Source organism: Serinicoccus hydrothermalis (genome assembly GCF_001685415.1).
In the GTDB taxonomy this organism is placed as follows: domain Bacteria; phylum Actinomycetota; class Actinomycetes; order Actinomycetales; family Dermatophilaceae; genus Ornithinicoccus; species Ornithinicoccus hydrothermalis.
Map to the genome: position 1 here is coordinate 2,599,803 of NZ_CP014989.1, position 57,671 is coordinate 2,657,473.

General features: G+C 68.9%; 45 protein-coding genes, 2 pseudogenes and 1 riboswitch (2 of these 48 cut by a window edge). Of the genes and pseudogenes, 23 read left to right on the plus strand and 24 right to left on the minus strand.

What is annotated here, in order from left to right:
- The 11 genes from SGUI_RS12075 to SGUI_RS12130 form a co-directional block, all read right to left on the minus strand.
- Positions 1–891, minus strand: partial view of a tyrosine-protein kinase domain-containing protein gene (locus SGUI_RS12075; protein WP_066640639.1) — the 5' portion only. It extends 525 nt beyond the left edge of the window; only the first 891 of its 1,416 coding nucleotides appear in the window; the start codon lies at positions 889–891; its stop codon lies off the left edge, out of view.
- A 99-nt stretch (positions 892–990) separates the two neighbouring features.
- Entirely contained in the window at positions 991–2,187 is a 1,197-nt protein-coding gene (locus SGUI_RS12080; RefSeq protein ID WP_066640640.1) for a type III PLP-dependent enzyme domain-containing protein, read from the minus strand.
- Positions 2,184–3,380: a pyridoxal phosphate-dependent aminotransferase gene (locus SGUI_RS12085; RefSeq protein ID WP_157621831.1), complete on the minus strand. Its 1,197-nt coding sequence runs from the start codon at positions 3,378–3,380 to the stop codon at positions 2,184–2,186. The genes SGUI_RS12080 and SGUI_RS12085 overlap by 4 nt, the downstream gene beginning before the upstream one ends.
- A complete protein-coding gene (locus SGUI_RS12090) occupies positions 3,377–4,195 on the minus strand; it encodes a 2,3,4,5-tetrahydropyridine-2,6-dicarboxylate N-succinyltransferase (protein ID WP_083190865.1) in 819 nt (272 codons plus the stop codon). The genes SGUI_RS12085 and SGUI_RS12090 overlap by 4 nt, the downstream gene beginning before the upstream one ends.
- Before the next feature lie 23 nt (positions 4,196–4,218).
- On the minus strand, positions 4,219–5,241 hold the full coding sequence (dapA, locus tag SGUI_RS12095; protein ID WP_066640642.1) for a 4-hydroxy-tetrahydrodipicolinate synthase: 1,023 nt from the start codon (positions 5,239–5,241) through the stop codon (positions 4,219–4,221).
- A complete protein-coding gene (locus SGUI_RS12100) occupies positions 5,238–5,939 on the minus strand; it encodes a 4-hydroxy-tetrahydrodipicolinate reductase (protein WP_066640647.1) in 702 nt (233 codons plus the stop codon). The genes dapA and SGUI_RS12100 overlap by 4 nt, the downstream gene beginning before the upstream one ends.
- Positions 5,940–6,115: 176 nt before the next feature.
- Entirely contained in the window at positions 6,116–6,766 is a 651-nt protein-coding gene (locus tag SGUI_RS12105) for a response regulator transcription factor (RefSeq protein ID WP_237141346.1), read from the minus strand.
- A gap of 11 nt (positions 6,767–6,777) precedes the next feature.
- Positions 6,778–8,085 carry a sensor histidine kinase gene (locus SGUI_RS12110; RefSeq protein ID WP_157621832.1) on the minus strand — a complete coding sequence of 436 codons (1,308 nt, stop codon included), beginning with the start codon at positions 8,083–8,085 and terminating at the stop codon, positions 6,778–6,780.
- A 418-nt stretch (positions 8,086–8,503) separates the two neighbouring features.
- Positions 8,504–10,171 carry a carbohydrate-binding domain-containing protein gene (locus SGUI_RS12120; RefSeq protein WP_066640658.1) on the minus strand — a complete coding sequence of 556 codons (1,668 nt, stop codon included), beginning with the start codon at positions 10,169–10,171 and terminating at the stop codon, positions 8,504–8,506.
- A 27-nt stretch (positions 10,172–10,198) separates the two neighbouring features.
- On the minus strand, positions 10,199–10,957 hold the full coding sequence (locus SGUI_RS12125) for a polyphosphate polymerase domain-containing protein (RefSeq protein WP_066640659.1): 759 nt from the start codon (positions 10,955–10,957) through the stop codon (positions 10,199–10,201).
- Positions 10,954–11,571, minus strand: coding sequence for a DUF4956 domain-containing protein (locus tag SGUI_RS12130; RefSeq protein WP_066640660.1), 618 nt, complete (start codon positions 11,569–11,571; stop codon positions 10,954–10,956). Before SGUI_RS12130 ends, SGUI_RS12125 begins: the two co-directional genes overlap by 4 nt.
- A gap of 153 nt (positions 11,572–11,724) precedes the next feature.
- Between SGUI_RS12130 and SGUI_RS12135 the strand changes: the two genes are divergently transcribed.
- Positions 11,725–12,468, plus strand: coding sequence for an esterase family protein (locus SGUI_RS12135; protein WP_066640661.1), 744 nt, complete (start codon positions 11,725–11,727; stop codon positions 12,466–12,468).
- A gap of 15 nt (positions 12,469–12,483) precedes the next feature.
- Here SGUI_RS12135 and SGUI_RS12140 read toward each other — a convergent pair whose 3' ends face one another.
- Positions 12,484–12,939, minus strand: a complete 456-nt coding sequence (locus tag SGUI_RS12140) for a DUF3817 domain-containing protein (RefSeq protein WP_066640663.1) — start codon at positions 12,937–12,939, stop codon at positions 12,484–12,486.
- 85 nt (positions 12,940–13,024) lie between these two features.
- Between SGUI_RS12140 and SGUI_RS12145 the strand changes: the two genes are divergently transcribed.
- Positions 13,025–14,266 (plus strand): ATP-grasp domain-containing protein, encoded by a 1,242-nt coding sequence (locus tag SGUI_RS12145; protein ID WP_066640666.1) that lies wholly within the window; start codon positions 13,025–13,027, stop codon positions 14,264–14,266.
- 4 nt (positions 14,267–14,270) lie between these two features.
- On the opposite strand, the gene SGUI_RS12150 is transcribed toward SGUI_RS12145, so the two are convergent.
- A complete protein-coding gene (locus tag SGUI_RS12150; RefSeq protein WP_066640669.1) occupies positions 14,271–14,990 on the minus strand; it encodes a winged helix-turn-helix transcriptional regulator in 720 nt (239 codons plus the stop codon).
- A gap of 142 nt (positions 14,991–15,132) precedes the next feature.
- Between SGUI_RS12150 and SGUI_RS12155 the strand changes: the two genes are divergently transcribed.
- The 8 genes from SGUI_RS12155 to SGUI_RS12190 all read left to right on the plus strand — a co-directional run bounded on the left by SGUI_RS12155 (position 15,133) and on the right by SGUI_RS12190 (position 28,377).
- Positions 15,133–15,576, plus strand: coding sequence for an FAD synthase family protein (locus tag SGUI_RS12155; RefSeq protein ID WP_066643359.1), 444 nt, complete (start codon positions 15,133–15,135; stop codon positions 15,574–15,576).
- A gap of 197 nt (positions 15,577–15,773) precedes the next feature.
- Positions 15,774–16,892: a DUF1972 domain-containing protein gene (locus SGUI_RS12160; RefSeq protein WP_237141347.1), complete on the plus strand. Its 1,119-nt coding sequence runs from the start codon at positions 15,774–15,776 to the stop codon at positions 16,890–16,892.
- Positions 16,893–17,074: 182 nt separating this feature from the next.
- Complete coding sequence (locus SGUI_RS12165; RefSeq protein ID WP_237141348.1) at positions 17,075–17,644, plus strand: CDP-alcohol phosphatidyltransferase family protein; 570 nt, start codon at positions 17,075–17,077, stop codon at positions 17,642–17,644.
- Positions 17,641–18,972, plus strand: a complete 1,332-nt coding sequence (locus tag SGUI_RS17505) for a phenylacetate--CoA ligase family protein (protein ID WP_157621833.1) — start codon at positions 17,641–17,643, stop codon at positions 18,970–18,972. Before SGUI_RS12165 ends, SGUI_RS17505 begins: the two co-directional genes overlap by 4 nt.
- 196 nt (positions 18,973–19,168) lie before the next feature.
- Positions 19,169–19,606 carry a hypothetical protein gene (locus tag SGUI_RS12175; protein ID WP_157621834.1) on the plus strand — a complete coding sequence of 146 codons (438 nt, stop codon included), beginning with the start codon at positions 19,169–19,171 and terminating at the stop codon, positions 19,604–19,606.
- 14 nt (positions 19,607–19,620) lie between these two features.
- Complete coding sequence (locus SGUI_RS12180; RefSeq protein ID WP_066640674.1) at positions 19,621–25,977, plus strand: PKD domain-containing protein; 6,357 nt, start codon at positions 19,621–19,623, stop codon at positions 25,975–25,977.
- A 163-nt stretch (positions 25,978–26,140) separates the two neighbouring features.
- Positions 26,141–27,238, plus strand: coding sequence for a polysaccharide biosynthesis protein (locus SGUI_RS12185; protein WP_157621835.1), 1,098 nt, complete (start codon positions 26,141–26,143; stop codon positions 27,236–27,238).
- The gene (locus SGUI_RS12190) at positions 27,235–28,377 is read left to right on the plus strand and encodes a glycosyltransferase family 4 protein (RefSeq protein ID WP_066640677.1); all 1,143 of its coding nucleotides are present in this window, start codon (positions 27,235–27,237) and stop codon (positions 28,375–28,377) included. Before SGUI_RS12185 ends, SGUI_RS12190 begins: the two co-directional genes overlap by 4 nt.
- Here SGUI_RS12190 and SGUI_RS12195 read toward each other — a convergent pair.
- Positions 28,319–29,596 carry an O-antigen ligase family protein gene (locus SGUI_RS12195; protein WP_066640680.1) on the minus strand — a complete coding sequence of 426 codons (1,278 nt, stop codon included), beginning with the start codon at positions 29,594–29,596 and terminating at the stop codon, positions 28,319–28,321. The two genes, SGUI_RS12190 and SGUI_RS12195, sit on opposite strands and share 59 nt — an antisense overlap.
- A gap of 123 nt (positions 29,597–29,719) precedes the next feature.
- Between SGUI_RS12195 and SGUI_RS12200 the strand changes: the two genes are divergently transcribed.
- The gene (locus SGUI_RS12200) at positions 29,720–31,147 is read left to right on the plus strand and encodes a tyrosine-protein kinase domain-containing protein (protein WP_066640681.1); all 1,428 of its coding nucleotides are present in this window, start codon (positions 29,720–29,722) and stop codon (positions 31,145–31,147) included.
- A gap of 40 nt (positions 31,148–31,187) precedes the next feature.
- On the opposite strand, the gene SGUI_RS12205 is transcribed toward SGUI_RS12200, so the two are convergent.
- Both SGUI_RS12205 and rfbA read right to left on the minus strand, forming a co-directional pair.
- On the minus strand, positions 31,188–33,485 hold the full coding sequence (locus SGUI_RS12205; protein WP_157621836.1) for a right-handed parallel beta-helix repeat-containing protein: 2,298 nt from the start codon (positions 33,483–33,485) through the stop codon (positions 31,188–31,190).
- A gap of 530 nt (positions 33,486–34,015) precedes the next feature.
- Positions 34,016–34,885 (minus strand): glucose-1-phosphate thymidylyltransferase RfbA, encoded by an 870-nt coding sequence (gene rfbA / locus SGUI_RS12210; RefSeq protein ID WP_066640687.1) that lies wholly within the window; start codon positions 34,883–34,885, stop codon positions 34,016–34,018.
- Between the two features lie 20 nt (positions 34,886–34,905).
- Here rfbA and rfbB point away from each other — a divergent pair, with 20 nt between their 5' ends.
- The 3 genes from rfbB to SGUI_RS12225 are packed head-to-tail and all read left to right on the plus strand — an operon-like array spanning position 34,906 to position 39,084.
- Complete coding sequence (gene rfbB, locus SGUI_RS12215; RefSeq protein WP_418314000.1) at positions 34,906–35,913, plus strand: dTDP-glucose 4,6-dehydratase; 1,008 nt, start codon at positions 34,906–34,908, stop codon at positions 35,911–35,913.
- Complete coding sequence (locus tag SGUI_RS12220) at positions 35,840–37,318, plus strand: sugar nucleotide-binding protein (RefSeq protein ID WP_083190669.1); 1,479 nt, start codon at positions 35,840–35,842, stop codon at positions 37,316–37,318. The genes rfbB and SGUI_RS12220 overlap by 74 nt, the downstream gene beginning before the upstream one ends.
- Positions 37,318–39,084 (plus strand): SLC13 family permease, encoded by a 1,767-nt coding sequence (locus SGUI_RS12225; protein ID WP_066640699.1) that lies wholly within the window; start codon positions 37,318–37,320, stop codon positions 39,082–39,084. The genes SGUI_RS12220 and SGUI_RS12225 overlap by 1 nt, the downstream gene beginning before the upstream one ends.
- Before the next feature lie 4 nt (positions 39,085–39,088).
- Here the strand turns inward: SGUI_RS12225 and SGUI_RS12230 are convergent, their stop codons facing one another.
- From SGUI_RS12230 to SGUI_RS12255, 6 genes are read right to left on the minus strand one after another with little or no spacing between them, the layout of a single operon-like run.
- Positions 39,089–39,856: a 3'(2'),5'-bisphosphate nucleotidase CysQ gene (locus tag SGUI_RS12230; RefSeq protein WP_066640701.1), complete on the minus strand. Its 768-nt coding sequence runs from the start codon at positions 39,854–39,856 to the stop codon at positions 39,089–39,091.
- A 34-nt stretch (positions 39,857–39,890) separates the two neighbouring features.
- Positions 39,891–40,967 (minus strand): adenylyl-sulfate kinase, encoded by a 1,077-nt coding sequence (gene cysC, locus SGUI_RS17510; protein WP_237141349.1) that lies wholly within the window; start codon positions 40,965–40,967, stop codon positions 39,891–39,893.
- Positions 40,968–41,013: 46 nt separating this feature from the next.
- Positions 41,014–41,817 carry an energy-coupling factor transporter transmembrane component T family protein gene (locus tag SGUI_RS12240; RefSeq protein ID WP_066640705.1) on the minus strand — a complete coding sequence of 268 codons (804 nt, stop codon included), beginning with the start codon at positions 41,815–41,817 and terminating at the stop codon, positions 41,014–41,016.
- Positions 41,814–43,568 carry an ABC transporter ATP-binding protein gene (locus tag SGUI_RS12245; RefSeq protein WP_083190670.1) on the minus strand — a complete coding sequence of 585 codons (1,755 nt, stop codon included), beginning with the start codon at positions 43,566–43,568 and terminating at the stop codon, positions 41,814–41,816. The genes SGUI_RS12240 and SGUI_RS12245 overlap by 4 nt, the downstream gene beginning before the upstream one ends.
- Positions 43,565–44,173 carry an ECF transporter S component gene (locus SGUI_RS12250; protein ID WP_066640712.1) on the minus strand — a complete coding sequence of 203 codons (609 nt, stop codon included), beginning with the start codon at positions 44,171–44,173 and terminating at the stop codon, positions 43,565–43,567. Before SGUI_RS12250 ends, SGUI_RS12245 begins: the two co-directional genes overlap by 4 nt.
- Positions 44,170–44,856 (minus strand): YkoF family thiamine/hydroxymethylpyrimidine-binding protein, encoded by a 687-nt coding sequence (locus SGUI_RS12255; protein ID WP_066640715.1) that lies wholly within the window; start codon positions 44,854–44,856, stop codon positions 44,170–44,172. The genes SGUI_RS12250 and SGUI_RS12255 overlap by 4 nt, the downstream gene beginning before the upstream one ends.
- 54 nt (positions 44,857–44,910) lie before the next feature.
- Positions 44,911–45,019: riboswitch (TPP riboswitch) on the minus strand.
- Between the two features lie 107 nt (positions 45,020–45,126).
- On the opposite strand from SGUI_RS12255, the gene cysD (SGUI_RS12260) reads away from it, so the two are divergent.
- From cysD (SGUI_RS12260) to wecB, 5 genes and pseudogenes are all read left to right on the plus strand, one after another.
- The gene (gene cysD / locus SGUI_RS12260) at positions 45,127–46,038 is read left to right on the plus strand and encodes a sulfate adenylyltransferase subunit CysD (RefSeq protein WP_066640717.1); all 912 of its coding nucleotides are present in this window, start codon (positions 45,127–45,129) and stop codon (positions 46,036–46,038) included.
- 23 nt (positions 46,039–46,061) lie between these two features.
- Positions 46,062–47,304 (plus strand): annotated as a pseudogene (locus SGUI_RS12265) (sulfate adenylyltransferase subunit 1).
- Between the two features lie 46 nt (positions 47,305–47,350).
- Entirely contained in the window at positions 47,351–48,832 is a 1,482-nt protein-coding gene (locus SGUI_RS12270) for an APC family permease (RefSeq protein ID WP_066640721.1), read from the plus strand.
- A gap of 50 nt (positions 48,833–48,882) precedes the next feature.
- Complete coding sequence (wecC, locus tag SGUI_RS12275) at positions 48,883–50,124, plus strand: UDP-N-acetyl-D-mannosamine dehydrogenase (protein ID WP_066640724.1); 1,242 nt, start codon at positions 48,883–48,885, stop codon at positions 50,122–50,124.
- Positions 50,121–51,272 carry a non-hydrolyzing UDP-N-acetylglucosamine 2-epimerase gene (gene wecB, locus SGUI_RS12280; protein ID WP_066640726.1) on the plus strand — a complete coding sequence of 384 codons (1,152 nt, stop codon included), beginning with the start codon at positions 50,121–50,123 and terminating at the stop codon, positions 51,270–51,272. The genes wecC and wecB overlap by 4 nt, the downstream gene beginning before the upstream one ends.
- A 24-nt stretch (positions 51,273–51,296) precedes the next feature.
- Here wecB and SGUI_RS12285 read toward each other — a convergent pair whose 3' ends face one another.
- Both SGUI_RS12285 and SGUI_RS12290 read right to left on the minus strand, forming a co-directional pair.
- The gene (locus SGUI_RS12285) at positions 51,297–52,157 is read right to left on the minus strand and encodes a hypothetical protein (protein WP_066640728.1); all 861 of its coding nucleotides are present in this window, start codon (positions 52,155–52,157) and stop codon (positions 51,297–51,299) included.
- Between the two features lie 3 nt (positions 52,158–52,160).
- Positions 52,161–53,579, minus strand: coding sequence for a tyrosine-protein kinase domain-containing protein (locus SGUI_RS12290; protein ID WP_066640730.1), 1,419 nt, complete (start codon positions 53,577–53,579; stop codon positions 52,161–52,163).
- A gap of 162 nt (positions 53,580–53,741) precedes the next feature.
- Between SGUI_RS12290 and cysD (SGUI_RS12295) the strand changes: the two are divergent.
- From cysD (SGUI_RS12295) to SGUI_RS12310, 4 genes and pseudogenes are all read left to right on the plus strand, one after another.
- A pseudogene (gene cysD / locus SGUI_RS12295) lies at positions 53,742–54,651 on the plus strand (sulfate adenylyltransferase subunit CysD).
- A 23-nt stretch (positions 54,652–54,674) separates the two neighbouring features.
- Complete coding sequence (locus SGUI_RS12300) at positions 54,675–55,919, plus strand: sulfate adenylyltransferase subunit 1 (RefSeq protein ID WP_066643362.1); 1,245 nt, start codon at positions 54,675–54,677, stop codon at positions 55,917–55,919.
- A gap of 62 nt (positions 55,920–55,981) precedes the next feature.
- A complete protein-coding gene (locus SGUI_RS12305) occupies positions 55,982–57,154 on the plus strand; it encodes a lipopolysaccharide biosynthesis protein (RefSeq protein WP_191090904.1) in 1,173 nt (390 codons plus the stop codon).
- A 6-nt stretch (positions 57,155–57,160) separates the two neighbouring features.
- A protein-coding gene (locus SGUI_RS12310; protein ID WP_066640733.1) for a sulfotransferase crosses the window boundary here: on the plus strand, positions 57,161–57,671 show its 5' portion. It continues 347 nt past the right edge of the window; 511 of the gene's 858 nt are visible here — the first part of the coding sequence; the start codon lies at positions 57,161–57,163; its stop codon lies beyond the right edge, outside the window.

Genomic DNA, 57,671 nt, shown 5'->3' on the forward strand with positions numbered 1-57,671 from the left:
AAGGTCGGCCTCGACGTAGCACACCCTGTGGCCTGCGTTGGCCTGCGCTGCAGCCAAGCTGAGTGCGATGGCTGTCCTTCCATCGTCCCGACGTGCGGACGTGATGACGAAGGAACGACCACCTCGGGGAAGAGTGAGGAACTGCAGCCCCGTTCGGAGTTGTCGGATGGACTCGGAGCACACCGCACTTTCGAACAGATCCCCGGGATCGCAAGCGGCTTCGTCTAGCGGCACATGGGCGAGGATGGGGGTTGCTAGCAGCTCTTGCACTTCTGCCTCGGTCCTGACGCGCCGGTCTGCCACACGCCGAATGAGAGCGTAGGAGACGCCTACGGCACTCCCGACGAGAAGGCCGAGGAAAAGGTTGAGGAATGGTCGCGGACTGGCGGGACGGCCCGGCTGTGTGGCTGACTGAATGACGGTGGCCTCGATGACGGAGGAGCCGTCAGCTCGTTGAGGATCCAGCGAAGCGGAGACCTCCTGAAAACGTGCTGCGACCGCGTTCGCCAACTCCATGGCCTCTGCCGAATCATCGGACCGAGCGGTGATCTCGATGACGACGGTCTCCTCGACCACGAGCGTGGAGATGTCCGAAGAGAGATCCGGGACGGTGGTGTCCAGGTCCAAGTCATCGATGACTGCTTGGAGCACGAGACCGGAGTTCATGGTCTGGGCGTACGAGTCCATACGATCCATGACGTAGGCAGAGCTCTGCAGCAGTTCAGCGCTGCTGGTGCCGCCTTGCTGCGCAACGAAGATCTCTGAGGTGGCTTCGTAGACTCGCTCAGTAGCCAAAGTGACACTGGACGCGACGATGCCACCGACCAGGGTCGCCGCAAGTATGGAGAACCATCGAGCTCGCAATGCGATATATGTCGTGCTTGTCTGCATACAGCCTCCACGGACGGCTTCTGTCCCCCTTCCCCAAGGGCGACCACGTGGAAGACTACCCCTGTGAGCCGTCACCTGTAACCATGACCTCTGATCTCTTTACTGGAGCCAGTGCTGCTCCGGCAGGGCGTGGGAGAGGAAGTGGCTCATCGCCTGCGTGTAGGCGTAGGCGCCGGTCTGGCCGAACACCACGACGTCGCCGGGCCGCAGGTCCTCCGGCAGGTCGCCGGTGCCGACGCGGTCCAGCGAGGTGCACAGCGGTCCCGCGAGCGTCGTCGTCGTCCGTTCCCCGCTCAGGACCCCCTCGCCGGGGCGCACCGCCAGGGTCGGGAACGACTGCCCGGTCAGCAGCGGCCGCAACAGGTGGTTGATGCCGCCCTCGAGCATGACGAAGCGCTCGCCGCGGGAGACCTTGGTGCGCACGACCCGAGCGGCGTAGACGCCGGTGGGTCCGGAGAGCCAGCGGCCGGGCTCGAGCAACAGCTCGCCGGTGAACCAGTCGTTCTCGCCGAGGATGCGCCCGAGGCCCGCACCGACCGCCCGGACGTCGAGGTTGGGCTCGGTCAGGGCATACCGGATCCCGAGACCGCCGCCGAGGTCGACGAGGTCGAGCTCGCGGCCCAGCAGCTCCTGCAGCCGTCGCCCGATGCGCAGCGCCGTCCGGTGGTTGGCCAGCAGCCGCCCGGCGTCCAGCTCGTTGCTGGCCGAGAAGACCTGGAGCCCGCGGATCTCGACCCGGTCGAAGCGCGCGGCCTCGGTCACGAAGGCCTCCAGCACCTCCTCGTCCACCCCGAACGCGCTGGGCCCGACACCACCGATGATGCTCGCCACCTCGGACACACCCCCGGCGGGGTTGACCCGGACGTTGACCGCCAGCGGGGTCTCGCCGGTGTGCAGGGCGTGCAGCCGCTCGACGTCCTCGATGCCATCGACCTGGACGCGGGCCCCGGCGAAGAGGGCGGCCTGCAGGTCGCGCTCGGTCTTGGCGGGGCCGGCGAAGACCATGCCGGCGCCGGTGCCGCCGGCGGCCAGCGCGGCCGACACCTCACCGGCGCTCGCGCAGTCGAACCACGCGCCCCGGCCGGCGAAGGCCTCGAGCAGGGGCAACCCGGGGTTGGACTTCACGGCATACGCCAGGCGGACCCGCGCGGGAAGGGCGGCGCGGAGCCGGTCGAAGCGCTCGCGTGCCGCCGCCAGGTCGTAGGCGAAGAACGGGCCAGGGTGCGAGGTGGCCAGCTCGTCGAGCCTCGCCTCGTCGAAGGCGAAGAGGTCAGTCGTCGCAGCGGTCAAGATCATGCCTTCCACCAGGGCGCCAGGCGCCGGAGTCCTTCCTCGAGCGCGTCCACCGGACCACCCAGGCTCACGCGGAGGAAACCCGCTCCTCGCGGTCCGAAGGCGGTCCCGGGGATCGTCGTCACCCCGGCCTCGTCGCGCAGGCGCAGGGCGAACGCCTCGGTGACAGCAGGGTCGTCGCGCGAGGTGGAGTCGTCGTCGAGGTCGTGGGGCAGGGCGAGCCAGAGGTAGAACCCGGCCCTCGTCGCCGTTCTGGACATGGGAATGTGGTGCCCGTCGCCCAGAAAGCTATGTCCAGAAGTGAGGAGCTGGGGGGCGACCCGGTCGACCGTCCCCCAGCGCACCCGGATCTGCTCGCGGGCTGCGGGTAGCACGTCCCCGGCCGCGCCCAGCAGCCCCAGCGCGGCAGCCTGCGAAAGTCGCGAGGGGGCCGTCGTCATCGCGTTGTGCACCAGCCGTGCCGAAGCGAGCATTTCGGGGTCCCCGAGCGCCCAGCCGATCCGCAGCCCCGGGGCGGCGAAGGCCTTGCTCATCGAGCTGAGCACGACCCCCGCCGCGCTCACGTCCCGCAGCGACGCGGGGCGCCGGTCGGCCCACAGCTCGGCATACACCTCGTCGCTGACGAGCAGCACCCCGCGCTCGGCGCAGGCCTCGGCGACCCGCGACAGGGCTTGCGCCGAGGCGAGCCCGCCGGTCGGGTTCGCCGGGTGGTTGAGCACGACGATCGAGGTATGCGGCTGCTCGCCCAGCAGGGCGACCAGCGCCTCGGCGTCGAGGTCTCCGCTGGCGGCGAGGGGGTAGCCGACGGGCGTCGCGCCGCACAGCCGGGCGAGGGTGGGGTAGGCGACGAAGCCGGGGTCGGGCACGAGCACGGCCGATCCGGGCTCGGCATAAGCCTGGAAGAGCGCGAAGAGCGCCGCCTGGCTGCCGGCGGTGACCATGACCCCGTCCGGACCGACCGTGTCCGCACCGCGGGCCTGGGCGTAGCCGGCGATCGCGTCCACCAGCGCCGGGTCGGAGGTGTTGGGCCCGTAGGACAGGTCGACCGAGCCCTCGTCCGGACGCACGGCCTGTCCGGTCGGCAGCGGCCACCCGGGCTCGCCGAGCCCGAGGTTGATCGCGTCCGGCGGGGCGCCGAGCGACATGCGTCGGATGGGTGACAGGCCCTGGCCCGCCACCCTGGAGGCCGTCCTCACCGCAGCGACTCCTCGAGCGCCGTCGAGGCGTCGGTGGAGTCGTCGCGGTACTTCACGATCACCGGGGCGTAGAGCGAGAGCCCGAGGACGTCGGCGTAGTCACCGCGCGCCGGGCGGGAGCCGGGCACGACGACGGCGCGCTCGGGCACCTCGCCGCGCAGCTCCCGCTGGTCGACCAGGTCGTAGATCGTCGTCCCCGCGGTCAGCGCGACGCCCGGTGCCAGCACGGCACCGCGACGCACGACCACGCCCTCGTAGAGCCCGCACTGCGCCCCGACGAAGACGTCGTCCTCGACGACGACCGGGCGGGCACCGACCGGCTCCAGCACGCCACCCAGCTGCACAGCCGTGGACAGGTGCACCCGCTCGCCCACCTGCGCGCACGACCCGACGAGCACGTGGCTGTCGACCATCGAGCCGGCGCCGACATACCCGCCGACGTTGACATAGCTCGGCGGCATGACGACCACCCCGGGCGCGAGGTGCGCGCCGCGCCGGACGGAGGTCCCGCCCGGCACGAGGCGTATGCCGTCGCCCGCCGTGATCCGGCGCGCCGGCACGAGCGACTTGTCGACGCTGCCGCCCGGCCAGTCGAGCTCGACGGTCTCGCTGAGCCGGAAGGCGGCGAGGATGCCCCGCTTGACCCAGCCGTGCGCGACCCAGCTGCCGTCCTCGGCGCGGCGGGCGGCCCGGATCGAGCCGTCCTCCAGCCCGGCGAGCAGCTCCTCCACGTGCTGGATCGTCGGGTCGATGTCGCTGCCCTCGGCGAAGACCTGGCGCAGCGAGGTGCCGTGGGTCGTGTCCTGCGGAGTCATGGACTCCATGGTGCCGACGGTGCTCACGACGCCAGCGCCGAGGTGTCGTGCGGTACGGCGACCCACTCCGGTAGTCGGCCGATCGACGCCGAGCCGCTGCGGCGGGAGGTCTGCAGGTCGGCGAGGGCGGTCTGGACCTGCGACCAGGTGTCCGGCTCGGCGGGGGAGAGCGGCAGTCGTACCTGTGCGGTGGCCAGCCCGAGGCACGCCAGCGCCGCCTTGACCGGCACCGGGTTGGTCTCGACGAACATCGCTGCCATCGTCGGCGCCAGCAGCGCAGCGCTCTCGCGAGCGAGGGGCAGATCGCCGGCCATCGCGGCGTGCACGAGGCGCCGGGTCTCGGTCGGCACCACGTTGGCGCACACCGAGACGAGCCCCTGCGCGCCGACGGCGATGCCGGCCAGCGCGAGGTCGTCGTCCCCGGCGAGCACTGCACGGCCCTGCGGCGCCTCCTGGCACATCCGGGCGACCTGGCGCAGGTCGCCCGAGCTCTCCTTGATCGCGACGACCTGGTCGATCTCCCAGATCGCCCGCAGCGCCGCGGGAGTGATGTTGCAGCCGGTGCGCCCGGGCACGTTGTAGGCGATGATCGGCAGCCCAGGCGCCGCGTCGGCGACGGCGCGGTAGTGCGCCACCAGGCCACTGACCTGGGGCTTGTTGTAGAACGGCGTGACGACGAGCAGGGCGTCGGCACCAGCGGCCGCAGCCTGCCCGGCGAGCTCGCAGGTGCGCTCGGTGTCGTTGTGCCCGACCCCCACGACGACCGGGATGCGGCGGTCGTCGCGGCGGGCCAGCTCGACGGCCTGGCGCACCAGCGCGTGCCGCTCGACGTCGGTGATCGTGGCGGCCTCGCCGGTCGAGCCGAGCACGACGAGCCAGTCCACCCCGTGCCCCTCGACGAGCACGTGCTCGACAAGACGGCCGAACGCCTCGTGGTCGACAGCGGGCTTTCGTGCCCCGCCCACGGCGTCGGTCCCGGTCGTGAACGGCGTCGCCAGGGCGACGCCGAGACCGGTGAACGGTGCTGCGGTGAGGCTGGTGCTCATGCTGTCTCCTTGAGGTGGTCCTCGGCGAGGTCGTCGAGGGTGTACAGGCCCGGTCCGGGCCGGTCGGTGAGCCAGAGGGCCGCGGTGAGGGCCCCGGCGGCGAAGAGGTCGCGGTCGTGCGCGGTGTGCCGCAGCGTGATCGTCTCGGTGGGGGAGGCGAGGGTGACCTCGTGGTCACCCACCACCTCGCCCAGGCGGAGGCTCGTGGTCTGGACGTCCCCGACGGGGGCGCCGGCCGCGTCGGCCAGGACGTCCCGGAGCGCGAGCGCGGTGCCGCTGGGAGCGTCGACCTTGTGCCGGTGGTGGGTCTCGGTGACCGCGAGGTCGACCGGTATGCCCTCTGCCCGGTGCGCGGCGGCATACCCCCCGAGAAGGCGGCTGACCCGGCGGGCGAGGGCCACGCCGAGCGAGAAGTTCGGCGCGACGAGGACCCGCACGCCGAGCTCCCGGTCGAGCAGGACGGTGTCGAAGCCGGTCGCGCCGACGACGAGGTCGGTGCCGGTGCGCTGCGCCCAGTCGAGGTGGGCGGCGACGGCGGACCCCGTGCTCACGTCGATCGCGACGTCCACGGCCTCCCTGGGCTCCGGGTCGCTGCTGCCGACCGCCCAGCGCACGTCGACGTCCTCGCGGAGGTCGGCGAGCCGCCGGACCGCCGAGCCGAGGCGTCCGGTGCCGAAGAGTCCGATGCGGGTGGGCACCGGTCGAGTATGTCGAGGGTCCGGAAGCTCTCGCAAGCGCTGTTTCCGCAGGTCAGGGCACCTGTCCTGTCATCACACCACTTCACCGCAAGATGTCCTGCCTGGCTCCGGGCGCGCTCGCCGTCCTCCCGCCGCGCCGCACAAAGTTGGTACGCCGCGCGGCCCTCAGGGAGGGGTCAGGGCTGCACGAGGCCCGTCTTGTACGCCAGGGCGACGAGCTGGGCGCGCTCGGAGCTGCCGGTCTTCATGAGCAAACGGGAGATGTGGGTCTTGATCGTCGCCTCGGAGACGTAGAGCTGGCGGGCGAGGTCGGTGTTGGAGGGCGCGTCGCCCATGAGCTTCAGCACCTCGAGCTCGCGCGGGGAGAGCAGGTCGAGGTCCGGCAGCCCCTGGGCATCCCGCGGTGCCGTGTCGCGCAGGGTCTCGATGACCTTGCCGGCCACGCTCGGGTCGATCCAGGACTCACCCGCGGCGACCTGCCGGATTGCGTCGGGGAGCCGGCTGGGGGCGGCGTCCTTGAGCATGTAGCCCGACGCCCCGGCCCGCAGCGCGCCGTAGAGCGCGTCGTCGTGGTCGAAGGTCGTGAGCATGAGGACAGTCGTGACGGCCCCCTGCTCCGGACACTCCTGCACGATCCGGCGGGTCGCCTCGATGCCGTCCGTCCCCGGCATCCGGATGTCCATGACGACGACGTCGGGCGAGGTCTGCTCGGTCAGCGCAACCGCCTCGTCGCCGTCCGCAGCGAGGCCGACCACCTCGATGTCGCCGTGCACGCCGAGCAGCATCTCCAGGCCCTCGCGGACCTCCTGCTGGTCGTCGGCGATCACGACCGTGATGCTCACTCCCGCCCCGCCGTGCCGGGTGCCGGCCGCTCGGCCGGGCCTCCGCTCGTGGGCGGCCGCACCGGCAGGACGGCGGTGTTGATGAACTCCTCACCGGACCACCCGGCCTCAAAACTCCCGCCGACGAGCCCCACCCGCTCGCGCAGCCCGCGGAGCCCGGTGCCGCCGTTGGGCGTCCCCGGACGCATCCCGTGGCTGGCGCGGGAGCGGACCTGCACCTGCAGCTCGGTGTCCTGCCACGCGAGGTAGACGTCCACGAGCGCACCGCGCCCGGCGTGCTTGAGCGCGTTGGTGAGCGACTCCTGCACCACCCGGTATGCCGCCGCGCCCACCGACGGGTCGACCGTCCGCGCGTGCCCCGAGCGGTGGACCTCGACGATGAGACCGCTGCTACGCGGCACCTCCACCAGGGCGTCGATGTCGCCCAGCCCGGGCTGGGCGCTGGGGGCGTGGTCGAGGTCGAGGCTGCTGGGCAGGTGGTCGTGGATCTGGTCCTCGCGCAGCGCTCCGAGGAGCCGGTGCAGCTCGCGCATGCTCTGCGCCCCGGTCGACTCGATCGTGCCGAGGGCGCGCTGGACCGTGTCGAGCCGGGCGTCGTCGGGCACGTCCTTGGACACGGACTGGCTCATGGCCCGGGCGCCGGCGGCCTGCATCATCATGGCGCTGACGGAGTGGGCGACGATGTCGTGCAGCTCGCGGGCGATGCGGTGCCGCTCGGCGTGCGCAGCCTGCTCGGCCCGGACGTCGATCTCGCCGTGCAGGTCACGGTTGCGCTCGTGCGAGAGCCGGTCCCGAGTGGCCACCCCCCAGGCGGTCATCACCAGGACGGCGAAGAACACCCCGGGGAAGATCCAGTCGATCGGCGTCGGATCGTCGTAGGAGCGCAGCACCGCCAGCATCACCAGCGGGACCACGGTGAGGGCAATCGCCAGCGCCAGCAGCGAGTGCCGCAGGGTGCCGCGCCGTGCGGCGGCGTGCACGGCGACCAGGACGCAGAAGATCGGCTGCGCCGTCGTGAAGACCAGCATGGCGGCGATCGAGATGCCGGTGGTCGCCAGCAGGACCGGCAGCGGATAGCGCCTCCTGACGAAGAGGAGAGCGACCATGACGAGCACGGGTGGCGCCATGGCCAGACCCGAGATCTCCATGCCGCCGAAGGTGCGCAGCGGACCGGACAGCACTCCGGCGGTCCCGAGGTCGAGCAGCCCGGCCGTCAGCACGGCCAGGACGTTCGCCGCCTGACCTGCTCGTCGCCAGTGCTGCTGCGCCGGGGTCCGTCGTACCTCAGAAGCAGTGCCGGTCACGACCACTCCTTCCGTGGTTCGTCATCAACGCAGATGACGGGTCTAGCACATCGAGGGGAAGAGCTTGCACCACCACGGCTTCGAGGTGAGCGTGGCGAGACCGACCGCCCGAGGTTCCGTCCACCCGGGGACGGCCCGCGCGAGGCGGAGCGCCACCATACTCTCGCCGTCCTCGGCTGAGAGCACCTCCACCACGTCGATGCGGTCGTGCCCGTCCCTGTCGCCCCCTGCCGCGACAGGGACGGGCACGACATGCAGCGGAAGGGTCGGGGCAGGCTCCCTGTCGCCCACCCGCATCACGGCGAGGTCCGAGGTGACCAGCTCGGCCTGACCAATGGTCCGGCCCGAGTGTCCCTCTGCGTCTCCCTCGACGACCCGCACGTGATCCTGTGACTGCACGCGCCCCAGTCTGGCGGGGTCACCAGACCGGGGCGTCATCCTGCAGACGGATTTCCGTCGGGGAAGTGCCGGAGACCGTGGGTCCTGAGGGGGAGTCAGGGCCGGGGGCGCCGCCCATACCGCCCATGCCCATCTGGGCGTACTCGCCGGCGGTCGCGGTGGCCACCTCGGTCCCTCCGGCGCTGACGGTATACGTCTCTCCGGCCACCAGGTCGGCGGTGGACAGGACGAGCGAGGCGGTGTCCTTGGTCACCTCGACCTCGGCGACGACGGCGCCGTCGGCGTCCGTCACGGTGAGCGTCTCGCCGGCCGCGACCGAGCCGGACAGAGCGGTGGCGATCGAGGCCTGCTCGCTGTCGGTGGACGGTGCCATCATCATCCCGGCGCTGCCCACCGCGGTGAGGGTGCCGCCGGAGAGGAGGAAGTCACCGTCGACGTCCACGGCGCCGTTGTTGTCCATCGTGGGTCCGTTGACCACGACCGTGCCGCCGGTCATCGTGGCCGTGCCGTTGGAGTCGAGACCGTCACCGTCCGAGGTGAGGGTGAGCTCGCCGCCACTGATCTCCACGCTCGGCGTGACCGTGTCGGAGGTGGCGTTGAGCGCGTCGTCGCTGGCGGTGACGTCGGTGGTGCCGCCCTCGACGACGATCCGGGCCGACTCGAGTCCTTCGAGCGACTGGGTGACGGTCAGGGTGCCGTCGACGAGGTCGATGACGTTCTCGGCCTTCACGGCGTCGTCGCCGGCCGCGACGGTGATCTCGGTCGAGTCACCCGAGACGGCGATGATGCCGGTGCCGTCCTCGGTGTTGTCCGACTTCAACGCGTCGCCGTTGGCGGTGACGGTGAGGGTGCCACCCTGGATCGACAGGAAGTCCTTGCCGCGGATCCCGTCGTCGACGGCGTTGACGGTGATATCACCGGAGAGGATCACCAGGCCGTCCTTGCTCGTGATGCCGTCGCTGCCGTAGCTCTCGACGGTCAGCGCCCCCGTGCCCGCGATGGTGAGGTCAGCGGTGGAGTAGAGCGCCGCGTTGGGCGCGTCCACCTCCTCGCCGGTCTCCTCGTCGACGCTCGCCTCGGTCTGGGCATACGTCTCGGGGTCGGTCAGGGCGTTGTCCGAGCCGTCCGCGAGCACGACGGTCGCGTCCTCGGCGGAGCTGATCTGCAGCGCCGACCCGAGCGAGCTGGTGATCTCGACCCCGTCGAGCACGACGGTGACGTCGTCCTCCTCGGGCACGTCGACGACGACCTGGCCGTCGGTCAGGGTCCCGGAGAGGACGTAGGTCCCGGCCTCGGTGATCGTCACCAGGTCGGTCCCCTCCTCGGTGCTGCTCACCTCGACACCGCTCCCGGCGCTGCTGCCGCCGTCGTCGGCCAGCTCGACCGACACCGCGCTCGCCGCGTCGTAGTCGGCCTCGTCGCCGTCGGCGTGGGTGGTGAGGCCGACGCTGCCGATCGCGTCCTCGGTGTCGTCGTCGGCGGCCTCGCCGTCCTCGGACGCCGCGGCGCTCTCCCCGGCCGTGCCACTCGTCTCCTCGGTCGAGCCCTCGCTGTCGGAGGTGCTCGTGCTGACGGTGCTGCCGGCGGCCGTGCTGCCGGTGGTCTCCTGGACGCCGCAGCCGGCGATCAGGGCGGCGACGGCGAGGCTGGCGGCGGTGGTGCGCAGGCGGGTGCGGGTGGTGCTCATGGTGGTTCTCCTTCGGTGGGTGGTGGGTCAGGCGGCCAGCGGGCCGGTGGTGGTGAGCAGGCGGTGCCAGCGGTGTGCCGGCAGGGTGGGGTCGAGCAGGGCCAGGCCGGTGGCGAACTTGCTGATCCGCACCGGCCGGTGACCGGCGGACCAGAGCGCGCGGTCCAGCGAGGTCGGGGTAGACCCGCCCTTGGTCTCGACGATGGCGACGCCCTCGGGCGCCAGCTCGGTGCCGTCCGGCGAGGTCCAGCGCAGCGCCGTGTCGATCGTGGCGCGGGCGCCGTCGGCGAGGGCGAGCGTCGTCCGGCGGTATGCCGTGTCGAGCGCCGGTGCCGCGTCCCACCCGTCCCGGGGCCGCGGCACCCCCTGGTCGCGCAGCGTGCGCTCCACGAAGCCGGCCGCGTCCGCGGTGAGGGTAGACGGCATACCGACGGGGTGGGGCTGGCGCGCCTTGACCGTGGTGCCGCGCGGACCGCGGGTCTTGACTTCGAGCCAGCAGGTCCCGGTGTCGAGGTAGGAGCGGGTGCGGACCTTCCAGCGACGGCGGCGCGCGGTGGCGGCGAGGCGGTAGCTCTGCCGGTCGTCGGTGTCGAAGTAGGTCGAGGCGTAGTCGAACCGGCGCAGGCCCTCGATCTCCAGGACGCGCGTCCCGGCGGGCAGATCCACCAGGGCGGCGTCGACCTGGGCGGTGGTGAGGAGGTACTTTCGGTCCACCCGGGTGAGCAGGGCCGACTCGGCGACCAGGTCCGTCAGCGAGATGGGGGAGAGGCTGGCGAGCGGGCTCATCGGGCGACCGCCTCGCGGGTCACGGAGGCGCCGGCCGGGGCCTGCACCGTCGGCGAGGTCATGCCGGACGCGCGCCAGCCGACCTCGACCTGCGTGCTGTCGTTGACCAGGTCCAGGCGCACCGTGCGGGCGGTGACGACCTCGCCGCCGAGCAGCGCCCGCAGCCGGTCGTGCAGCTCGTCGGGGTCGGTGACGGCCCGGTCGAGCACGACCAGCTGCTGCTGCAGCTCCTCCTGCGGCCCGGCGACCCGGGGGTGGTCGCCGACCGCGAGGGCGAGCACGACGAGCGCCATGAGGCCGATGCCGACCACGAGGCTGGTCACCCCGATGCCGCCGAGCAGACCCAGGGTGAGCGCGGCGAAGTAGTAGGCGATCTCGCGCTGGCTGAGCTCGCTGGAGCGCAGCCGGATGATCGACAGGACGCCGAAGAGCCCGAGGCCCAGACCGACCGTCGCGGCCGAGGAGGTGAGGGCCATGCTGACGGCCAGCACCCCCACGTTGACCCCGAGGAAGGCCGGGACCAGCTCGGTGCGTCGGTGCCGGGGCAGGTAGATCGCGAAGGTCAGCAGGACGATCGCGAGCAGGTCGACGGCGGGCAGGATCAGGGCGTTCATGGGTGCTCCTCGGGGGCGGTGTCCGGTGGTGTGAGTCCATTCCGCCGCCCGGGGCTATGTGCCTGCTGTGAAGCGCCGGTGCGCGATGTATGAGGTGTGGCAGGCTTGCCCCCACGTCGGGTCGGCCGGCGGTCGAGCCGGGTGAGGAGAGCCATGGAGCGCGAGCAGATCGATCTCGACACCGAGGGCGTCGGACGGGGCGCGGTCATCCGCTACGGCCACTGGGGCCGGCCGGTGCTGGTCTTCCCCTCCGAGGCCGGCCGGGCGTGGGACTTCGAGAACAACGGGATGCTCGACGCCGTCGCCCCGCTGCTGGCCGACGGACGGATCAAGCTCTACGCGGTCGACTCCTTCGACCACCTGACCTGGAGCGACAACAGCCTGCCGACCGAGGAGCGGGCGCGCCGGCACGGGGCATACGAGCGCTGGATCCTGGACACGGTGGTGCCGCTCGTCGACGAGGACTCACCGGGGCACGACCGCATCGTGACCGTCGGGGCGAGCATGGGCGGCTTTCACGCGGTCAACTTCGCGCTGAAGCGGCCCGACGTCTTCGGCGTCGGCATCAGCCTGTCCGGCAACTTCGACCCCAGCTCGTGGCACGGGTGGGGCGAGCTGGGCGAGGCGACCTACTTCGCCAACCCGACGGCGTATGTCGCGGGCATGGAGGGCGACCATCTGCAGTGGGTGCGCGAGCACGCCAACATCCTGCTGGTCGCCGGGCAGGGCGCCTTCGAGGTGCACCCGACGCAGTCGCTGCCGGGGGCGCACCGGATGGCGGGGATCCTGGCGGACAAGGGCATCCCGCACGAGTTCGACCTGTGGGGCCACGACAGCGCCCATGACTGGCCGTGGTGGCGCAAGCAGCTGGAGCACCACCTGCCGCGCTTCTGCTGAGGCGGCCCGCGCCGGTCAGCCGACGGGAGGTCCCACGGCCAGCAGGGCGGAGAAGACGGCCGCCACGAGCAGCAGCGCCACCAGGACCGAGGGCAGCGGCCGCCGCAGCACCGCCGCGAGCGCCCGCTCGACCGCGGTATGCCCGGTGCCATCGCGCAGCCGCCAGCGCTGGCCGGCCAGCCCGCGGCGGCGCACCGAACGCTCGAAGGGGATCGTCACGAAGGGCGGGATGGCGCTGGCCAGGCCGAGCACGATCCGCCCGGCGCCCCACCGCTGGTCGATCCCGACGATGACCACGACGACGCAGTAGGCGAGGAAGACGAAGCCGTGGACGGGACCGGCGATGCTCACGCCCAGGTCGGTGGTGCCGGTGAGGTACTTCAGCGCCATGCCCACCAGCAGCAGCACCCAGGTCACCGCCTCGGCGTCGGCGAGCAGGCGGAGCAGGCGACCGGGACCGGGGGAGAGCACTCCTCGATTGTCCGCGACGGCCCGGGCACGGGCATACCCGGCCTCCCCCTGACGCGACGGACACCGAGGCGCTAACCTTCCGCCCATGGCCAACGACGTGCGCACGCATCTGATCGGTCTGCTGCTCGGTGCGGAGGAGGACTGGCCGCGCGCCTTCGAGTCGATCCTCTCGCTCGTGGGGCCGGTGGAGGCGGACGGCGTGACGCACTCCATCACCAGCGAGCGGGTGCGCATCCACCCCTTCGACCTCACCGACCCGGTGCGGCACGGGCTCGTCATCGACCGGCTGGCGTACTGGTACTACCACCCGCGCGAGTGGCTCAAGAAGGCGTCGCTGATGAACGACACCTACCTGCTCAACAGCCCGTTCACGTTCCAGTCGATGGAGAAGCACAGCGCCTACGTCGCGATGCTGCGGCTCGGCATGAAGATCCCCAAGACGGTGCTGGTGCCCTACAAGAACCCGGTGGACAACGTGCGCTGGGCCTACACCTCGAGCAAGTACAACGACCCCTTCGACCTCGAGACCATCGCCGCGGACGTCGGCTACCCGCTCTTCATGAAGCCGTTCGACGGCGGCGGCTGGCGCGGGGTCTCCAAGGTCAAGGACGTCGAGGGGCTGCACCAGGCCTACGACGAGTCCGGCAGCATGCTCATGCACCTGCAGGCGACGGTCGACTACGACAAGTTCGCCCGGGCGCTGACGATCGGCCCGGAGACCATGGTCATGGACTTCCGGCCGGACGAGCCGATGCACAACCGGTATGCCGTCACCCACGACTTCCTCTCCCCGCAGGCCGGCTGGGAGGCCGAGACGGTGAGCAAGGTCGTCAACGCCTTCTTCGGCTGGGAGTTCAACTCCGCCGAGATGCTGGTGGCCGGGGACGAGGTCTACCCGATCGACTACGCCAACGCCTGCCCGGACGTGGCGATCACCTCGCTGCACTATTACTTCCCCTGGGCGATCACCGCCCTCGTGCGGTGGTCCACCTACTGCCTCGTGACCGGTCGCAAGTCGGCCATCGGCGTGCGTAACCCGCGCGAGTACTTCGCCATCGGCGACGACCCGGACCGCACCTACCAGGAGAAGATGCAGGCCTACCGCGAGCTCGCGGACGCCGAGTTCGAGACGGGCCGCTACTGGGAGTGGTGCGACAAGAACCTGCCCCACCTGCCCGAGCGGGTGCTCGAGTGGGTCGAGTCCGACGACTTCGACCGGCTGCTCACGGACACCGTGCGCGGGCACTACCCGGAGCACGAGCACGACAAGTTCATCGCACACTTCCGGGGGCTGACGGGGATGTGGGTGACCGACCAGCGGGGTTGACGGGTCAGTCGCCCGCAGCCCGTCGCGGGCCCGCTGCAGGCCCACTGTCCGAAAGGTGGTAGCCGACCCCACGTATCGACTCGATCAATCGAGGTCCCCCTTGGTCCATCACTTTGCGTCGTATGCGGCTGATGTGTGACTCCAGCGACGCGGGGCCGGGTGCGCCATTCGACATCTCGGTGAGCAGCTGGCTCCGGGACACCACGCGACCTGGGTGCCGGGCGAGGACCATCAGAAGGTCGAACTCGCTCTTCGTGGTGGCTATCACGGCGCCGTTGACGAGGAGCTGACGACGTTCAGGCCAGAGCACCACTTCTCGGCTGACCGCGATGGTCTCCTCTGGAGCGCCCGTGGGAGCGATCCGAGGGGTCCGGTTCCGGTGGAGGGCGCTGATGCGGCTCGTGAGCCGGGCGGCCGACGAGGGTAGTCCGAGGACGTCGTGAGCGCCGAGGCCGAGCAGACCGGTCTCCTGCTGCTCGGTGAGCCCGCGCACCAGAACCAAGGTCGGGATGCCATTCGAGGTCAGGTGACGCAGCGCATCAACCAGTGGAACGTCCATCTCTGGCCCGACCAGCACGGCGGCGGCGGCCTCTCGCGGAAGGCGGCGCTGTCGTGCGGGGTGTGGTCCGGAGAAGGGAAGCTGCGTAGAGACCAGGGCGTGCGCGGTAGCATCAACGTCGCCCGCCGATGCCTGCGCGGAGATGAGCAGGACGTGGCTCTCCATCGGGTCATCCCTTCGTGAAGGCGCCGGCTGCAAGGTTCGACGTCATCGGAAAAATTGAGGCTGGTCTTCTAGTCCAGCGTTGCTGTAGGCTGCAGGCACTTTACCAAGTCTTTACGATTCAGGAGTGCCGATGGGGTCAGGCATGGTGCAGGCCAAGACAGAAGCGCAGCGGGTGGGATACGTGCCCGGCGTCTTCGACATGTTTCACGTAGGTCACTTGAACATCCTTCGTCACGCGCGAGCGCATTGCGACATGCTCATCGCTGGTGCGGTGTCCGACGAGAAGGCTGCGGCAGTCAAGGGTCGGAGGCCGATCATTCCCTTGGCGGAGAGGTTGGAGATCCTGAGCCACTGCAGCCTGGTGGACAGGGTGGTAGCTGAAGAGGTGCCGACCAAGTTCGAGATGTGGGAAGATCTCCGTTTCGATGTCATCTTCAAGGGTGACGACTGGCGGGGTACCCCCAAGGGCGCCGAGCTGGAGGCGACGTTCGCCGCTGTCGGTGTCGACGTCGTGTACTTCCCCTACACCGTGCACACGTCGAGCAGCTTGCTGCGGGGGGTGCTGGAACGAGCTGCGGCGTCGTAGGCACCGAGGCTGCGCGCGAGGTATCTGAAAAGCCGTTCAGCCCTCTTACTCAGGGGTCCAGGCCCTGAGAATGGAGGTTGTCCTGGCTTTACCGAATCGCAAGGCTATGAGCGGCCCGCTCGGGACCGCAGATCGAAGGAGTGGGAGAGTTGCAGCGCAGGGATGGTGCGCCAGGGCAGGCTGGCGCGGAAGGCGGCTTGACGGTCGCGATGGTGGGCACACGGGGGGTCCCCGCTCGATACGGCGGATTTGAGACCGCCGTCGAAGAGGTGGGGCGGCGACTGGTCGAGCGGGGGCATCGGGTCACGGTCTACTGCCGTCGGTCGGCGGGCAAGGACGCCACTCCTCTGGCCGAACATCTCGGGATGGACCTAGTTCATCTACCGGCGGTGCGGCGTCGCTCTCTCGAGACACTGAGCCATACCGGCCTTTCCGTCGGTCATCTCCTGCGGCACCGCCCGGATGTCGCACTGCTGTTCAACGCCGCTAACGCTCCCTACCTGCCGGCGCTCAGAGCTGCGCGGGTCCCCGTCGCTACGCATGTCGACGGACTCGAGTGGAGGCGCGCCAAGTGGAGCGGTCTCGGTCAGCGGTACTACAAGGGGGTCGAGCGTCTGTCGGTCTGGTGGTCGGACGCCCTGATCGCTGATGCCCCCGGTATCGCTGACTACTACAGCACCAAGTTCGACGCGCCAACGACCCAGATCGCCTACGGTGCGCCCATCACCGACGGTAGCACCCACCGTCTCAACGACCTCGGTCTGAAGCCCGAAGAGTTCCACCTCGTCGTGGCCCGTTTCGAGCCCGAGAACCATGTCGACATGATCGTGAGGGGCTACGTGCAGAGCGATGCGCGCCTGCCACTCGTCGTGGTCGGGTCGGCCCCCTACTCCGACGAACACACCGCCGCCATCAAGGCTGCGTCCGACGAGCGTGTGCGATTCCTCGGGGGAGTTTGGGACCAGGAGCTGCTCGACCAGCTGTACTCAGGGGCGCGCACGTACCTGCACGGGCACTCAGTAGGTGGCACCAACCCTTCGCTGTTGCGCGCCATCGGAGCGGGAGCAGCTGTTCTGGCCTACGACGTGAACTTCAACCACGACGTGCTAGGCGCGGCTGGACGTTATTTCGGTGGGGACGCGGACGTAGCCAGCCTGGTGGAAAGCGCCGAGGGTGACGTTGAAGCCACCCGAGAGCAAGGTCGACAGGCCCGTGAGCGAGCGACGCACTACGACTGGGACGACGTGACCGACCGCTACGAGGCGCTCTGCCTCGAGTTGGCGCGCAGCCCCAAGAGCGCGGTGCAGCCAGCATGAGCACGAACTCAGGTCTCCAGCAGCGCCAGGTGACGTACTCGCGGTCACTCAGTGAGTTGCAGGGAGCCCAGAAGTCTTCTGCGGGCGCTCCCGCTTACTCCCGCTACATCAACCGGCCGTTGGGGCGGAGGTTTGCCGCCATCGGGCACGTCATGGGGGCTACTCCCAACCAGGTGACAGCGGTGAGCGCCCTCTTCACCTACGCGGGCATCGCCCTGATCGCGCTCCTGCCACCCTCGTGGTGGAGCGGGCTGGCCGTCTCCTCTGCCCTGGTGGTGGGGTACGCCCTCGACGCCGCCGACGGTCAGCTCGCCCGCTTGCGGGGCGGAGGCAGCCTGTCGGGCGAGTGGCTCGACCACGTCGTCGACGCCGGGAAGATCTCGGCGCTACACCTGGCTGTGCTGGTTGGAGCCGCTCGATTCACAGAGCTCTCCCCGGGCTGGCTCCTGGTGCCTATCGCCTTCACCCTCATCGCCAACGTGACCTTCTTCGGCATGATCCTCAACGGTCTGCTGCGAGACCGTCACACTGCTCGGACAGGTCAGCCGGTCGAGCGGCCACGGACGTCTACCTTGCGTTCCCTCCTCGTCATCCCTACCGACTACGGCTTGCTGTGCCTGGTCTTCCTCATGCTTGGAGCCCCCATGGTGTTCGGCGGCATCTACCTCGTGCTGCTGCTCTGCGCGACGGGGTTCCTGGTCCTTGCACTGCCCAAGTGGTACCGCGACATGTCACAGTTGGGTTCATTATGAAGGTTTCGGCCCGGCAGCTGGTCTTCGAGGCGAAGGCGCGTACTGTGCTTCGGAAGAGCCAGAAGCTGTATATGCTGGGAGTGCAAAGAGAAACGTGGCCAGTCGAGCGCTTGCGCGCCTACCAGACTCGTAAGGCCGCAGAGCAGGCTCTCTATGCCATGCGTTCGACGAGATTTTATCGCGAACTCTACGAATCTCACGGCTTCACGGAACAAGATTTACAAGAAGACCCTGAAGCATTCTACTCACTGCCTACTGTGGATAAGCAATCGGTGCGGGACCATTTCGAAGAACTCAAGACCCCCGACGCCGAAGATTTTGGTGTTCTCTCTGTAACGGGCGGCAGCACTGGTCAACCATTGCACCTCCTTCGTGACAAGCGTGTCTCGGCGCAGCCGCTGGAGTGGCGGCTGTTTCGCTGGTGGGGGGTCAAGCCTCACGACAACATCGCTCTCGTGTGGCGCCACGTGAAGAGCGGGCGACAGGAACTTCTCCACGGAGTCAAGTGGTGGCCAACTCGGCGTATGCAGCTGGATGCCTACGACATCAATGAGGCCTCGGTCCGTCATTTCGCAGAGCAGTGGCGTGTCCAAACGCCGACACTCCTGACCGGGTATGCGGGAGGCGTGCTGGAGTTCTCCCGCGTTCTGGAAGGACTCGACCTACGGCTTCCTGCGCCGAGGGCCGTCGCCACAACAGCCTCTCCACTGACCGATGAGAACCGTCAGGAGGTCGAGGATCGTCTCGAGGCGCCAGTGTTCGATCACTACAGGTCCGCCGAAATTCCTTGGATGGGTGGCGAGTGTGCGGAGCGCGCCGGACACCATATCTTTGCGGATGACCGTGTGGTGGAAGTGCTAGATAGGGATGCTGAGTCAGGTGATCTGGGCAACGTCGTGGCCACCGACCTGACCAACAAGGTGTTTCCGCTGATCCGGTACCGCATAGGGGACAGGTCGCGTGCCATCACAGAACCCTGTGCCTGCGGCTCGACGCTTCCACGTATCGCCCGAATCGTCGGCCGTGAAGGTGATGGCTTAAGGCTGCCGGACGGCACGTGGATTGCTCCAGAGGGAGTCTTTCCGCTCTTCAGCAAGGAGCCGGACTGTGTTCGCCAGTTTCAGGTCGTGCAGTCGGCCGACTACTCGATCCTGGTCCGAGTCGTAGAAGGGGCCAGCCCGCGTGCACGAGACTTTGTAGACGAGACACTGTCCAGTCTGCGGCATCGTACCCACTACCAAGTTCCGATCTCGTGGGAGTCGGTCGATGAATTGATTCATGACGGTGGAAAAATTCGCTACATCAGGAGCCACGTCGATGCGCACTAAAACCATCATCCGGCGAGTGTGCGGCGCATCGGCCTTGGCCATCATCCTTGCCTCGTGCAGCGGTATTGATGCCCCTCCTGGAAACGTTCTCGATTCTTCGAGTGCCGCTGCTACGTCCTCGCCCACAGGTGAGAAGCCGGCGTCCTCAACAACTGAGGTCGACAGTGAGGTCGTCACGCAGACCGTGGAGCCCACCGTGGCGACCGACATCGACGACATCATCGACGTCGAGCAACAGACTGAACTCGACTCCGTCGACTGGTCAGACTCTGTGGCGGTCTCCCCTGACATCTCCGTTGAAATCCACAAGGTCGAAGAGGTCGAGGTCGAGGCTCGCGTTGCCGGCGAGATCGGAGGGCCCGCGATATCCGTCACGGTGGCCATCTCGAACGACACCGAGGCAGACCTCGACCCGACCTTGGTGACCGTCACCGCTGCTGGGGCGGACGACGCCCCGCTAACTCCCCTCTTCAACGAGCCAGCCGCCCCGTTTGTGGAGCCCGTATCTGCCAGCACTACCGGCACAGCTGTCTACGTGTTCCATCTCCCCGAGGACGCTGAGCGTCCGATCACCATCACGGTCAACCCAGCCCCGTCGGCCCCAGTGGCCGTCTTCACCGGTGCTCTTTCTTAGTCGGAGTCACGACCATGCATACTCTTCGCCGCCGGGGCGTCACCCCCGTCCTGCTCCTTCTCGCGCTGCTCCTGGGCTGGGCCGTCGTGCCGCTGGTCTCCCCGCCTGCAGCCTCGGCGGCCATCAGCCCCGTGGAGGAACGCTCCTCCGGGGTCGTGACGGCGGACGCCCTGCCGACCGCCCAGATGAACGGCGTGGCCTGGGACCAGGCCGTCGTCGGCGGTACCGTCTACGTCGGCGGGAACTTCAGCCAGGCGCGTCCGGCGGGAGCAGCGCCCGGGACGAACCAGACCGGCCGAGCCAACTTGATGTCCTACTCCCTGAGCACAGGGGTCATGACGTCCTGGAACCCGGGTGCGAACGCGCAGGTGCGCGCCGTGTCGGGATCGCCGGACGGATCACGCATCTACGTCGGTGGCGACTTCACCCAGGTGGCCGGCCAGTCGCGTAGCCGGATCGCCGCCTTCAACACGTCCAACGGCCAGGTGATCGGCAGTTTCGCACCGCCCGTCGGCTACCAGGTCAACGATATCGTGGCGACCGATGACGTCGTGTACGTTGCAGGTTCATTCGCCGGCGTTGGGTCTCAGGAGCGGTCCAACCTTGCCGCGTTCAGCGCGTCCAATGGGGCGCTCCTGGGCTGGGCCCCTTCGGCGGATAACCAGGTGCTGACCCTTGCCCTCTCGGAAGACGACTCTGAGGTTCTTGTCGGCGGCCACTTCGAGAGCATCAACGGTGCGGCCGTCCGTGGGCTGGCCAAGCTGGACGCGCAAACCGGTGCACTTCTTCCGTGGCCTGTGGCCGTCAGCAACGCCGGGCCGGACGCGGCCATCAACAACCTCAAGGTCGAGGGTGAGACGGTGTTCGGTAGCGGCTTCCACTTCGGGCCAGGTGGGAACATGGAAGGTCCCTTCCAACTGGACGTCGAGACGGGTGACACCGTCTGGGTAGCGGACTGCCATGGGGATACCTACGACATCTACCCCGACTCGGTGGTCTACGCCGTCGGTCACGCTCACTACTGCGGCAATACCAGTATGGGATTCCCTCAGTACAGCACCTGGCGGTTCCAGCACTCCATGGCCTGGACCAGGGAAGCGACCGGGACCAACATCCGTGAGGTCCACGGTTACGCCAACTGGGAGGGCCAGCCCAGTCCCTCGATCGTGACCTGGTTGCCCTCGATGAGCATCGGCAGCTTCACCGGCGCCTACCAGGCAGGCTGGACCGTCGAGGGCAATGATGACTACGTCGTCATCGGCGGAGAATTCCCACGAGTCAACAGCCAAGGTCAGCAGGGCCTGGTCCGCTTCGCCAAGGGGACAGCTGCGCCTCGTAACCAGGGTCCGCGCTTCGATGGTGGTGTCTTCGCCCCCGAACTGTTCGCGGTCGCTGCAGACAAGGTGAAGGTGTCGTGGACCGCCGGGTACGACGCAGACGACCGTGACCTGACCTACCGGGTCGTGAAAACGGGCACCGGAGTCGTCCACGAGACCACCGCAGCCTCGACGTGGTGGGACACGCCTGCCCTGGCTTGGGTTGATGACGACGTCACGCCAGGACAGTCGTACACGTACTCGGTCCGAGCCCTCGACGGTGACGGCAACCAGGTCTTCGGTAGCTCGCGCAGCATCACGATGCCGACCAGCGTGGAGCGCTCCGACTACGGGCAGGCCGTGCTCGAGAGCGAGCCGTCCATCTACTGGCCGCTCAACGACACGGGCTCGCCCGTCCGTGACCACGCAGGGGGGTACCAGGGAGTCGCCGGCTCCCAGGTGATCTTCGGCCAGCCCGGAGCCATGGACGGCGAGACGGCCATCCGCGTGGACGGCAGCAACAACGGTCGGGTGTACGCCAGTGCCCAGAGCCACGCCCCGACCGAGATGTCCGCCCAGGTGTGGTTCCGGACGACGAGCAGCGGCCGCCTTCTCGGTTTTGGTGACCTGGCCACGGGGAACTCAGGCCACCGGGACCGTCAGCTCTACATCGGGAGCGACGGCCGTCTGAACTTCGGTGTGCGGACCGGAGGCACCTCGGTGGTTACGAGCGGCCAGACCTACAACGATGGCCAGTGGCACCAGGGTGTGGCCACCCTCAGTGGCAGTACGGCTCGGCTCTACGTGGACGGAGTTCTCGTCGCTCAGCGTCACGACCTGGGCGAGCCCGAGGAATATGTCGGTCACTGGCGTCTCGGGGGCGACAGCCAGTCCGGTTGGCCATCAGCGGGCAACAGCAACTTCAACGGGTGGATCGACGACATGTCGATCTACGACAGGGCCCTGACGAGGGCTGAGGTGCACGGGCTCTACGAGGCATCGGGCCGCGAGGCAGCCTTCGCGGAGGAGCCCGACGATGCCTACGGACAGGCGGTGTTCGAGCGTGAGCCAGACCTGTACTGGCGACTCAACGAGACGGACGGGTCCGTCGCCCGCGACTCCTCGATCCTCAACAAGACGGGGACCTACCGTGGCGGGCACACCAAGGGCGTGAGCGGCGCGCTGGTCGACGTCGAGGACACGGCCGTCGCCGTCAACGGTTCGAACGGCTTCATCTCTGCGGATGCGCCGACGTCCGACCCGCAACGGTTCAGCACGGAGGCATGGTTCCGTACGACGAGCACGTCGGGCGGCAAGATTATCGGTTTCGGGAACAGCAATACAGGTCTGTCCTCGAGCTATGACCGGCACACCTACATGCGGAACGACGGTCGCCTCGTGTTCGGTGCGTGGACCGGCCAGGAGCAGACCGCCGTCTCTGACACGGCATACAACGACGGTGAGTGGCACCATGTGGTCTCCACACTGGGCGATGGTGGGATGAGCCTCTACGTCGATGGTGAGCTGGTGGCGACCAACCCGAACACGGTGGCGCAGGCGTACTCCGGCTACTGGCGCGTGGGTGGTGACCGGGTCTGGGGCGGCGCCTCCAGCAACTACCTCGCCGGCGACCTCGACGAGGTGGCGGTCTACTCGCGCCCCTTGACGGCCGAGCAGGTCGTGGAGCACTATTCCATCGGCAGCAGCACGGTGCCGAACGAGTCGCCGAACGCTGCGTTCAGCCATGAGGCAGACCATCTCGACGTCACCTTCGACGCGTCTGCCTCGACAGACCCCGACGGCACCATCGAGAGCTACGCCTGGGACTTCGGGGACGGCACCACGGGCACCAACATCCAGGCGACGCACAGCTACTCGGACGGAGGCACCTACGAGGTGACTCTCACCGTTACCGATGACCGTGGAGGTACGGACGAGGTCAGCAACGAGGTCGTGGTCGTCGCGAACACGCCACCGGTCGCGTCCTTCAGCTCAGAGGTCTCTGACCTGCAGATCTCGGTCGATGCCACCGGATCGGAGGATGAGGACGGGTCGATCACCTCGTTCACCTGGGACTTCGGTGACGGAAGCGCCGCCACAGGGCCGGTCAACTCGCACACCTACGGCGAGCCCGGCACCTACACCGTCGAGCTGACGGTGGTCGATGACGACGGTGCCGTCGCGACCATGTCGGAGGACGTGACGGTCACTGCCCCACCGCCGAACCAGGAGCCGCAGGCGGCCTTTGAGGCGAGCGTGACCGACCTGATGGTGGCGGTGGACGCCTCCGAATCTGACGACCCGGACGGCGACGTCGTCAGTTACGACTGGGACTTCGGTGACGGTGGCAGCGGCAGCGGTGTGCAGACGTCATACACCTACGCCGAGGCCGGGACCTACGAGGTCACGCTCGTCGTCACGGATGACGACGGTGCCAGCGCATCGACGACCCAGCAGGTCACGGTCACGGCACCACCCGCCGAGGTGGCGCCGCAGGCAGCCTTCTCGCTCAGTGCGGAGGACCTGAACCTGACCGTGGACGGCAGCGCCTCCATCGACACCGACGGCACCATCGAGTCCTTCGCATGGGACTTCGGTGATGGTGCGACGGCGACAGGGGCCACAGCCACGCACACCTACGCCTCGGCCGGCACGTATACCGTCACCCTGACGGTGACGGACGACGATGGCCTGCAGGACAGTGCCTCCGAAGAGGTCACGGTCACGGCGGCGCCGGCGAACACCCCGCCCGTCGCGGACTTCTCCGCCGATGTGTCGTTCCTGTCCGTGAGCTTGGACGCCTCGGCATCGAGTGACGCGGACGGCACCATCACGTCCTACGCGTGGGACTTCGGGGACGGTGCGACGGCCGATGAGGCCGTCGTCTCGCACACCTACGACAGTGCCGGCACCTACGAGATCACCCTCACGGTGACCGACGACGACGGCGCGGAACACTCGGTGAGCGACACCATCACCGTGGTCGCGCCGGTCCCTGAGAACGAATCCCCTGTGGCCGCCTTCGAGAGCACTGCGACCGGTCTCAACGTGGCGTTCGACGGCACCGGCTCGGCCGATCCGGACGGGACGATCGCCACGTGGACGTGGTCCTTCGGCGACGGCGCGAGCGCGTCGGGAAGTGCGCCGGCACACACCTACCAGGCGGGTGGAACCTACACCGTGACGCTCACCGTGGTGGACGACGACGGCGCTTCGGACACGGTGACACGTCAGCTCACGGTGGCCGCTGACCCGGGTGCTCAGACCTTTGCCCTGGACACGTTCCAGCGCTCCGTCAGCAACGGCTGGGGTTCGGCCGAAACCGGAGGGGCGTGGTCCTCGACCCAGAACGGTTCGCTCTTCTCTGTCGCGAACGGGGTCGGCACCATGCGTCTGGCCAACCCGGGGAGCAGCGTGACCACCGGGCTGGGTGCCGTGTCGGCGCGTGATGTGGACACGACCGTCGACCTGACCTACGACAAGGCTCCTACCGGCTCGGGGATCTACGGCACCGTGATGGTCCGACGGGATGCCACGGACTCGTACCGGTTGCGTGCCCGTCTGATGCCCACGGGGACCATGCTGCTCCTGAGTCGCGTCTCGGGTGGCTCCGAGGTCTACCTGGACAACACGACCGTGCCGTGGGTGTATCAGCCCGGCGAGGTGATCCGCCTCCGGCTCGTGGCTGACGGGGCCTCCCCCACCCAGCTGAGCGGGAAGGTGTGGCGTGCCAACGAGGCCGAACCACAGGTCTGGCAGCTGTCGGCCACGGACTCGACCTCTGGGCTGCAGGACGCCGGCTCGGTGGCGGTCTTCAACTACCTGGGCGGGTCGGTCGCGAACGCGCCCGTCGTGGGTGGCGTCGACAACCTGGTCGTCGGTTCGACCGGAGCTCCGCAACCCAACCTCCCCCCGGTGGCGGCGTTCACGGGGCTGGTTGACGGGCTCACGGTGCAGGTGGATGCGAGCTCGGCCTCCGACCCGGACGGTGATGTCGCGGCGTACGCCTGGGATTTCGGAGACGGCAGCACGGCGACGGGCGTGGATGCCAGCCACGACTATGCCGAGGCCGGCACCTATGACATTTCCCTGACCGTCACGGACGACGACGGGGCGGAGCACACCGTGACACGTCAGTTCACCGTGGTCGACCCAGAGGTGAACCAGCCACCGGTCGCCGACTTCGACAGCGTGGTGGAGGGCCTGAACCTGGACGTCGACGCGTCCGCATCCTCGGACCCCGACGGCAGCCTGGCCTCGTTCGACTGGGACTTCGGCGACGGTTCCACAGGTGAGGGTGAGGTCACGCAGCACGTCTATACGGAGCCGGGAACCTACAGTGTCGAGCTGACCGTCACCGATGACGAAGGTGCGACGGACTCGATGACCCAGGACGTCACGGTCGGAGAGGTGGCAGGCCCGGACGTGCTCAAGCGTGACACCTTCTCCCGTCAGGTCTCGGCCGGCTGGGGGACCGCCGACATCGGCGGCGCCTGGACACCGCAGGGGTCGAGTGCGCCCTTCTCGGTCGTCGACGGGGCGGGCACGGTGACCATGGGGTCCCCGGGCAGCGGCCCGAGGATCTTCACGGGCGCCGTCCCGGAGGCGGATGTGGACGCGGCCTTCACCGTCAGCCTGAACAAGGCACCGACCGGTGGGGACACCTACGTCACTACCTCGGTGCGCCGGGATCCCGACACGAACGACCAGTACCGGGTGAAGCTGCGCATCCGTCCGACCTCCACCAGCATGATCCTCACCCGAGTCGTCGACGGCACGGAGACCACCCTGACGTCGGCCACCGCATCCGGCCCGGCCTACTCCGCGGACGAGCAGCTCGGCGTGCGTATCCGTGCGCAGGGCTCAAGTCTGCAGGCCAAGGTGTGGCCGGCTGGGGAGTCCGAGCCCGAGGGCTGGTTGGTCCAAACGACAGATACGACCCCGGGACTGCAGGACGGTGGTTCGTTCGGGTTCCAGGCGTACCTGTCTGGGGTGGCGACGAACGCACCTGTGGTGGCCCGCTTCGACGAGTTCATCGTCACCGGCGCGGAGTGAGAGCAACCGAACTGTTGGCCGCTTCCGCTGCCGCGCTTCCGTGAAGCGCGGCAGCGGAAGGTCGCAGGCACTCGGGGGGGTTGCTGCGCAGGGTACCCAGGCGGCGTCGAGCTTCGTCTTGCAGCTTCTGGCGGTTCGACTGTTGGGCGCTGAGGGGCTCGGGGTGTTCGCCTCGATCTATGGGGTCGTTGTCCTAGGCACCGCCATCAACACGGGTTTGGTGGGTGATTCGCTCACGGTCCTAGGTCGGCATCAGCGTGGCATTCGGGCGGCCCTCCAGGTGTGGGGACTGATGGTTCCTTTGGCTTTCGGAACCATGCTGGGGGTCGGTGCCTGGGCCGCAGGAGCGCTCACGGCGTGGTTCGCCGTCGCTCTGTCCGTGTCTACATCCTTGTTCCTGATCGAGGACCTCCTGCGGCGCCTCCTGATGGCCAATTTTCGCTTCGGGCGCATTGTCATCGTCGACGTGTGCGGTTTGACATCCAGCTCTCTCACCTTGGTCGTCATCGCGACCGTTTCGACCCTCGAGGTCGGGCACTTCTTCCTAGCGTTGGCTCTTGGACAGGCCCTTGCGCTCGTCGTCGCCTTCTCAGTTCTTCCCGCGCCTGAACGATGGTGGGCCCCCATAGGGTCAGCTAATTTGGGGACGGTCGCCCGCTACGGATCGTGGAGGGCGGTTCAGGCCAGCATCAAGCCAGCCCTGCTCGCGTTCGTGCGCATTGCCGGGCTGGGGTTTGTGGGGGCGGCAGCCGTTGGCCAACTCGAGGCGTCGCGCGTCTATCTGTCCCCAGTCCTCATCGTCATCGGTGGTTTGAGTACCGTCATGCTGGCGCGGTTTGCCGCCAGGAAGGGGGACGGGCTTGACGAGCTGATCAGGGCCGCGGATAGGTCGGCTGCATGGATCAGTGGCCTCAGCCTCCTCCCTGTCGGGGCTGCCTTGGCCTTGGAACCGGTAGCCGCGCCGCTGCTCACGGGAGGTGATTTCTCCTTGCCGCTCATCACCCTGCTCGGATGGGGTGCCTATGCGGTGGCGACGGGCTTCACTGCTCCTTACAGCACGCTCGCTGCCGTCCGCGGATCTCAGCGCACTGTGGTGGGAGTCCGAGTGGCTGAATCGGCCGTGGCGGCGGGCGTCGTCCTCCTGGTCCTGTGGTGGAGTTCGACCATCACGTGGGCTCCTCTCCTTCTCGGAATCGGTTCTGGGGTGGGGGGTCTGTGGTTGCGAGCCATACTGAAGCGCCAGGTAGAAAGGGAGCCATGAACCATTGCGAAATTCTTGTGGCTCACCCGTCGCCCGATCTGTACGGTTCGGACTTGCAGATGCTGGTCACCGTGCAGGCGCTGATGCAGGAGGGATGGGGGGTGACCGTCGTGATCCCGGTTGATGGCCCCCTGTCGTCGAGGCTGCGGGCGTGTGGCGCGCAGGTCTTGGTGTCCGCCATGCCGGTTCTGCGCAAGTCCGTCTTGACACCACGAGGGTTGGTGGGATTCCTTGCCCAGAGCCTCTCGGGGACGTGGCGCTCCGTCCGCATGGTCCGCAGTCGGCGGCCAGACGTAGTGCTCGTCAACACCGTGACCATTCCGACCTGGTTGCTGGGCGCCCGCTTGGCGCGGACTCCGGTGCTGTCGCACGTCCACGAGGCGGAGGAGGAGCAGGGGCGGGTCGTCCGCTCCTTGCTGGCCGGGCAGCTGCTCCTGGCGGATCGCATCGTCGTGAACAGCGCGGCCGCCCGCCGTGCCCTCGTGCAGGTGGTGCCCTGGCTCGAGCGTCGCCTGCGTGTGGTCCACAACGGTGTTCCAGGTCCCCCGGCACCCTTGTCGGACCTTCGCCAACGCACTCCTGATGAGCCGCTGCGGGCGGTTCTGGTTGCCCGCCTGTCTCCACGTAAGGGCGTCGACGTGGCCCTGGAGGCGGTGGCACAGCTGCGTCGCGAGGGGCAGGACGTTTCCCTGGACATCTGCGGGACGGTCTTCGACGGCTACGAGTGGTACGAGGAGGAGCTTCGGCGCCGAGCGGCGATGCCGGATCTTGCCGGTGCGGTCACCTTCCACGGGTACGTCTCTCCGACCTGGCCTGCCCTGGAACGCGCGGACGTGGTGCTGGTGCCTTCGCGGGTCGAGCCGTTCGGGAACACTGCGGTCGAAGCCATGCTGGCCGGCCGTCCGCTCGTGGCCAGTGGTGTTCAGGGCCTGCTGGAGGTCGTCACCGACCTCTCGACAGGCCTGCACGTACGCCCAGGAGACTCCCAAAGCTTGGCGGACGCCCTGCTGCGCATCGCAAGAGAGCCGAGCATGGCGCGTGGCCTGGCTCGCGCGGCGCAGGGCGAAGCACGACGCCGTTTCAGCCCCGAGACATACTCCGAGCTGATGGTTGGGTCAGTGCGCCAGCTGATGGCCTGAGAGGCGAACCCGTCCGGGGGACTTTGGCTGGGGTGGTGAACAGCGACACGAGAAAAAAGGTGAGGAACGCCGGGCTGCCGTCCACCAGTCCGCTCTCCAGAACGCTGCGCAGCAAGATGGCCGCCAGCAAGCCCTGCACGAGCATGCGCGGCTCAACTGCCAGGCGGAACGAGTTAAGGACGGTGAGAGCGACCCAGACGCCGAGAAGAACGACCCCGATCAAGCCCGCCTGCACCAAGGCTGACACCCAGCTGCTGTCGAGGTTCTGAGTGTCCCAGTACTGTCCCAGGACAGGTATCTGCTTCACGGCGAGGCCGCTCCCCATCCATCGGGTCCACACGGTGTCCGCATAGTCGACCGATGCACCCCACACGATGCTGCGACTGTTGAGGGTCGCGATATCCCCTTCGTCTGCCCCCTCCCGTGCGATGAAGGACGTCACGGCGTCTGTGCGAGTCGCGATGAGACCAAGGAGGGGGATGGTGAGCGCGAGGGTGACGACGAGCCCACGGCCGAGACGTCTGGCCTGCACCAACATGACCGCACCCGCCACCATCACGGTCAGCACCGCAGTGCGCGACCCGGTCGCCACCATGGCAGCGCTGAGCAACAGCAGCACCGCGACATGGCCGGGAGCGGCCCGCCGCAGAATGACTCTGTGGAGCAGGCCGATCACTGGGAGGGCGCACAGGAGCGAGAGCTCGTTGCTGTGCATCTGCGGTATGCCGCCACCGAGCCGGCCGGTCGCCCAAATGCTCGGCAGTCCGGTGAGGGCGGCGACGAGGGCCACCGCGGCCAAGCTGGCCAGCAGATCATCCAGCAGCTGGGCTCGCGGGAAGGTCTTCACCAGCAGGACAACGGTCAGGGCCACGATCAACAGCCGCACCGACACCACGCCGGAGACTCGGAGGCCGCCGTCGGTCCACGCCCCGAAGGTGGACAGCGCGACATACACCACCACGAGCCAGACGACGGCGTTTCCCATCGGCTGTGGAGCCCGCGTAGAGACACGTGCGGCCCACGCGAACGCGAGAGTCATGAGGCCGAGCAGTGCTTTCGCCGCCACCACGGCATCCACCCCACCTGAGTAGGTGGTCTGCGTCCGCCAGGTGACGACCGACAACACCAGGAGGAGGATGAGCCAACGGGAAGAACGGGCCCAGGGGCGCGGCAGGGTAGCGGCCGTCCCCACGAGGTCATGTCCCGTGGCCACCGTCATGAGGTCAATGATAAGGGCGGTCTCGTGACTGCGACCGCCTTGTTATCATCGATGGTCGGGGTCACGATGTTCTGCGCAGCGTCACGATACCTCCGTCCGCCTGATGATGACAGGGGTTAGAACGTGGAGTTGAAGGATTATCTGCTGGCGCTCAGGGAGCGCTGGTGGCTGGTCGTGACGATGGTCCTCCTTGGCGTAGGTGCGGCCGTCGCTGCCACCGCCATGGCCCCGAAGGTCTACGAGGCGCAGACGGAACTGTTCGTCGCCCCGGACACCGGGACGACTTCCGCGGAACTGGCGCAAGGATCCTCCTACGTCCTCGACCGCGTGAAGTCGTACGTGAGAGTGATCGACCGAGAACTCGTCCTCGGCCCGGTCATCGACGACCTCGATCTGGACACGACGGTAGCCGACCTCTCGGAGGATGTGGACGCCAACGTCGTGGAGGAGACGGTGGTCGTGCAGATCACTGCACGGGCGGACTCGCCGGCCGAGGCAGCAGCCTTGGCAGACGCTGTCGCCACGGAGTTCCGCGAGAACGCCGCTCAGCTCGAGCCGCAGCGCGGTGGCGACGGCGGTTCCGTCGTGAGGGTCACGGTCATCGACTCGGCCCGCGAGCCGGAGTCACCTGTGTCTCCTCAACCGGTGGTCAATCTCGCGCTGGGGCTCCTGCTGGGGACGGGGGCGGGAGTGGCTGCAGCGGTGATGAGGCAGGCGCTCGACCGCCGGGTGCGCGGCGAGGACGATGCCAAGGAGCTGACGGGTGTACCGATGGTCGGTCAGCTGCCGGTGGACCTGGTGACCACCAGAGCTCCGTTGGCTCTGGGCGAGCACCTCGTCGGGCCCCGGGCGGAGGCTCTCCGACAGGTTCGGACCAATCTGCAGTTCCTGGACCTGCCCTCGGCGAGGCGTTCCTACGTCATCACCTCCTCGCTGCCGGGCGAAGGGAAGTCTGTCACCGCGCTCAGTCTTGCCGCCACTCTGGCTGAGGCAGGGCAGCGTGTCTGTTATGTCGAGGCAGACTTGCGACAGGGCGCCGCTGCTCACTACCTGTCGCTCGAGGGAGCGGTGGGCCTGACCCACGTCCTGATCGGGGCGGCTGAGCTGGAGGACGTCCTCCAGCCAGCGTCGACGAATCTGGACGTGGTGCTGGCCGGTGCCGTCCCCCCGAACCCTTCGGAGCTCCTGTCGAGCGACGCGATGGATTCGCTGCTCCACAGGCTTGAGGCGGACTACGACGTGGTGCTCGTCGACGCTCCGCCCCTGCTGCCTGTCACCGATGCCGCCATCCTCGCGAAGAGGTGCCGGGGCGCTCTCCTCATCGTCGCCCTCGGTCGCAAGGCTGTGGATCGTCAAGAGCTGACCGACGCGGTAGAGATCCTTCGCACGGTCGACGCCGACCTGCTGGGCTTCGTCATCAACAAGGCCCCTCGACGCGGCCCGAACCGTTCCCATACCTACATGCCGTATGGGGGGGAGAGCACCACCGCCCGGCATGCTGTGCCGCGCACGCCGCGCCAGAGTATGAAGAAGGCGCTGCAGTCGCCCTGAGCGACCGCAGCGCCTCTCCCTCTATGAGCGTAGGTCCGTCCTAGTCGAGTGGGGCTCCAAGCACCCGGGCGCCGGCGTCCAGACCCAGTCGTTGAGCAATCGAGGCAGGCAGCGCGACAGACACGGTGTCGGCCACCTGACGTACCGCGGACGTGGTCCTTCCCTCTGCATCTGCAGCTGCCGTGCCCACGAGCTGCAGCGAGCGTGTCTCCTGGCCCGACGCCGACTTGAAGGCCTGGAGGTCCTGGAAGACCGCGGGGTTGCCGGCGCCGCGGGACCAAATGACGGTGAACTGTGGCGCAGACGAGCTGGTCCGTTGGTAGACGTTGTTGTTCGCCGAGACCCCTAGCTGCTCGGCCGAGTACTCACCGGAGTAGTCCTCGACGCACAGCAGGCAGTTGCCGGAAGAGGCCGACAGCACGTTGTTGCGGATGGTCACCGGACCATTGACCCAGGGCATGGTGGGGTCCGGGAAGGGACGGCGGGGGTCGTGTCCAGGCGTCCCTGGGTCGTCACCGCGCCGGTCGTCCTGGACGATGTTCAGGGGACGGTCGTTGCGGATCACGGTGTTGTTCCACAGGGACACGTCACTGGTGTTGTTGACCTTGACCCCGAAACGCCCGTTGTCACGGATGACATTGCCCGCGACCATCATGGTGGCGGAGATCTCCAGCGAGACACCGTGGCCTGAGTTGTCGTGCACGAGGCTGTTCGTGATGGAGCCGTCGAAGACGGATTCATCCAGCCAGAATCCCGGCCCGAGGTTGTCCGTCAACGTCGCCCGGTCGAGTGAGACGTCCCTGGCGCGGGTGATCTTGATGCCCCCGGAGACGGGTGCCTGGTTGAAGCGCTCCAGGTTGTTGCCCGAGGAGACGATGTCTTCCATGACCAGACGGTCTGAGTGGTTGCCGTGCACGCCCAGCAGACCGTTGCGCAGCACCGTCAGCTGTCGTGCTGTGATGTCGGCGGCCAGAAGGCTCACGCCGGTGGTGGAGTTGTCGACCAGATGAAGGTTCTCCACGGTCGTGTCGGGCCGCTCGAGAGTGACGGCGCCCATGTCTGGCACCGACGGTGCATATCGGCGCACACCGAATCCTCGCAGCACGGTGCCGGGCGCTCTGACCTCGATGGCGCGGCCCAGGGCACTTGCCCGGACGTTCTTGCCGGCGGGGTCGGTCCCGAGGTAGAGGCGGTCACCGGCATAGTCCACGTAGAACGTCCCGGCGGTGACGGCGCCCCGCGACCCCACCTGTCGCTGAGCGATGCCGTCGATCCACACCTGGTCCGGGTGGGCGGCCATGGGGTAGTCGGGGTTGAGGAAGCCACCGGAATGGTCACCGCGGGTGTAGCTGGGGCTGCTGTCGAACGACGCGGTCCAGCCGTCGTGCCGCCAGGTCTGGCCGTCTCGTACGAACCCCTGGACGGTGGTGCTGCCGTCGAACCACACCGCCTCTCCCGGATAATTCTGGATGGTGACTCGGTCGTTCACGGTGAACCGCTGGTGGTAGCTGCCCCCGCGCAGGACGATCGTGCCACCGGCCGCTACCTGGCCGAGCGCAGCCTCGACGGTGCGCAGAGGCTGTGACTGGGTGCCGGCCGCGGAGTCCGAGCCTTGAGGCGAGACGAACACCGCGTTGGCCGGGACCGGGTAGGACGCCTGACCCAGGGGCAAGGCTCCCGTGGATCCGAGCTGGCCTGAAGGGGGGTCGGTGGGGGGCGGGGTCGGATCGGCCGGCGGCGGCGTCGGCTCGACGGGAGGATTGGGCACGATGGGTGCTGGAGCGGGCGGCGGGGGGAGGGGTACCGGGCTGGGCCCCGGCCGTACCGCGACGCCGGCGGTGCGGACGTCGAGAGAGTCGTAGAAGGCGGTGGCCCCCGGCCCCGAGCTCGAGGCGTACGTCTGGACGCTGAAGGCGCCCGGTCGTTGCACCCGCTGTGCGGAACCATCGTTGGCTTCTGCCTGCCATTCGGGCTGTGCCTGGCCGCGCCCGTAGACCCGGGCTGCGAGCGCGACCGTGGAGGTGCCCGTCACGGTGAACTCCATGGTGAGCCAGCCGTGCGGACGCACGGGATCGGACAGCGCGTGGTGCCCGAGGTTCTCGATGACCCCATCACCGTCCACGCGGGCGAGGTAGAGGTGGCCGGAGCCGTCCGGGAGGACTCGAAGGGTGGCTCGGTAGGAGACATCACCGTCCTTGCGCAGATGCAGCGAGTGGTAGATGCCACCCCCGTCCGTCGGGAGGTCGTCCATGGCGATGTCGAGGCTTGCCACCCCGTCGAGCACGGACGTGGCCGAAAGCGTGGCATCCCTCTGCTGGCCGCCCTCGGACAGCGTCACCGTGGCGAAACCGCCTCCCTGGGAGAAGCTGTCCGCGCCGGTGTGCGTGTATGCCCCACCGATCCCGGCCGATCCCCATCCCGAGGTCGAGGTGGCATCGAAGCGGTCCTGAGCGACCAGGATGTCGGCGTCGGCCGCCGTCGCGCTCACTGGCAGCACGGTGACGCCGGCAGCGGCGGTGGCCCCGGTGATGAGACTCACCAGGGTGGTGCGCGCGGCGCGGTAGGGGACGGGCGGGTTCACAGAAGTCATCATCGACACCCCGGAGGGACGGGGACCGAGCCACGGTGGGCCGCGATCGCGGAGCAGGGACACACCGGTGGGACCGGCGACCTCTGGACGCTATCAACGGGCTGGACGAGGGCTGGGACAAAGCTTGCGCTTTGCTGGTGCCAGGGTCTGAGGCACCTAAAGCGAGGATCACTGCGGTGACGGTGCAGTCGGCGTGACGTGCGTCTTTATCATCGCCTCGGCCTGGAGGTGTGACCTTCCTCACTCCACAGGCGGGGCGGTCGAGATCGACACGTGCATCAGCGCGATGGCCGCAGCAAACCTGTGAGGTACGCCCCGTACCCGGACTTCATCAACGGCTCTGCGCGCTCCCGCAGCTGCTCGTCATCGAGCCACCCCATGCGCCATGCGACTTCCTCGGGTGCGCCGATCTTCTGGCCCTGCCGGGCCTCGAGGGTGCGGACGAAGTTCGCGGCATCGTTGAGCGAGTCGAAGGTGCCGGTGTCCAGCCACGCCGTTCCGCGTTGCAGGATCTCGACCTGCAGGTCGCCCTGCTCCAGATAGACCCGGTTCAGGTCAGTGATCTCCAGCTCGCCGCGGGCGGAGGGGCTGAGCTGCTTGGCGAAGTCCACGACCCGGGCGTCGTAGAAGTACAGACCGGGAATCGCGAAGTGGCTCCGGGGGTTGGCCGGCTTCTCCTCGATGCTGATGGCCCGATGGTGCGCGTCGAACTCGACGACGCCGTAGGCGGTGGGGTCGGCGACGTTGTAGCCGAAGATGGCCGCGCCTTCGAGATCGTTGTAGCGGCGCAGCTGCGTCCCCAGCCCGTGCCCGTAGAAGATGTTGTCCCCCAGCACCAGGGCCACAGGCTCGCCGTCCACGTGGTCCTCGCCGAGGACGAAGGCCTGGGCGAGCCCGTCGGGGGAGGGCTGCACCGTGTAGCTGAGTGAGATCCCGAACTGCGAACCGTCTCCCAGCAGCCGGTGGAACTGCTCCGCCTCGTGCGGGGTGGTGATGACCAGGATGTCTCTGATGCCGGCCAGCATGAGGGTGCTCAACGGGTAGTAGATCATCGGCTTGTCGTAGACGGGCAGCAGCTGCTTGCTGACACCCTGCGTGATGGGGTGCAGCCGAGAGCCGGTGCCGCCGGCCAAAATAATTCCCTTCATGAATGTCTAGGCTAGGGGCCGTGCATCTTCTCGTCACCGGCGGCGCCGGATTCATCGGGTCCAACTTCGTCCACCACGTCCTGCGCGACACCGACGCCGAGGTGACCGTCCTGGACGCGATGACGTATGCCGCTTCGCCCGCGGCGCTCGCCGGGCTGCCCCCCGAGCGGGTCCGGGTCGTGGAGGGGGACGTCGCTGACGCCGACCTGGTCGAGCGCCTGGTCTCCAGCCTGACGGGACCACAGGACGCGGTGGTGCACTACGCCGCGGAATCGCACAACGACAACAGCCTCCGGGATCCGTCCCCCTTCATCCGCACCAACATCCTGGGTACGTTCACGATCCTAGAGGCGGTCCGGAGGCATGACGTCCGGTTGCACCACATCAGCACCGACGAGGTCTACGGCGACCTCGAGCTGGACGACCCGGACAAGTTCACCGAGCGCACCGCATACCGCCCTTCCTCCCCCTACTCGGCATCCAAGGCGTCTGCCGACCACCTGGTCCGCGCCTGGGTGCGTTCCTTCGACGTGCGGGCGACCCTGAGCAACTGCTCCAACAACTACGGGCCGTGGCAGCACATCGAGAAGTTCATCCCCCGCCAGATCACCAACCTGCTCGCAGGCGGGCGGGTGAAGCTCTACGGAGCCGGCGCCAACGTCCGCGACTGGATCCACGCCGAGGACCATTCTTCAGCCGTTCTCCGCATCCTCGAGCGTGGACAGATCGGCGAGACCTACCTCATCGGCGCCAATGGCGAGAAGTCGAATCTCGACGTGGTCAGAAGCATCCTGAGCCTCATGGGGCACGACCCCGACGACTTCGACCACGTGACGGACCGCGCGGGGCACGACATGCGCTACGCCATCGATGCCACCCGGTTGCGAGAGGAACTGGGATGGGAACCGGTGGTGCAGGACTTCGAGGACGGCCTGCGGCGCACCATCGCGTGGTATGCCGACCATCGCGACTGGTGGTCGCCGGCCAAGACCTCGGTGGAGCAGACCTACGCCCGGCAGGGCCAGTGACCCGGACGAAGGGACAACGAACGTGACACGCCCAGCCGTTCGCCGGACGGAGATCCCCGGCTTGCTCGTCGTCGACCTCGAGGTCCACGGGGATGGACGTGGCTGGTTCAAGGAGAACTGGCAGCGCGCGAAGATGACCGCTGCGGGCCTGCCCGATTTCGGGCCCGTGCAGCATTCGGTGGCCTACAACGGATCCCGCGGGGTCACCAGGGGAGTGCACGCCGAGCCCTGGGACAAGTTCGTGTCCATCGTCCACGGTCGCGCGTTCGGTGCGTGGGTCGATCTGCGCGAGGGCCCGACCTTCGGGGCCGTCCACACCGAGCAGCTGGATGAGGGCACCGCGGTCTTCGTGCCCAGGGGAGTGGGCAACAGCTATCAGGTGCTGGAGGACGACACGGTCTACTCCTACCTCGTCAACGACCACTGGCGCCCGGACGCGGCCTACACGATGCTCAACCTCGCCGACGAGAAGGCGGGCATACCGTGGCCCATCCCCTTGGCAGAGGCGACCCTGTCGGAGAAGGACCAGGCGCATCCGCCTCTACGTGATGTGGTGCCCGTGACGGCGCCGCGGACCTTGGTGATCGGGCGCAGCGGGCAGGTGGGGCAGGCGCTGGCCGAGTTCTTTCCCGAGGCAGACTTCGTCGGCAGGGGCGAGCTCGACCTCGCCGATCCGGAGTCTGTCGCGAGCTTCGACCTCTCGCGGTATGCCGTGGTGATCAACGCCGCGGCACACACCGCGGTGGATGCGGCAGAGACGCCAGACGGTCGGCGGGACGCCTGGGCTGTCAACGCCAGTGCTGTGGCCCGGCTGGCCGAGGCGGCGCGTGAGCACGGAGCCCTCCTGATCCACTACTCGACGGACTACGTGTTCGACGGGACTGGCGGGAGCGGGGTCGACCGGGCATACCGGGAGGACGACCCGATTGCCCCGCTCGGCGTCTACGGGCAGTCGAAGGCGGCCGGCGAGGCCGCCGTGCGTTCGGTGCCGCGGCACTACCTGCTGCGCACGTCCTGGGTCGTGGGTGAGGGCACGAACTTCGTCGCGACCATGCGGTCGCTCGCTCGACGCGGGGTGTCTCCCACGGTGATCGACGACCAGGTGGGCAGGCTGACGCCGGCCCGCGAGATCGCCCGTGCCACGCGACACCTCGTCGACGCAGCTGCACCGTTCGGCACCTACCACGTGACCGGTGGTGGAGCGGCCCGCAGCTGGTACGACATCGCTCGAGAGGTCTTCTCCGCGAATGGGCGGGATGGTGAGGACGTGGTCGCCGTGTCCACCGAGGAGTATGCCGCGGGGCGGGGCCCGACCGCGCCCCGGCCCGCCCTCAGCACCCTGGACACGGCCAGGATCGAGTCGGTCGGCTTCCATCCGCACCCGGTCGACGTGCTCGACCTGTGATGAGCGTCGACGCCTGGCTGACGGTCGTCGTCATCCTCGGCGTCCTCGCGGCGCTGGTCCGTCAGCGCACGAGCCCCTGGGTGGTCGTGCTGGGTGGCGTCATCGTCCTGCTCGTGCTCGGCGTGGTGACGCCGGCCGAGGCGTTCTCCGGCTTCTCCAACCCCGCCCCGATCACCGTCGCGGCGCTGTATGTCGTCGCGGCCGGCATCGAGAAGACCGGGGCCCTGGCGCCGGTCATGCAGCGCACGCTGGGGGACCGGGGCACCTACCGGCTCCCGCTGGCCCGGGTCCTCACGCCGACGGTCGGTGCGTCCGCGCTGCTCAACAACACCCCGATCGTGGCGATGCTCATCCCGCAGATCACCGCGTGGTGCGACCGGCGCGGCCTGTCGGCGAGCAAGTTCCTCATGCCCGTCTCCTTCGCCGCTGTCCTGGGCGGCCTGCTCACCGTCATCGGGACCTCGACCAACCTCGTCGTCTCCGGCCAGATGGGCGAGCTCGGGCTGACCGAGATCGGCTTCTTCGAGATCGGCAAGCTGGGGCTGCCGATAGCGCTCATCGGCCTGGTCGCCCTCGTCGTGCTCTCCCCGCCCCTGCTCCCGGCGCGGCGCTCCGCTCGCGAGGAGCTGGAGGAGCAGGGCCGCCGCTTCTCCATCGAGATGATCGTCCAGCCCGGCGGGCTCGTCGACGGTCGCACCGTGGAGGAGGCCAAGCTGCGCTCGCTGCCGGGGCTCTTCCTCGTCTCGGTGGACCGGGGGGACACCGTCATCGCCCCCGTGCGCCCCGACACCGTGCTGCGCGGGGGCAACCGCCTGCACTTCGTCGGCTCGGTCAGCAAGGTCGTCGACGCCCAGCTCATGCCGGGACTGCGCTCGGCCGAGCTCGAGCACGTCCTCGACCTCAAGAGCGAGAGCGCGAAGTACTTCGAGGTCGTCGTCGGCTCGCAGTCGCCGCTGGTCGGCCGCACGCTGCGCGAGTCCGGCTTCCGGTCCACGTACCAGGCGGCGGTCGTGGGCATCCACCGCTCGGGCCACCTCGTCGACGGCAAGCTGGGCTCGCAGACGATCCGGCTGGGCGACACCCTCATCGTCGTCTCCGACCCCGACTTCCGCCGGCGCTGGCGCGACCACTCCGACTTCCTGCTCATCGCCGGGCTCGACGGCTCGCCGCCCGCGGCCACCCCGCGCGCGTGGATCCCCGTCACGATCCTCGTCCTGGTCGTGGGTCTGGCGGCCTTCGACGTCCTGCCGATCCTGCAGGGCTCGCTGCTGGGCGCTGTCGCCCTCGTGCTCTCCGGCGTCCTCTCCGCGCAGGAGGCGAGGCGCGCGGTCGACCTCGAGGTCATCCTCGTCATCGCCGCCGCCTTCGGGCTGGCCAGCGCCATGCAGGTCTCCGGGCTCGCCAACGCCGTGGCCGGGGGACTGGTCGCCTCGCTCGGCACCTTCGGCACCGCCGGCGTCCTGCTCGGTCTCGTGCTCGCGACGATCGTCCTCACCGAGCTGGTCACCAACAACGCCGCCGCCCTGCTCATGCTGCCGGTGGCGGTCGCGACCGCCGAGTCGGTCGGCATGGACCCACGCGGCGCGGCCATCGCGGTGGCCGTGGCGGCCTCGGCCTCGTTCCTGTCCCCGATCGGCTACCAGACCAACATGATGGTCTACGGCCCCGGCGGCTACCGGTTCACCGACTACGCGCGCCTCGGCTGGGTCCTCACCGTGCTCGTCATCCTCGCCACGGTGGTCCTCACCCCGTTGCTCTGGCCGTGACCCCTCAGCCGAGGTCCATGGTCGCCAGCGCCGCGAGCAGCGACTCGGCGACCTCCGGCCGGCAGACGACGAGGTCCGGCGACCACGGGTTCTCCTTGTTGTAGACCAGCGGGCTCCCGTCGACCCGGCTCGTGTGCAGCCCGTATGCCGCGGCGACCGCCACGGGCGCCGCCGAGTCCCACTCGTACTGCCCGCCGGCGTGCACATAGGCGTCGGAGGACCCGTCGACCACCGACATCGCCTTGACGCCCGCCGAGCCCATCGGCACGGTCGTCGCGCCCATGGTGCGGCCCAGCTCCTCGGCGAAGGCCGGGGGCCGGCTGCGGCTCACGGCCAGCCGCAGCGGCGGGTCGCCGTCGGGACGCGCCGGTATGCCCGCCCGCCCCGACGCGTCGGTCCCGTAGGTCACGCCGCGCGCCGGCAGCGCCACCGCCCCCGCGACGAGCTCGCCGTCCTGCCACAGGGCCACGTGCACGGCCCAGTCGTCCCGCGGCACCTCGCTGAACTCTCGGGTGCCGTCCAGCGGGTCGATGATCCACACCCGCTGCGAGGAGAGGCGCTCGTGGTCGTCGGTGGCCTCCTCGCTGAGCACGGCGTCGTCCGGCACCCGCTCGCGCAGCGCGTCCGCCAGCACCTCCTGGCTGGCGATGTCGCCGGCGTCCTTGAGCTCGCGGCCCTCGATGCCTGCCTCGTGCAGCTCGGCGCGGACGGCAAGCAGGCGCTCACCGGCGAGGTCGGCGAGCTCGCGGGCGAGCTGGTGGTCGTCGGTCATGGTGGATCCCCTCACAGGTGTCGTGGTCGGTGGTTCAGTCGGTGGTGGCCGGCAGCTCGAGGGCGGCCAGGATCTGCTCGACGAGCGGGTCGACGTCCTGCCCGGTCGTGTCGAGCGTGAGCGTGGCGTCCGTGGGCACCTCGTAGGGCGAGCTGATCCCGGTGAAGTCCGGGATCTCGCCGGCGCGCGCCCCGGCATACAGGCCCTTGCGGTCGCGCCGCTCGCACTCCTCGAGCGGGGTGGCGACGTGGACGAGGACGAGGCGGCCGCCGCGGCCCTCGACCATGGCGCGGACGTCGTCGCGGGTGCGCTGGAAGGGCGCGATGGGGCTGGCGATCGCGATCCCGCCGTGCCGCGCGATCTCCGCGGCGACCCAGCCGATCCGGCGGATGTTGGTCTCGCGATCCTCGGGGGAGAAGCCGAGCCCGGCCGACAGGTGACGACGCACGACGTCCCCGTCGAGCAGCGACACCGCGCGCCCCTCGTCCTCCACGAGCCGGTCGCGCAGCGCCCGGGCGAGGGTCGACTTCCCCGAGCCGGAGAGCCCGCTGAGCAGGACCACGACGCCCTGCCCCTGTCCCTGGTATGCCGTGGGCTCGCCCCGCCCGGTCAGGTCGTGGACGGTGCCGTGGTCGCCGGCCAGCGCGGTGCGCAGCTGCTCGATCCGCCGCTCCCGGTCCGGGGCGGCGAGCCCCAGCGGGGCGATGCGCAGGGCATACCCGCCGTCCTGCGCGGCCGCCCGCGCCGCGCGCACGAGGTCGAGGTCGCGCTGGTTGTCGTCGCCGTCGACCGAGGCCAGCGCCACGAGCGTCCGGGTGCCGTCCGGGATCTCGGCCAGGGCGGCCGGGTCGTCCACGAGCGCCGCCGGCAGCTCGACCCCGGCATCGTCGAGGTGCCACCGTTCGAACGGGCGGGAGGAGCGGGCCGACAGCCAGGTGAGGGCGCCGTCCTCGGCCACCTCGGCGACCGGAACTCCCTCGGCGTCCACCACTGTCGCCGTCCCCCGAGGCAGGTCCATCGCGTCGGGCGCGAGCAGCCCCAGGCGCACCAGCTCGAGGTCGTCGAGGAGGGGGACGCCGGGAAAGAGAGGGGCCGGAGATGCTGGTTCCACGAACACGCAGTCTGCCATCCACCACCGGCATCCCCCCGGGGATGCGTCAGCCGAAGAGCGCACCCGGCCCCCGCAGCTGGCCCGACCACGCGCTGAGGACGAGGACGGCGGTCAGGGTGAGGGCGCACGCCACCACGAGGACCCAGTCGGCTGCGGTCACGACGACCGGGCGCCACGTCGTCCGGGGCTGCCGGCCCAGCCCTCGGGACTCCAGCGCCTGCGCCATCCGCTCGCCCTTGCGGATCGAGACCACGAGGAGCGAGAAGACGGACCGTGCCAGCGGACCCGCGCGTGACATCCTGCCCGGGTGTCCGGGGTCGCCGGCGCGGACGGCGTGCGCCGCCCTGATGAGGGCCCACTCGCGTGGCATGTCCTGCAGCATCCGGTAGCCCGCCAGCACAGCGTAGGTCAGCCGGGCGTCGAGGCGGGCGTTCTGGTGCAGGCTCGTCATGAGGTCCACCCCGTCGGTGGAGACGAGGAAACCGATCGCGAGCACGCCGATGAGCAGCGTCCGCGCGGCCAGCGCGGCACCGATCTCGACGCCCTCGACGGTCACCCGGACAGGCAGGTCCTCCCACAGCACGGTGCCGGGGCGCGAGAGCGCGTTGACCACGAAGACGCCCAGCCCGAACAGCAAGAAGGGCCCGTGCGCGAGGGCCACCGTCCGGGCGGGCGCCCGGGTCGTGATCAGGACCCCGCCGAGCGCCAGCAGGTAGAGCACCGACGGGGTGAGCGGGTCGAGCATGAACATCGCCGCGACCGAGACCGAGACGAGCACGGCGAGCTTCACGGTGGGGTTCCGGCGGGCGAGCGACGATCCGTCGGCCACGGCCGCCGCGGACCAGCTCATCGGCACCCACCCGGGCGGTCCGGCGCAGGGGAGGCGACCGCAACGCTGCGGTCCAGGCCGCGCAGGACCGTCCGCAGATCGTCGGGGCGGCGGTGGACCAGCCAGCCGACGAGGGCGGGGAGCCGCACCCGGGCCCGGTCCAGGACGGCCTCGTCCCCGAGTGCCCGGGCGGTTGGGGCGTCGGTGAGCACCCCGCCCTCGCCCAGCACCAGCACGCGCGTGGCGACCGTCGCCACCAGGCGCAGGTCGTGGCTGGCGAGCACGACCGCACCGCCGCCGGCGGCGACGTCGGCCAGGGTAGAGGCCACGGCGATCGCGTCGCGCCGGTCCAGGCCCAGCGTGGGCTCGTCCGCCAGCAGGACCCGGCGCTCGTGCGCCAGCATCGCCGCCAGGCTCACCCGCCGCTTCTCCCCACCGGAGAGGCGGAACGGGTTCTGGTCGGCGAGGTGCTCGAGCCGGTGCCGCCGCAGCTGACGGTCGACGACGCCGTCCAGGCCCCCGTCGGTGACGGCTCGTAGACCGTGCGCGACCTCCGCCCGCACGCTGCTCGCCACGAACTGGTGCTCGGGGTTCTGGAACACCAGGCCCGGACGTGGCCCGGCGACCGCGCCCGCGGCGGGCGGCAGCAGACCGGCCAGCGTCAGCAGCAGGGTCGTCTTGCCGACCCCGTTGGCGCCGAGCACGGCGACCACCTCGCCGGGGCGCACCTGCAGGTCGACCCCCGCCAGCACCGGCCTCGCCGCAGGCTCTCGACGTCGCCGAGCAGGAGTCGTGCGCGCCACCGCCAGGCCGGAGGTGCTCAGCAGGACGGCGTCGTCCGCCCCGGTCGCAGGATGGAGGGGGTCCGGCACGGGCGCGGGGCCTGCCTCCTCCGCCCCCTGGTCGGCCAGCCGCTCCAGCAGCGCGACGTTGTCGGCGTGCGCGAGGCCCCCGGCCGCACCCGTGAGCGCACGGAGCTCGGTCTCCAGCGGCAGCCAGCAGCCCATGGCGTGCAACCGTGGGCCGTGCAGCGCGAGCACGTCCTCGGTCGGACCGTCGGCGGCAACCCGCCCGGACTCGTCGAGCACGACCGCCCGCCCCGGCAGCGCGGCGACGCCCCGGTCACCGGCCCACTCGTCGAGGCGGTGCTCGACGAGGACCGTCGCTGCCCCCTGGCGGCCGACGACACGTGACAGTGCGGCGCGCACCGCCCCGACGCCGTCACCGTCCAGCATGGAGGTCGGCTCGTCCAGCAGCAGCACCTGCGGCCGGGTGACCGTCGCGGCCGCCAGAGCGACCCGCTGCGACTCGCCGCCGGAGAGCTGCGACGTCGCGCGGGCACGGAGGTGCGCGACGCCGACCATCTCCAGGGCGGCGTCGATCCGCGCGTCGATCTCTCCCGGTTCGACGGCGTCGTTCTCCATCGGCAGCGCCAGCTCCTGCTCGACGACCGGCAGGCACACGCCGGCGGAGGGGTCCTGCGCGAGCACGCCCAGGTGCCGGGACCGCTCGACCACGGTCGTGTCGCCGGTCGGTGTGCCGGCGACCGTGACCTCACCCTCGACCTGCGCGGGCACGGTATGCGGCACGACGCCCGTGACGGTGTGCAGCACGGTCGACTTCCCCGAGCCGGAAGGCCCCAGGAGCACGACCTGCTCACCCGGGGCCAGCCGCAGCGAGACGTCCCGGAGGACGGGGTCCCGGCGTGCCGCGAAGGTGACGGAGACACCGGCGAGCCCGACCACCGCACCGGCGGGTGATGCTCCCGTCACGACTCCTCACGCGCCTGACCGACGGCGAAGTTGTCGACCACCCCGGTGCGGACCAGGGCGTCCACGAGCACCTTGGCCAGCAGCCCCCCGAGGACGACGCCGGAGACGCACTGCACCATGAGGCGCAGCAGGAAGATGTCCTGCCCGTACCACCCCGAGCGGAAGGCGCTGAAGAAGAAGACCAGCCCGGCTCCCAGCAGGCCCGAGAGCGCGAAGACCGTCCACCCCCAGCGCCGGTACCGGGTGAGCGCGAAGGCGAGCTCGCTGCCCGCGCCCTGGATGGTGGCCGCGAGGACCAGCGTCGGACCCACGGGCGACCCGAGGAAGACCACCTCGATGACCGAGGCGAGGATCTCGGCCAGGACGCCGGCTCCGGGACGGCGGGTGATCGCCAGGGCGATGGGGGCCACGAGGAGCCAGCCGCCGAGCAGCACGTGCTGGGCGAGGTCGCCGGCGGGTCCCATGAGCACGGCGAGCCCGTTCCACGCCTGCACGAGCGCCCAGTAGACGAAGCCGAAGACCACGCCGAGCACCACCATGAGCACCAAGTCCTTCATCGCCCACGTCGTGCGGCGCCCGTCGATCCCTGGGGCGGGAGAGCTCATCGCTCCTCCTGCACCGGGGTGGGGGAGCCGACGGACAGGGTCAGGTGGGTGACGACGTGGGGCACCGTGGCGCCCACCCGCGCCCAGGCGTCGACCGCCGTGGCGACGACCTGGGAGAGGTCACCGGCGAGCCTCGTCGCGTAGTGGCGCGGCGCCACCGCGACCCCGTCGCGCCGGGCGGTCGCGATGGCCTCCTCGATGTGGCTCATGTGGGCGCCCGCACCGCCGTCGCCGTCGAGCAGGGGGTAGAGCGACCACTGGGCGACAGCCGGCAGCTCGCCCGGAACGAGGACCACCGGGGCGGCGCCCGGGAGGCGGGTCGTGGTGAGGTCGCACGACGCCTCGCCGGGGCAGCCGCGCGAGAGGAGCACGTGCGCGACGACGTGCCCGCCGGCGCTGCGGCGTGAGGCCGCCGTGACGAGGGCCGCCAGGTAGGAGGCCAGCCGCTGCTCGCCGGGAGCAACGGTCGCACCGACATAGGTGCTGACGTCGTCGGTCTCGATGGTGAGGCCCTCTGTCAGTCCCGCGGCGTCGACGTCGTCGAGCGCCCCGAGGATGACCTCGACGAACCGGTCGGTGTGCGGGTGCACGCTGAGCCGCATGCCGACCCCGATCTCGGCGGGGCCGAGCTCTGCCGGTGCCGGCTGCGGGGCATGCCCGGTCTGCGCTGGGGTGGTGCTCATCCTGGTCCTCCTGTGCGAAGGACCCACGGGTCGGTCGAGACGCGCCGTCGACAAACGACGGCGGGTGCCCTGCTCCCTACGCCGGTACGAACCGGATCAGGTGGACGGGTCTGCGGGCCTTCCGCACTCTCAGCGCCATCTCGGCGCTCCCCGGGGGTCGAACACGAACCTAGCAGCCCGGGCGGACGACCGCAGGGGCGACGATGCGGGATATCTCCCCGTCGTCCGATATCGTGCAGCCCGCAGCATTCGTAGGGGAAAGGCGCAGGTGTGACAGTCGACGGCAGCTACCGGCTTTCCCAGCTCGATGAGCTGGAGGCTGAGTCGATCCATGTCTTCCGTGAGGTCGCGGCTGAGTTCGAGAAGCCGGTGCTGATGTTCTCCGGCGGTAAGGACTCGATCGTCATGCTGCGGCTGGCGGAGAAGGCGTTCTACCCCGCCAAGGTGCCTTTCCCGGTGCTGCAGGTCGACACCGGCTACGACTTCCCCGAGGTCTTGGCCACGCGCGACCGTTGGGTCGACCGGCTGGGGGTGCGGCTGCACGTCGCCTCGGTCGAGCAGGCGATCAAGGACGGCATTGTCGTCGACGACGGCAGGACGCCCCGCAACCGGTTGCAGATCGGCACGCTGCTCAACGCCATCGAGGAGGAGGGTTACACCGCCGCCTTCGGTGGTGGCCGCCGTGACGAGGAGAAGGCCCGCGCGAAGGAGCGCGTTTACTCCCACCGTGACGAGTTCGGTCAGTGGGACCCGAAGAACCAGCGCCCCGAGTTGTGGAGCCTTTACAACGGGCGGATCCATGAGGGCGAGCACATGCGTGTCTTCCCGCTGTCGAACTGGACCGAGCTGGATGTCTGGGACTACATCCGGCGTGAGGCGATCGACATCCCCTCGATCTATTACGCGCACCAGCGCCGGGTTTTCGAGCGGGGCGGCATGCTGTTCTCCGAGAGCGAGTTCAACCCGCTGCGTGACGGGGAGACGGTCACCGAGCGCACCGTCCGGTTCCGCACCGTGGGCGACCTGACGCTCACCGGGTGCCTGGAGTCGGATGCCGACGATCTGGACAAGATCATCGAGGAGGTCGCGGCTTCCCGTATCACGGAGCGCGGCGCCACTCGTGGTGACGACAAGTTCTCCGAGGCTGCCATGGAGGACCGCAAGAAGGAGGGCTACTTCTGATGAGCACGGGCACCGAGACCGGGATGGACCTGCTGCGCTTTGCGACCGCGGGCTCGGTGGACGATGGCAAGTCGACGCTCATCGGGCGGTTGCTGCTGGACAGCAAGGCGATCTTCGAGGACCAGCTGGAGTCGGTGGAGAAGACTTCGAAGGACAAGGGCTTCGACTACACCGATCTGGCGCTGCTGACCGACGGGCTGCGCAGCGAGCGGGAGCAGGGCATCACCATCGATGTGGCCTACCGTTACTTCGCGACGCCGCGGCGCAAGTTCATCATCGCCGACACCCCGGGCCACGTGCAGTACACGCGCAACATGGTCACCGGTGCCTCGACCGCCGACCTCGGTCTGGTGCTCGTCGACGCCCGCCAGGGCATGACCGAGCAGTCGCGTCGGCACGCGGTCATCTTGTCGATGTTGCGGGTGCCGCACCTGGTGCTCGCGGTCAACAAGATGGACCTGGTGGGCTTCTCCGAGGAGCGGTTCCGGGAGATCGAGGCCGAGTTCACGGCCTTCGCGCGCAAGCTTGACGTGCCCGACTCACGTGATCCCGATCTCGGCGCTGCGGGGTGACAACGTCGTCTCGCGCAGCGAGAACATGGACTGGTATGAGGGCAGCAGCCTGCTGCACCACCTCGAGCACGTCTACATCGGCTCCGACCGTGAGATGCGTGACGTCCGGTTCCCGGTGCAGTATGTCGTGCGCCCGAAGTCGGACGAGTTCCACGACTACCGCGGGTATGCCGGTCAGGTCGCCGGCGGCGTCATGAAGCCTGGTGACGAGGTCATCGTCCTGCCGAGCGGGATGACGAGCACCATCGAGGCGATCGACGCCTTCGACAAGCAGCTGGACGAGGCATACCCCCCGATGTCGGTGACCGTGCGGCTCGCCGACGACGTGGACGTCAGCCGCGGCGACATGATCGCCCGGGTCAACAACCAGCCGGAGCAGACCCAGGACCTTGACGCGATGATCTGCTGGATGTCGCCGGGCGCCCTGAAGCCGCGGGCCAAGCTGCTCGTCAAGCACACGACGCGCACGGTGAAGGCGCTGGTCAAGGAGATCGACTACCGCCTCGACGTCAACACCCTGCACCGCGACCAGGAGGCCGAGGAGATCGGCCTCAACGAGCTGGGCCGCGTGCGCATGCGGGTGCAGCAGCCGCTCATGGTCGACCTCTACGAGCAGAACCGGGTCACCGGCAGCTTCATCCTCATCGACCCCGCCACCGGCGTCACCGTCGGGGCGGGCATGATCCGCGGCTGATCAGCCTGCCCGGCCCGGGAGCCGCACCGCACTAGACTCGGCGACCATGACGGAGCAGGCGGGGGTCCCCGCGGACCGGCAGGAGCTGCGCAAGACCCTCAAGCCCCGGTGGGTGTGGGCGGTCGCGCTGGGCTCGGCCATCGGCTGGGGCGCCTTCGTGCTCCCGCAGGACCTGCTCGCGCAGGCGGGCCCGCTCGGGGCCAGCCTCGGCCTGGTCATCGGCGGGGCTCTGATGTGTCTCATCGCGGTGAGCTACGGCCTGCTCATCCGGCACTTCCCGGTGAGCGGCGGGGAGTATGCCTACGCCTTCTCCTTCTTCGGCCGCACCCACGCCTTCGTGGCCGGGTGGGCGCTGGTCCTGGGCTACGTCTCGATCATCGCGCTCAACGCGTCGGCGCTCGCGCTGCTCTTCCGCCGGCTGCTGCCGCCGGTGGTCGAGTGGGTGCCGCTGTGGGAGGTCGCGGGCTGGCAGGTCTACCTCGGCGAGGTCGTCGTGGCCTCGGCCGCGCTGCTGCTCTTCGCACTGCTCAACGCGCGCGGCGGCACGCTGTCCGGGCGGGTGCAGTATGCCTTCTGCCTGGCCATGCTGGCCGCCGTCGCCTGCATGCTCGTCGCGACCTGGCTGCACCCGGACACGCCGCTGTCCAACCTCGAGCCCGGCTTCCCCGAGGGCGTGGCGCCGGTCAGCGCCGTCCTCATGATCGTCGCGATCGCACCCTGGGCCTACGTCGGCTTCGACAACGTGCCGCAGGCTGCTGAGGAGTTCGACTTCTCCCCGGCCAAGGCCTTCGGGCTCATCATCCTGGCCATCGTCGCGGCGGCGGGCATCTACGTCGCCATGCTCCTGGCCACCGCCGTCGCCCAGCCCTGGCCGCAGATGGTCGCCGACGAGCCGGCCTGGGGGACCGCCGACGGACTGGAGACGCTCTTCGGGCCGATCGGGCTGATGCTGCTGGCCGTGGCGGTCGTCATGGGCGTCTCGACCGGGCTCAACGGCTTCTACGTCTCCGCGAGCCGCCTGCTCTTCGCCATGGGCCGCGCGCGGGTGCTGCCGCCGTTCTTCGCCAAGGTCAACGGCGCCGGCGCCCCCGGGCGCGCGGTCTGGTTCGCCGCCGCGCTGTGCCTGATCGCGCCGCTCTTCGGGCGCGAGGCGCTGCTGTGGGTGGTCGACATGACCTCGGTCGGGGTGACGGTCGCCTACACCTACACCTGCCTCGCGGCATACCGGCTCTGGCGGTGGTCGGGCAGCGACCAGGGTGACCCGTCCACCCGGTCGACCGGCCGCAAGGTGCTCAGCGGCCTGGGGGCCCTGACCGGCCTGCTCTTCCTCGGGCTGCTCCTGATCCCCGGCTCGCCGGCACAGCTGGGCACGCCCTCCTGGATCGCGCTCGGCGTCTGGGTGCTGCTGGGCGTCGTCTTCTACGTCATGCGGCTCCCCGCGAGCCGGCAGATCGACGACGAGGAGATGCGCCGCCTGGTGCTGGGCGAGCATGCAGAAACAACTTGGACCACGGACGCTGCGCGATGACCCATCGTGCTGGCTCTACAACGTCAACGAAACTCACGGAGGCACCAATCGTGTCATTGCACGTCGCCGTCCTCGGGCTCGGTTACATCGGCCTGCCCACTGCGGCGATCCTCGCCACCCACGGCCACCGCGTCACGGGAGTGGACGTCAGCGCACGACACGTTGAGGCAGTGAGCCAAGGACGCCTACCGTTCGTCGAGCCCGACCTGGAGAGCCAGGTGGCCGAAGCAGTGAGCACCGGTCACCTGACTGCTCAGCGGCATGCCACGCCGGCAGACGTCTTCATCATCGCCGTTCCCACCCCCTTCGCCGAGGGGTATGCCGCTGACCTCTCCTACGTCGACGCTGCCGTCGACGGCGTCATCCCACATCTCCGGGGTGGTGAACTCATCATCCTCGAGTCGACCTCACCGCCCGGCACCACGCAACGGCTCGCAGACAGAGTCCGCGCAGCCCGGCCCGACCTGAGCACCGACGGCAGCACTGATCACAACATCGCGATCGCGCACTGCCCCGAGCGGGTGCTCCCGGGGCGTGTCATGGTCGAACTGGTCGAGAACGACCGGATTGTCGGAGGCCTGACGCCAGGTGCTGCGGCGCGGGCGAAGGCCATCTACGAGTCCTTCTGCACCGGCTCGATCCATCTCACCGACGCCGTCACCGCGGAGCTGGCCAAGCTCACGGAGAACGCCTTCAGAGATGTCAATATCGCCTTCGCCAACGAGCTCTCACTGATCTCCGAACGACTCGGTGTTGACGTCTTCGAGCTCATCGACTTGGCGAACAAGCATCCCCGGGTCAACATCCTGCAGCCGGGACCGGGGGTCGGGGGTCATTGCATCGCCGTCGACCCGTGGTTCATCGTCTCGGCCGCTCCCGAGCAGTCACGTCTGATCCGCACCGCGCGGGAGGTCAACGACCACAAGCCGGAGCACGTGATCGGTCAGGTCATGGCTGCCGTGGACGACATCAGGTCGCCGGTGATCGCGACGCTCGGCCTGGCGTTCAAGCCGGACATCGACGACATGCGGGAGTCCCCGGCCCTGGAGATCACCGCGCAGCTAGCAGAGCGTCTTCCGGCGGCGACGGTCCTGGCGGTGGAGCCCAATGTCGACATGCTGCCGGAGCGCCTCAGCTCCTTGCCGAACGTCCGACTGGCCTCCTTGGAGGAGGTCGCAGAGACGGCGCAGGTCGCTGCTCTGCTCGTGGATCATCGCGAGTTCAAGGAGAGTCGATGGACGCCGGACATCCCGGTGATCGACACACGTGGTGTCTGGCGGGGAACCGCATGATCGCGCGCAAGCGAGTGATGACGGTCTACGGCACCCGGCCGGAAGCCATCAAGGTCGCGCCCGTTCTCCGGGCCTTGCAGGACCACCCGCGTCTCGAGAGCGTCACCGTCGTGACGGGACAGCATCGAGAGATGCTGGACCAGGTCAACGAGATCTTCGGCATCGTGCCCGATCACGACCTCGACGTCTTCGCCCACGCCCAGAGCCTCAACGCGCTCATGGCCAAGGTCTTCGACCGGCTGGATCCTGTCCTCGAAGCAGAGCAGCCCGATGCCCTCATGGTGCAGGGCGACACGAGCACGGTCGCCGCAGCGGCCATCGCCGCGTTCTACCGCCGCATACCGGTGGTCCATCTCGAGGCGGGGCTGCGCAGCGGCGACATCATGTCGCCCTTCCCCGAGGAGGCCAACCGGCGGATCACCTCGCAGGTGAGTGCCTTGCACCTGGCTCCGACGGCGAGTTCCCGCGACAACCTGCTGCGTGAGGGGATCCATGGCGATGGCGTGGTCGTCACGGGGAACACCGTGATCGACGCCTTGCTGCACACGGTGGCCGAGAGACAGGACTTCGCGGATGAGCGGTTGGCCGAGCTGGAGGCTGCGGGCGGCCGGGTGCTGCTGGTCACCTCGCATCGGCGGGAGAGTTGGGGCGAGGCCATGCATGGCGTCGGGCGCGCACTGCGGCGGCTCGCAGAGGCATACCCCGAGACCACGATCGTGCTGCCCGCTCACCGAAACCCGGTGGTCCGCGAGGCGATCCTGCCCCACCTCGAGGGGCAGGACAACGTGCTGGTGACCGAGCCCCTGGCGTATGCGGAGTTCACCCGGCTCATGAAGCTGGCGAGCGTCGTCCTCACCGACTCGGGCGGGGTGCAGGAGGAGGCCCCCTCGCTCGGCAAGCCGGTGCTCGTGATGCGCGAGAACACCGAGCGACCCGAGGCCGTCGCCGCCGGCACGGTGCGGCTGATCGGCACGGCGGAGGACAACGTCGTCGCCGAGGTCGCTCGGCTGCTCGACGAGCCAGAGGCATACCGAGTCATGGCCAATGCCACGAACCCTTACGGAGACGGCAACGCCACCTCACGATGCATCGCCGCCCTTGCCCAGATGCTGGGCGTCGGGGAGCGCGAGCCCGACTTCTCCGGTTGAGCCGCTGGCCACCGCCCCTCGGGTCTAGTTCTCGCTGGCGGCCTCGTCGAAGGCGAGGGCCCACTCCTCGCCAGTGGGGTTCTCAGACGTCGCCTCACGCAGATCGATCAGAGACACCCGGTCGGTGTTGTCCTTGGCCCAGTCCACAATGTCGTCGGCCACCCCCGTCTCGTAGAGGCCCGACGGCCCCGCCGCGACCAGTACCGGCACGTCGGGAAGCTCCTCGAGCAGCCGGTCGAGCTGCTCCGCGACGTCCTCGTCGCCGCTCGAGCCCCCCAGGGAGATGAGGACAGCGTCCGGTGGTGCGGAGGCATCGATGAAACGGTCGATGCGTCTGGTGGCCTCGCGGATCGTCGTGCCGTCGCGGCTCGCGCTCCACACGTGCAGGTCAGGACCCTCACCGTCGGACAGCTCGATCGGGTCGTTGAAGGCGTCGTCAGCTCTCTCGGCCCAGTGGCAGACGAGGGTAGGACGGTCGGCGGCCTGCCGGTCGGCCCAGAGCTGCACCCACTGCGACTCCAGGTTGCTGTAGCCGTCTCCGATGACGAGAAGATCGGCGTGGTCGCGCCAGGCCGACCTCCAGTCCGCCAGGGTCGGTTCAGCCGGCTCGGTCGTCTCCTGCGGGTCGGAAGACTCGGTGGGCTCGTCGTCCCCGGACATGGTCGAGTCGTCGGAGCTATGGGTGTAGGTCTGCGCCGCGTCACCGTCCTCCGCGTCTTGGGTGGGCGTGGTGCTCGCGCCCGTGGTCGGTGCCGGGCTGTCGGCGACCTGTGCTGACGGCTCGGGCATCTGCCGGACGTTCCACATGGCGTAGCCCGACGCGCCGACCGCCCCCAGCGCCAGCACGACGAGGAGGGTGTTGGCCTGCCGACCGGAGAGCTCCATGGATCAGCTGCTCTGCTTGCTCTTGCGTCGGGCCCGGCGCGACTTTGCACGCTTGCCCTGGGCCTCGAGCGCTGCGTCCGCCTGGTAGCTCTCGTAGGCGTAGGAGTAGGCGTCCGGTCCCTTGGTGGGCAGACGGTTGAGCACGAGGCCCAACACGTTGGCGTCGACCTTCCGCAGGCTGCCCAGCGCCCGGTCGAGCTGGTCACGACGGACAAGCTTGGTGCCGACGACGACGATGACCCCGTCGGCCTGGGTGGACAGGATGGCCGCATCGGTCACGGCCAGCAGCGGCGGGCTGTCGATGATGACGTAGTCGAACCGACCTTCGAGGGTCTCGATGAGACGGGTCATCGCGGCCGAGCCCAGCAACTCGCTTGGGTTCGGCGGGATAGGCCCGCAGCCCAGGACCCACAAGCTGTCCCCCCAAGGCTGGAGCACGTCGTCCAGGTCTGCCCGACCGACGAGCACGTCAGTCATGCCTGCGGCATTCTCGAGTCCCAGGTAGTCGAGCAGTCGCGGGCGGCGCAGGTCACCCTCCACCAGGCAGACGCTGGAGCCCGACTGGGCGAGCGTCAGCGCCAGGTTGGCGGTCGTGGTCGACTTGCCTTCGCCGGGGATGGTGGAGGTGAAGACCATCGTCTTGGGCTGGTTGTCGGCGTCGATGTAGCGCAGGTTCGTGCGCAGCGTGCGGAAGGCCTCGGCGCGCGGGCTGTGGGGGTCGATCTCCACGACGAGGGGGTGCTCAAGGGCCTCCTTGTCGTAGGCGATGGCCCCCACGATGGGCTCCTCGGTGACGCGCTGCACGTCCGTCTCGCCCGTGACTCGTGCGTCGAGAACATCGCGGAGGACACCCGCACCTAAGCCCAGGAGGAGACCGAGGACAGCTCCGAGAAGCAGGTTGCGCGGGACATCAGGCGTGGCTGCAGCGCCTGGGACAGCGGCAGGCTGCACCACCGTCGCCTTCACCGGGCTGTCGCCAGAGGCTTCGACGCGTTCGAGGTCCTGCACCGTCTGGGAGAACTGCTGGGCGACGGCGTTGGTCAGCTCAGCCGCGGTCTGAGGATCCTCATCGGTCACGCTCAGGTTGATGAGGACGGTTCCAGCGGGAACCTGCGCCGTCGTTCGCGCGGATAGTGCTGCGGAGCCGTCCAGGCCGAACTCCTCGGCCACCGTGTCGAGGACGATCGGCGTCGTGACGATGTCGGCATACGTCGCCACCTGGCGCTGCGCGAAGTTGGAGCCCTGTGCCAGGTCTGTGGCGGTGTCTCCACCCGACGTCGAGACGAAGACCTGCGCCTGCGCGCGGTATTGCGGAGTCGTCAGCGCGGTGATCGCCGCGGTGACGAGTAGCACGGCAAGGGACACTCCGACGATGAGGCGCCACTGACGCCTGACGAGGTGCAGATAGTCAGTGAGTTCCACGCATGCTCCGGTGCTGAGAAGGGACGGGTTAGGACGGCGAACCCACCGGCTCACAATAGGGACTCCCCCCTCCTGATTCCACCCACACGCCACAGATGTCAGCTTCTGGAGCGACGTCCGATATCGTGCAGCCCGCAGCATTCGTAGGGGAAAGGCGCAGGTGTGACAGTCGACGGCAGCTACCGGCTTTCCCAGCTCGATGAGCTGGAGGCTGAGTCGATCCATGTCTTCCGTGAGGTCGCGGCGAGTTCGAGAAGCCGGTGCTGATGTTCTCCGGCGGCAAGGACTCGATCGTCATGCTGCGGCTGGCGGAGAAGGCGTTCTACCCCGCCAAGGTGCCTTTCCCGGTGCTGCAGGTCGACACCGGCTACGACTTCCCCGAGGTCTTGGCCACGCGCGACCGTTGGGTCGACGGCTGGGGGTGCGGCTGCACGTCGCCTCGGTCGAGCAGGCGATCAAGGACGGCATTGTCGTCGACGACGGCAGGACGCCCCGCAACCGGTTGCAGATCGGCACGCTGCTCAACGCCATCGAGGAGGAGGGCTACACCGCCGCCTTCGGTGGTGGCCGCCGGGACGAGGAGAAGGCCCGCGCGAAGGAGCGCGTTTACTCCCACCGCGACGAGTTCGGCCAGTGGGACCCGAAGAACCAGCGCCCCGAGTTGTGGAGCCTTTACAACGGGCGGATCCACGAGGGCGAGCACATGCGCGTCTTCCCGCTGTCGAACTGGACCGAGCTGGATGTTTGGGACTACATCCGCCGTGAGGCGATCGATATCCCCTCGATCTATTACGCGCACCAGCGGCGTGTCTTCGAGCGGGGCGGCATGCTTTTCACCGAGAGCGAGTTCAACCCGCTGCGTGACGGGGAGACGGTCACCGAGCGCACCGTCCGGTTCCGCACCGTGGGCGACCTGACGCTCACCGGGTGCCTGGAGTCGGATGCCGACGATCTGGACAAGATCATCGAGGAGGTCGCGGCTTCCCGTATCACGGAGCGCGGCGCCACTCGTGGTGACGACAAGTTCTCCGAGGCTGCCATGGAGGACCGCAAGAAGGAGGGCTACTTCTGATGAGCACGGGCACCGAGACCGGGATGGACCTGCTGCGCTTTGCGACCGCGGGCTCGGTGGACGATGGCAAGTCGACGCTCATCGGGCGGTTGCTGCTGGACAGCAAGGCGATCTTCGAGGACCAGCTGGAGTCGGTGGAGAAGACTTCGAAGGACAAGGGCTTCGACTACACCGATCTGGCGCTGCTGACCGACGGGCTGCGCAGCGAGCGGGAGCAGGGCATCACCATCGATGTGGCCTACCGTTACTTCGCGACGCCGCGGCGCAAGTTCATCATCGCCGACACCCCGGGCCACGTGCAGTACACGCGCAACATGGTCACCGGTGCCTCGACCGCCGACCTCGGTCTGGTGCTCGTCGACGCCCGCCAGGGCATGACCGAGCAGTCGCGTCGGCACGCGGTCATCTTGTCGATGTTGCGGGTGCCGCACCTGGTGCTCGCGGTCAACAAGATGGACCTGGTGGGCTTCTCCGAGGAGCGGTTCCGGGAGATCGAGGCCGAGTTCACGGCCTTCGCGCGCAAGCTTGACGTGCCCGATCTCACCGTGATCCCGATCTCGGCGCTGCGGGGTGACAACGTCGTCTCGCGCAGCGAGAACATGGACTGGTATGAGGGCAGCAGCCTGCTGCACCACCTCGAGCACGTCTACATCGGCTCCGACCGTGAGATGCGTGACGTCCGGTTCCCGGTGCAGTATGTCGTGCGCCCGAAGTCGGACGAGTTCCACGACTACCGCGGGTATGCCGGTCAGGTCGCCGGCGGCGTCATGAAGCCTGGTGACGAGGTCATCGTCCTGCCGAGCGGGATGACGAGCACCATCGAGGCGATCGACGCCTTCGACAAGCAGCTGGACGAGGCATACCCCCCGATGTCGGTGACCGTGCGGCTCGCCGACGACGTGGACGTCAGTCGCGGCGACATGATCGCCCGGGTCAACAACCAGCCGGAGCAGACCCAGGACCTTGACGCGATGATCTGCTGGATGTCGCCGGGCGCGCTCAAGCCGCGGGCCAAGCTGCTCGTCAAGCACACGACGCGCACGGTGAAGGCGCTGGTCAAGGAGATCGACTACCGCCTCGACGTCAACACCCTGCACCGCGACCAGGAGGCCGAGGAGATCGGCCTCAACGAGCTGGGCCGCGTGCGCATGCGGGTGCAGCAGCCGCTCATGGTCGACCTCTACGAGCAGAACCGCATCACCGGGTCGTTCATCCTCATCGACCCTGCCAGCGGGGTGACCGTCGGAGCGGGGATGGTTCGCGGCTGATGCGGCGGCTCGGTCGCCTCCTGCGCTCGAGGACGGCCGTCCTCGTCGCAGGAAAGTTGGCGATGACGGCTGCCCAAGGAGCCGCCCTCATCATCCTGGGTCGGGCTCTCGGCGTGGAGGCCGTGGGCGTCTACACACTTGCCCTGGCCATCGTGTCACCCATCTTTCTCTTCGGGCATCTCCGCCTGCAGGAGAAGGTCGCCACAGACCCCCTCGGGAAGCAGCGATGGCGCAGCTACCGGGGCGCGATGCTCGTGGGGGCGACGCTTGCCCTCGTCTTGAGCGTCATCGTGACAGTGCTCTATCCGACCGACGGGCTGTGGAAGGTGGCCCTCCCCTTGGCGGTAGCCCGCTTCGCCGAGTCCTACGTGCACATGATCCATGGCTACTGGCAGGGCGCGGGCGACATGGCCCGCGTGGCGAGAGCCAACGTCATCAGAGCGATCGGTCTGGTGGTCGGCCTTTCCGGAGGGCTCGCGCTCACGGAGACCGTGGCCGGAGCGACAACTGGCGCAGCAGTCGTTGCCATGCTGCTCGTGCCAGTCCTGGAGGGCTCGGGTCCAGGACCGAGCCTCGACGAGGTGTCTGACTCGACGTGGTCTTTGTTGAGCCACCTCTTGCCCCTGGGAGCGGTGGCGGTGCTGCTCTCCCTCAATCAGACCGCGGTCCGCGTGCTCATCGATCGCGGGGTCGGGGTGCAGGAGTTGGGTGTCTTCGCGGCCACGGCTTATCTCGTCAGGTTGGGGACGATCGTGGCGCAGTCGCTCGGACAGGCTCGGGCGCCTGAACTCCGAGCCGCAGCAGCGAACCACGACTTCGGTGCTGTCGCGCGGCAGGGCCTGGTGAGCGCCGGACATGCGGCCCTCCTCGGCGTCGTCACGGCCGGCGTCATGCTGGTGGTCGGCCCGGCGGTGATGGTCCTCGGCTTCGGGGAGGCGTTCGAACCGTCGCGAGCGCTCATCGGAGCCATCTTCGCGGCAGGCATTCCTCTGTTCGCCTCGACCAGCCTCGCCATGGCAACTGTGGGTATGGGGGAGCGGGGACTCTATCTCTGCGCTGTCGCGATCTCTCTGGTCTCGACGGTCGTCCTCGTCTCCTTCCTCGTCCCCGAGTGGGGAGTAGTAGGTGCAGCCTGGGGTTGGGCCGGCGGGGAGTCGATCAAGACGCTCCTGCTCGTGGGTATCGCGCTTCGACGTCTTCGATCAGGTCAAGACCCCAGCCGCGTGGGAGGTTGATGCGTGATGTCCACGGAACCCGTCCGGCTGATCTATGTCACGGGGTATGGGCGGAGCGGTTCGACTGTCGTCGATCACGTCATCGCCCGCAGCCTCGGGGTCGTCAGTGGAGGAGAGCTCACCAACGTCTTCGCCTGGGCGGCGGAGGAGAGGGAGTGTGCGTGTGCTCAACCAGTCGCGGTTTGTCCCGTCTGGGGCGAGGCGATCAGCGCAGCTCGTCGTGCGAGCCAACTCTCGTTGACGGAGCTGGCCCGAATCACCAGGACCGCGGAGATCGATCGGGACGAAGGTGCGAGCTCCGCGTGGCGCGTGGCGTGGAGCGCCTTCTTTGCTGACTTGTCTGAGCGCGGTTTCACCACCGTCGTGGACTCCTCAAAGTCTGCTGGAGGGAGAGACCGCGTGCGGCTGCTGGCCGAGTGCGACCACGTCGAGATCACCCTCGTCGTCCATCTGATCCGCGATCCCAGAGCGGTGGTGTTCTCCCGCCGGCGTGGGAACAACCTGGCTCTGGAGCGCG

Coding starts and splice junctions, on each gene's coding strand:
- SGUI_RS12080 (WP_066640640.1), bottom strand. CDS start 2,187: ATGATCTTGACCGCTGCGACGACTGACCTCTTCGCCTTCGACGAGGCG.
- SGUI_RS12225 (WP_066640699.1), top strand. CDS start 37,318: ATGAGCGTCGACGCCTGGCTGACGGTCGTCGTCATCCTCGGCGTCCTC.
- SGUI_RS12120 (WP_066640658.1), bottom strand. CDS start 10,171: ATGAGCACCACCCGCACCCGCCTGCGCACCACCGCCGCCAGCCTCGCC.
- SGUI_RS12285 (WP_066640728.1), bottom strand. CDS start 52,157: ATGGAGCTCTCCGGTCGGCAGGCCAACACCCTCCTCGTCGTGCTGGCG.
- SGUI_RS12250 (WP_066640712.1), bottom strand. CDS start 44,173: ATGAGCTCTCCCGCCCCAGGGATCGACGGGCGCCGCACGACGTGGGCG.
- SGUI_RS12255 (WP_066640715.1), bottom strand. CDS start 44,856: ATGAGCACCACCCCAGCGCAGACCGGGCATGCCCCGCAGCCGGCACCG.
- wecB (WP_066640726.1), top strand. CDS start 50,121: ATGATCGCGCGCAAGCGAGTGATGACGGTCTACGGCACCCGGCCGGAA.
- rfbA (WP_066640687.1), bottom strand. CDS start 34,885: ATGAAGGGAATTATTTTGGCCGGCGGCACCGGCTCTCGGCTGCACCCC.
- SGUI_RS12125 (WP_066640659.1), bottom strand. CDS start 10,957: ATGAGCCCGCTCGCCAGCCTCTCCCCCATCTCGCTGACGGACCTGGTC.
- SGUI_RS12195 (WP_066640680.1), bottom strand. CDS start 29,596: ATGACGGTGGCCACGGGACATGACCTCGTGGGGACGGCCGCTACCCTG.
- SGUI_RS12240 (WP_066640705.1), bottom strand. CDS start 41,817: ATGAGCTGGTCCGCGGCGGCCGTGGCCGACGGATCGTCGCTCGCCCGC.
- SGUI_RS12130 (WP_066640660.1), bottom strand. CDS start 11,571: ATGAACGCCCTGATCCTGCCCGCCGTCGACCTGCTCGCGATCGTCCTG.
- SGUI_RS12270 (WP_066640721.1), top strand. CDS start 47,351: ATGACGGAGCAGGCGGGGGTCCCCGCGGACCGGCAGGAGCTGCGCAAG.
- SGUI_RS12155 (WP_066643359.1), top strand. CDS start 15,133: ATGGTGCAGGCCAAGACAGAAGCGCAGCGGGTGGGATACGTGCCCGGC.
- SGUI_RS12300 (WP_066643362.1), top strand. CDS start 54,675: ATGGACCTGCTGCGCTTTGCGACCGCGGGCTCGGTGGACGATGGCAAG.
- dapA (WP_066640642.1), bottom strand. CDS start 5,241: ATGAGCACCAGCCTCACCGCAGCACCGTTCACCGGTCTCGGCGTCGCC.
- SGUI_RS12230 (WP_066640701.1), bottom strand. CDS start 39,856: ATGACCGACGACCACCAGCTCGCCCGCGAGCTCGCCGACCTCGCCGGT.
- SGUI_RS12145 (WP_066640666.1), top strand. CDS start 13,025: ATGGCCAACGACGTGCGCACGCATCTGATCGGTCTGCTGCTCGGTGCG.
- SGUI_RS12305 (WP_191090904.1), top strand. CDS start 55,982: ATGACGGCTGCCCAAGGAGCCGCCCTCATCATCCTGGGTCGGGCTCTC.
- SGUI_RS12190 (WP_066640677.1), top strand. CDS start 27,235: ATGAACCATTGCGAAATTCTTGTGGCTCACCCGTCGCCCGATCTGTAC.
- SGUI_RS12180 (WP_066640674.1), top strand. CDS start 19,621: ATGCATACTCTTCGCCGCCGGGGCGTCACCCCCGTCCTGCTCCTTCTC.
- SGUI_RS12090 (WP_083190865.1), bottom strand. CDS start 4,195: ATGACTCCGCAGGACACGACCCACGGCACCTCGCTGCGCCAGGTCTTC.
- SGUI_RS17505 (WP_157621833.1), top strand. CDS start 17,641: ATGAAGGTTTCGGCCCGGCAGCTGGTCTTCGAGGCGAAGGCGCGTACT.
- SGUI_RS12135 (WP_066640661.1), top strand. CDS start 11,725: ATGGAGCGCGAGCAGATCGATCTCGACACCGAGGGCGTCGGACGGGGC.
- SGUI_RS12150 (WP_066640669.1), bottom strand. CDS start 14,990: ATGGAGAGCCACGTCCTGCTCATCTCCGCGCAGGCATCGGCGGGCGAC.
- SGUI_RS12220 (WP_083190669.1), top strand. CDS start 35,840: ATGCCGACCATCGCGACTGGTGGTCGCCGGCCAAGACCTCGGTGGAGC.